The sequence below is a fragment of the Acidisarcina polymorpha genome (assembly GCF_003330725.1).
In the GTDB taxonomy this organism is placed as follows: Bacteria; Acidobacteriota; Terriglobia; order Terriglobales; family Acidobacteriaceae; genus Acidisarcina; species Acidisarcina polymorpha.
Genome location: NZ_CP030840.1, coordinates 1210408 through 1268078 on the forward strand (window position 1 = coordinate 1210408; position 57671 = coordinate 1268078).

The 57671-nt window shown below is 57.9% G+C and carries 42 protein-coding genes, 1 tRNA gene and 1 other RNA gene (2 of these 44 only partly in view); 20 read left to right on the forward strand and 24 right to left on the reverse strand.

The window, feature by feature from the left end; translation table 11 throughout:
• Positions 1–1171: the 5' portion of a TonB-dependent receptor gene (locus ACPOL_RS05375; RefSeq protein WP_114206147.1), read on the reverse strand. It extends 2588 nt beyond the left edge of the window; the window shows 1171 of its 3759 coding nt (coding positions 1–1171); the start codon lies at positions 1169–1171; its stop codon lies beyond the left edge, outside the window.
• A gap of 804 nt (positions 1172–1975) precedes the next feature.
• Here ACPOL_RS05375 and ACPOL_RS05380 point away from each other — a divergent pair.
• The gene (locus ACPOL_RS05380; protein ID WP_161557220.1) at positions 1976–3169 is read left to right on the forward strand and encodes a multiheme c-type cytochrome; all 1194 of its coding nucleotides are present in this window, start codon (positions 1976–1978) and stop codon (positions 3167–3169) included.
• Positions 3170–3295: 126 nt separating this feature from the next.
• Here ACPOL_RS05380 and ACPOL_RS05385 read toward each other — a convergent pair whose 3' ends face one another.
• The 4 genes from ACPOL_RS05385 to ACPOL_RS35420 all read right to left on the reverse strand — a co-directional run bounded on the left by ACPOL_RS05385 (position 3296) and on the right by ACPOL_RS35420 (position 7328).
• On the reverse strand, positions 3296–4036 hold the full coding sequence (locus ACPOL_RS05385; protein WP_236657251.1) for a YkgJ family cysteine cluster protein: 741 nt from the start codon (positions 4034–4036) through the stop codon (positions 3296–3298).
• A gap of 16 nt (positions 4037–4052) precedes the next feature.
• Complete coding sequence (locus ACPOL_RS05390; protein ID WP_114206149.1) at positions 4053–4295, reverse strand: hypothetical protein; 243 nt, start codon at positions 4293–4295, stop codon at positions 4053–4055.
• 354 nt (positions 4296–4649) lie between these two features.
• Positions 4650–6950 (reverse strand): APC family permease, encoded by a 2301-nt coding sequence (locus ACPOL_RS05395; RefSeq protein ID WP_414633359.1) that lies wholly within the window; start codon positions 6948–6950, stop codon positions 4650–4652.
• Positions 6951–7199: 249 nt separating this feature from the next.
• Entirely contained in the window at positions 7200–7328 is a 129-nt protein-coding gene (locus ACPOL_RS35420; protein ID WP_275066507.1) for a hypothetical protein, read from the reverse strand.
• Positions 7329–7420: 92 nt separating this feature from the next.
• Between ACPOL_RS35420 and lnt the strand changes: the two genes are divergently transcribed.
• The 3 genes from lnt (at position 7421) to ACPOL_RS05410 (ending at position 10749) form a co-directional block, all read left to right on the forward strand.
• Positions 7421–9082: an apolipoprotein N-acyltransferase gene (gene lnt / locus ACPOL_RS05400; RefSeq protein ID WP_114206151.1), complete on the forward strand. Its 1662-nt coding sequence runs from the start codon at positions 7421–7423 to the stop codon at positions 9080–9082.
• Positions 9083–9191: 109 nt separating this feature from the next.
• Positions 9192–10323 (forward strand): peptide chain release factor 2 gene (gene prfB / locus ACPOL_RS05405; protein ID WP_201759102.1). Its coding sequence is split into 2 segments (ribosomal slippage): positions 9192–9260 and positions 9262–10323, totalling 1131 coding nucleotides; the frame shifts between segments, so codons are not numbered across the junction.
• A gap of 6 nt (positions 10324–10329) precedes the next feature.
• Positions 10330–10749 (forward strand): CoA-binding protein, encoded by a 420-nt coding sequence (locus ACPOL_RS05410; RefSeq protein ID WP_114210608.1) that lies wholly within the window; start codon positions 10330–10332, stop codon positions 10747–10749.
• Positions 10750–10826: 77 nt separating this feature from the next.
• Here the strand turns inward: ACPOL_RS05410 and ACPOL_RS05415 are convergent, their stop codons facing one another.
• Positions 10827–11252 (reverse strand): hypothetical protein, encoded by a 426-nt coding sequence (locus ACPOL_RS05415; protein ID WP_114206153.1) that lies wholly within the window; start codon positions 11250–11252, stop codon positions 10827–10829.
• A 288-nt stretch (positions 11253–11540) separates the two neighbouring features.
• Between ACPOL_RS05415 and ACPOL_RS05420 the strand changes: the two genes are divergently transcribed.
• Both ACPOL_RS05420 and ACPOL_RS05425 read left to right on the forward strand, forming a co-directional pair.
• Positions 11541–14018 carry an endonuclease MutS2 gene (locus tag ACPOL_RS05420; RefSeq protein ID WP_114210609.1) on the forward strand — a complete coding sequence of 826 codons (2478 nt, stop codon included), beginning with the start codon at positions 11541–11543 and terminating at the stop codon, positions 14016–14018.
• 98 nt (positions 14019–14116) lie between these two features.
• Positions 14117–14764: a cytidylate kinase-like family protein gene (locus ACPOL_RS05425; protein ID WP_114206154.1), complete on the forward strand. Its 648-nt coding sequence runs from the start codon at positions 14117–14119 to the stop codon at positions 14762–14764.
• Between the two features lie 8 nt (positions 14765–14772).
• Here ACPOL_RS05425 and hpnI read toward each other — a convergent pair whose 3' ends face one another.
• The 3 genes from hpnI to ACPOL_RS05440 all read right to left on the reverse strand — a co-directional run bounded on the left by hpnI (position 14773) and on the right by ACPOL_RS05440 (position 18554).
• Positions 14773–16005, reverse strand: coding sequence for a bacteriohopanetetrol glucosamine biosynthesis glycosyltransferase HpnI (gene hpnI / locus ACPOL_RS05430; RefSeq protein ID WP_114206155.1), 1233 nt, complete (start codon positions 16003–16005; stop codon positions 14773–14775).
• Positions 16006–16070: 65 nt separating this feature from the next.
• Positions 16071–17327: an ABC transporter permease gene (locus ACPOL_RS05435; RefSeq protein ID WP_114206156.1), complete on the reverse strand. Its 1257-nt coding sequence runs from the start codon at positions 17325–17327 to the stop codon at positions 16071–16073.
• Positions 17328–18554 carry an ABC transporter permease gene (locus ACPOL_RS05440; RefSeq protein ID WP_114206157.1) on the reverse strand — a complete coding sequence of 409 codons (1227 nt, stop codon included), beginning with the start codon at positions 18552–18554 and terminating at the stop codon, positions 17328–17330.
• 137 nt (positions 18555–18691) lie between these two features.
• Between ACPOL_RS05440 and fdhA the strand changes: the two genes are divergently transcribed.
• Positions 18692–19882 (forward strand): formaldehyde dehydrogenase, glutathione-independent, encoded by a 1191-nt coding sequence (fdhA, locus tag ACPOL_RS05445; RefSeq protein ID WP_114206158.1) that lies wholly within the window; start codon positions 18692–18694, stop codon positions 19880–19882.
• 64 nt (positions 19883–19946) lie between these two features.
• Here fdhA and rnpB read toward each other — a convergent pair.
• Positions 19947–20391: RNase P RNA component class A (rnpB, locus tag ACPOL_RS05450), an RNA gene on the reverse strand.
• Positions 20392–20715: 324 nt separating this feature from the next.
• On the opposite strand from rnpB, the gene ACPOL_RS05455 reads away from it, so the two are divergent.
• Genes ACPOL_RS05455 through dinB form a run of 3 tightly spaced genes read left to right on the forward strand, consistent with a single transcriptional unit; the run spans position 20716 to position 26277 of the window.
• Positions 20716–21861 (forward strand): LamG domain-containing protein, encoded by a 1146-nt coding sequence (locus ACPOL_RS05455; RefSeq protein WP_114206159.1) that lies wholly within the window; start codon positions 20716–20718, stop codon positions 21859–21861.
• Between the two features lie 8 nt (positions 21862–21869).
• Positions 21870–25067: a sensor histidine kinase gene (locus tag ACPOL_RS05460; protein ID WP_114206160.1), complete on the forward strand. Its 3198-nt coding sequence runs from the start codon at positions 21870–21872 to the stop codon at positions 25065–25067.
• Between the two features lie 55 nt (positions 25068–25122).
• Entirely contained in the window at positions 25123–26277 is a 1155-nt protein-coding gene (gene dinB, locus ACPOL_RS05465) for a DNA polymerase IV (protein WP_114206161.1), read from the forward strand.
• Here dinB and ACPOL_RS05470 read toward each other — a convergent pair.
• From ACPOL_RS05470 to ACPOL_RS05485, 4 genes are all read right to left on the reverse strand, one after another.
• Positions 26270–26740 (reverse strand): NUDIX hydrolase, encoded by a 471-nt coding sequence (locus ACPOL_RS05470; RefSeq protein ID WP_114206162.1) that lies wholly within the window; start codon positions 26738–26740, stop codon positions 26270–26272. The two genes, dinB and ACPOL_RS05470, sit on opposite strands and share 8 nt — an antisense overlap.
• Positions 26741–26756: 16 nt before the next feature.
• A complete protein-coding gene (locus ACPOL_RS05475; protein ID WP_150132915.1) occupies positions 26757–27116 on the reverse strand; it encodes a hypothetical protein in 360 nt (119 codons plus the stop codon).
• A gap of 330 nt (positions 27117–27446) precedes the next feature.
• Positions 27447–28136 (reverse strand): CoA transferase subunit B, encoded by a 690-nt coding sequence (locus tag ACPOL_RS05480; RefSeq protein WP_114206164.1) that lies wholly within the window; start codon positions 28134–28136, stop codon positions 27447–27449.
• A gap of 2 nt (positions 28137–28138) precedes the next feature.
• Entirely contained in the window at positions 28139–28846 is a 708-nt protein-coding gene (locus ACPOL_RS05485) for a CoA transferase subunit A (protein ID WP_201759270.1), read from the reverse strand.
• A gap of 387 nt (positions 28847–29233) precedes the next feature.
• Here ACPOL_RS05485 and ACPOL_RS05490 point away from each other — a divergent pair, with 387 nt between their 5' ends.
• The 3 genes from ACPOL_RS05490 (at position 29234) to ACPOL_RS05500 (ending at position 36150) form a co-directional block, all read left to right on the forward strand.
• Positions 29234–32725 (forward strand): TonB-dependent receptor, encoded by a 3492-nt coding sequence (locus ACPOL_RS05490; RefSeq protein WP_114206166.1) that lies wholly within the window; start codon positions 29234–29236, stop codon positions 32723–32725.
• 135 nt (positions 32726–32860) lie between these two features.
• A complete protein-coding gene (locus ACPOL_RS05495) occupies positions 32861–34054 on the forward strand; it encodes a tetratricopeptide repeat protein (protein ID WP_114206167.1) in 1194 nt (397 codons plus the stop codon).
• A gap of 260 nt (positions 34055–34314) precedes the next feature.
• Positions 34315–36150 carry a glycoside hydrolase family 15 protein gene (locus ACPOL_RS05500; RefSeq protein ID WP_114206168.1) on the forward strand — a complete coding sequence of 612 codons (1836 nt, stop codon included), beginning with the start codon at positions 34315–34317 and terminating at the stop codon, positions 36148–36150.
• A 37-nt stretch (positions 36151–36187) separates the two neighbouring features.
• On the opposite strand, the gene ACPOL_RS34535 is transcribed toward ACPOL_RS05500, so the two are convergent.
• Positions 36188–36928: a hypothetical protein gene (locus tag ACPOL_RS34535; protein WP_114206169.1), complete on the reverse strand. Its 741-nt coding sequence runs from the start codon at positions 36926–36928 to the stop codon at positions 36188–36190.
• A gap of 453 nt (positions 36929–37381) precedes the next feature.
• Positions 37382–37780, reverse strand: a complete 399-nt coding sequence (locus ACPOL_RS05510; RefSeq protein ID WP_114206170.1) for a hypothetical protein — start codon at positions 37778–37780, stop codon at positions 37382–37384.
• A 373-nt stretch (positions 37781–38153) separates the two neighbouring features.
• On the opposite strand from ACPOL_RS05510, the gene ACPOL_RS05515 reads away from it, so the two are divergent.
• Complete coding sequence (locus ACPOL_RS05515) at positions 38154–38990, forward strand: response regulator transcription factor (protein ID WP_114206171.1); 837 nt, start codon at positions 38154–38156, stop codon at positions 38988–38990.
• A 660-nt stretch (positions 38991–39650) separates the two neighbouring features.
• Here the strand turns inward: ACPOL_RS05515 and ACPOL_RS05520 are convergent.
• Positions 39651–39727, reverse strand: a tRNA-Val gene (locus ACPOL_RS05520).
• Between the two features lie 134 nt (positions 39728–39861).
• Here ACPOL_RS05520 and ACPOL_RS05525 point away from each other — a divergent pair.
• Together ACPOL_RS05525 and bshA are read left to right on the forward strand one after the other, a co-directional pair.
• The gene (locus ACPOL_RS05525; protein WP_114206172.1) at positions 39862–40749 is read left to right on the forward strand and encodes a ChbG/HpnK family deacetylase; all 888 of its coding nucleotides are present in this window, start codon (positions 39862–39864) and stop codon (positions 40747–40749) included.
• A gap of 70 nt (positions 40750–40819) precedes the next feature.
• On the forward strand, positions 40820–41965 hold the full coding sequence (gene bshA, locus ACPOL_RS05530; RefSeq protein ID WP_114206173.1) for an N-acetyl-alpha-D-glucosaminyl L-malate synthase BshA: 1146 nt from the start codon (positions 40820–40822) through the stop codon (positions 41963–41965).
• A 50-nt stretch (positions 41966–42015) separates the two neighbouring features.
• Here bshA and ACPOL_RS05535 read toward each other — a convergent pair whose 3' ends face one another.
• Positions 42016–43374: a sensor histidine kinase gene (locus ACPOL_RS05535; RefSeq protein WP_114206174.1), complete on the reverse strand. Its 1359-nt coding sequence runs from the start codon at positions 43372–43374 to the stop codon at positions 42016–42018.
• 231 nt (positions 43375–43605) lie between these two features.
• Between ACPOL_RS05535 and ribA the strand changes: the two genes are divergently transcribed.
• Together ribA and ACPOL_RS05545 are read left to right on the forward strand one after the other, a co-directional pair.
• On the forward strand, positions 43606–44268 hold the full coding sequence (ribA, locus tag ACPOL_RS05540) for a GTP cyclohydrolase II (RefSeq protein ID WP_114206175.1): 663 nt from the start codon (positions 43606–43608) through the stop codon (positions 44266–44268).
• A 294-nt stretch (positions 44269–44562) separates the two neighbouring features.
• Entirely contained in the window at positions 44563–45819 is a 1257-nt protein-coding gene (locus tag ACPOL_RS05545; protein ID WP_114206176.1) for a YXWGXW repeat-containing protein, read from the forward strand.
• Between the two features lie 104 nt (positions 45820–45923).
• Here ACPOL_RS05545 and ACPOL_RS05550 read toward each other — a convergent pair whose 3' ends face one another.
• Together ACPOL_RS05550 and ACPOL_RS05555 are read right to left on the reverse strand one after the other, a co-directional pair.
• Positions 45924–46406, reverse strand: coding sequence for a (deoxy)nucleoside triphosphate pyrophosphohydrolase (locus ACPOL_RS05550; protein ID WP_338026753.1), 483 nt, complete (start codon positions 46404–46406; stop codon positions 45924–45926).
• A 277-nt stretch (positions 46407–46683) separates the two neighbouring features.
• Positions 46684–47412, reverse strand: coding sequence for an HAD family hydrolase (locus ACPOL_RS05555; RefSeq protein WP_236657253.1), 729 nt, complete (start codon positions 47410–47412; stop codon positions 46684–46686).
• A gap of 427 nt (positions 47413–47839) precedes the next feature.
• Here ACPOL_RS05555 and ACPOL_RS05560 point away from each other — a divergent pair, with 427 nt between their 5' ends.
• On the forward strand, positions 47840–48775 hold the full coding sequence (locus ACPOL_RS05560) for a tyrosine recombinase (protein WP_114206178.1): 936 nt from the start codon (positions 47840–47842) through the stop codon (positions 48773–48775).
• Positions 48772–49749: a tyrosine-type recombinase/integrase gene (locus tag ACPOL_RS05565; RefSeq protein ID WP_114206179.1), complete on the forward strand. Its 978-nt coding sequence runs from the start codon at positions 48772–48774 to the stop codon at positions 49747–49749. The genes ACPOL_RS05560 and ACPOL_RS05565 overlap by 4 nt, the downstream gene beginning before the upstream one ends.
• A 10-nt stretch (positions 49750–49759) precedes the next feature.
• Here the strand turns inward: ACPOL_RS05565 and ACPOL_RS05570 are convergent, their stop codons facing one another.
• The 4 genes from ACPOL_RS05570 to ACPOL_RS05585 all read right to left on the reverse strand — a co-directional run.
• Positions 49760–52249: an ABC transporter permease gene (locus tag ACPOL_RS05570; protein ID WP_114206180.1), complete on the reverse strand. Its 2490-nt coding sequence runs from the start codon at positions 52247–52249 to the stop codon at positions 49760–49762.
• Positions 52250–52478: 229 nt separating this feature from the next.
• Positions 52479–54725, reverse strand: a complete 2247-nt coding sequence (locus ACPOL_RS05575) for a penicillin-binding protein 1A (protein WP_114206181.1) — start codon at positions 54723–54725, stop codon at positions 52479–52481.
• A gap of 136 nt (positions 54726–54861) precedes the next feature.
• The gene (locus ACPOL_RS05580; protein ID WP_161557221.1) at positions 54862–57618 is read right to left on the reverse strand and encodes an ABC transporter permease; all 2757 of its coding nucleotides are present in this window, start codon (positions 57616–57618) and stop codon (positions 54862–54864) included.
• An 8-nt stretch (positions 57619–57626) separates the two neighbouring features.
• A protein-coding gene (locus ACPOL_RS05585; RefSeq protein ID WP_114206183.1) for a PadR family transcriptional regulator crosses the window boundary here: on the reverse strand, positions 57627–57671 show its 3' portion. Its footprint extends 285 nt past the window's final position; the window shows 45 of its 330 coding nt (coding positions 286–330); its start codon lies beyond the right edge, outside the window; the stop codon is at positions 57627–57629.

Consider the following 57671-nt stretch of genomic DNA (forward strand, 5'->3'; position numbering starts at 1 on the left):
CGTTGCCCGGATAAGGCGTTGGCGCGGTCAGCCCATTGGTCGCATTCGGCTGCTGGTAGACAATGCCTGCGCCAGTTGGAGTTACATTGGCTGCGTATTCGCTGAAATCGCACCCAGGAATGCCGCTCGCGCCGATGGTCTGGCCAAGACAAGTGCTGACCAAGAGCGCCGAGGGCACAGTCACTGTGTTCGATGTGCCTACCTTCTGGCGAAGGCCCTGATAATCGCCGAAGAAGAAGAGCCTGTCCTTGATAACCGGACCGCCGATTGAGCCTCCAAACTGATTTTTCAAGCCGGCAGGAATCAATCCATCTGTACCCGGATGGGCTGCAGTCGGGAATTGGCTGTAGGGGTCGCGCGCCAGATTGGCATTGCTCTCGCGGTAATCGAAGGCGCTGCCATGAAAGCTGTTGGTACCGGATTTGGTCTGGGCAGTAACGATCGAAGAGACTGCCTTGCCGAATTCGGCGTCGAAATTTTGAGTGGTGATCTTAGTATCGGAGATAGCTTCGATGGGCGGGTTGATGACGATAATTCCCAGGATCGGATCCTGGTTGTCGGTACCGTCCAACTCGTAAGCGACGCCGCCGAATGCCTGCCCATCGACTTGGATCTGCCGGCTCGCCTGGGGATTTTCATCCGCAGCGTGGCTCCAGCCGAGTGGCTGAGCGCCGGGCAACAAAAGTTGGATATTGGTGAAGTTTCTATCTCCGACGGGAAGATCGCTAATCGTCTTTGAAGTGAAGATGGTCGAAACGTCGGCCTTGTCAGTCTTAAGTACCGGCACCGAATCCGCATTGACTTCCACGGTCGTGCTTTCGCCGCCGACGGTCAGCTTCACATCAACTTTAGGAGAAGTGTCGGCAAAAACCTGGATGCCCTTTGTCTCCGAGGTTTGGAAGCCCTGGAAAGTAACCTTGACATCGTATGTATCGGGAATCAGGTGCTCAACAGAATATTCGCCTGAGGAGCCGGACTGGGTGGTCACCGCAGTGCCTTTGGCCTCATCGGTAACGGTCACGGTTGCGCCGGGAATGGCTGCCCCCGTGTTGTCAGTCACTGATCCAAAGATCGACCCGAAAACCGCTTGTGCATGGGAAGCGGTGGGAAGGCAAAACATACACAGCATGCCCAGGCATACCGCCAGAGCAGCAGAAAGTTTCTTTCGCATTTCACTAGTCTCCCGAAGGTTGTGCAACGTTACTTAATCTCTCGGCGCCGTGTATCCGGCATGTCGCGTACGACTTTTCGAGAGTGTCAAGCGTGGTCCTAAAACGTATTTCAGAAAATCATATTCGCCAGACCATCCTGCAAGACAACGTTCGGTCCACGAACAGCCTTATAGCAGTACTTCTGAACTTATGACGATTCCGCTGCGAACTATATTGAACCAATCATCTAGCTGTCAAGGTTTACTAATACTGCATCTTGTTAAAGCCACCAAAACGGAGCCTCGAAGCATCGCTCACTATCCTCTAATTGCACACCGCTATGTTTAGGACTACCGTGCGCGGCTGTCAAGCTGAATTGTGTACTTTACCTGCAGCTGTCGCCATAAAGGCACAAGAGGAGACTGCACGCTTTCAGCCGCTTCGTAACTACTTGTTTACTAAATCCATTTATGCACTCTCCAGGCGAGGCAATCTGTATAAATCCAATTCAATACTGCTTTTCAGTTCGCCACCATTTTCGCCATAAGTATTTCATCGCTGCCAGACTGCTTATTCTCCTGAGCATCAGCACTTCGGCGTATTCTGACGCTCCGGACCAGAGTTCGGCGATGCACTTCGATCTAGCACCCCCCTCGAGCAAGCACAATCTTCGATTTAGGGCCATTACGGTATGGCATCAACTGACGATGCACTCGGCGGTGAATATAGGATCCTGACTTTACTCCGTTTACGATGGCTCGGCGGCGAGAGGGTGTGCCGGCATAACGAAATACCAAAAGCACGTTATGCTGAGAGGCGCAACGATGAAGTCAGTCGCCAACCAATCTCTGGTGCTCGTGCTGCTGGCCGCAGCAGGGGTGCTTGCAGCTGCGCCGGTCCTGACAGCGGGCGCGCGCCCGCCGAACACGATCTCAGGCGGGGAGTCAACGCCTTCCCATCTAAAAGAGCCGGGTTGGTGGCCAACTAAGACGGACTCCAACCCTAAGGATTACGCGGGCAGCGAAGCTTGCGCGGGATGCCATGAGCGGGAGGCTGGCACTCAACGAAACACCTCGATGGCATTGGCGGCGTCCAGGGTCATGGACACACAGGTGCTTCGCGCCACCGCAAACATCGTCCTTGATACACCGCCCTTTGTAACGACTATCTCGAGGGACAAGAAGGGCAGCACCTATACAACCACTCGGGGAGGCGAAGCGGTTGCTGGACAGATCCTTTGGGCCCTGGGCAACGGCACAATGGGACGGACCTTCATTCTGGAGTCGGGCGGCAGCCTATTTGAGAGCCAGCTGAGTTATTACACAATGATTCACGGTCTCGACATCACTCCCGGCCATGTCCGTGCCCTACCTGGCGATTTGAATGGAGCTTTCGGTTTGCGGGTGAGTGTCGAAACAGCCCAGAAGTGTTTTGGCTGCCATACGACGATGTCCTCGGTGCGAAGACAGTTCGAACCGGGACACGCCATCCCTGGCGTCACATGCGAAGCCTGTCATGGGCCCGGTGCAAAACACGTAGCCGCCATGCGGCTAGGCAGGGTCGAGGAGGGACGGGCGGCGATCCTTAACCCCAGCAGCTTCGACCCGCAGAAACTGGTCGACTATTGCGGAGCTTGCCATCGTACGACTTTAGATGTCGCGGCGGCTAAGGATTATGTTCCGATCAATGTTCGCTTTCAGCCATATCGTCTGGAGAAGAGCCGCTGCTGGCGCGCACCTGACCCGCGGATCGCTTGCACGGGATGTCACGACCCTCATGAAGAGGTGGTGCATTCGGCCAATGCTTACGATTCCAAGTGTCTCGGCTGTCATGCATTGAAAGCTCCCGCAGCCGCACCATCCTTCGATCACGCTGCGGGCAAGGCTGCAGCATGCACGGTGGGCTCCTCGCAATGCCCATCCTGCCATATGCCCAAATACAGCGTTCCGGCGATGCATGGCTCCTTCACCGACCATGACATCCGCATCGTTCGTCCTGGCGACCCGTACCCTCTGTAACTGCTACTGCCCGGCTGCTTCGCTGCCATGACGGGCACTCTGAGCACAAGGCGTTCAGAACCACCAGGCCTTCAGAGCCACTGGGCCTTCAGAAGTTCGTTTGGAACAGCATTCATTCCGCCGGACTCAAGAGCACGACGGGCGCAACAAGGCGAAAGCCACTACCGTTTCGCCGCGCACTCCATTGTTGCGTTCAGCCTGATCGAGTAATTGCGATTCGAGGTCATCAGGATCGGGCACCATTTCACAAGCGGCGATTTCCTCAGGGGTCGCTCCGTGATAACAGAGTTCGCAAACACCGAGTCCGTCTTCGGAGCGGACGGGGGGCCCGAAGACCCGGCAAGTCATAGGCCGGGATGCATAGAGATCACAGCTTCCAGTCACGGGATCGAGGACGGGACATATCTCATCGTTCGCAAACGATTCGAACTGCGCCTCGGCATCCGGAGTCTGGTTGAGCAGACCAGTAACTGGATCTCCGGGAAAGCCGGGACTGATTTTCTCTACAGACGCGACTGCTCGCTCGCGCACCCTTCGCGCGCGATCAGGATCGGTAGATTCAAGATCAAGCAAGCCTTTTCTCAATCGTTCAGCGTCAAGCTGGTTGATGGCAAAGACTCCAATGCAGCACTGCCAGCATCCGGGTTTGCACACCAACCATGGACCGCTCTTTCGGGCAGCCGCTAACAGAGACGCATCGACGATTTGAAGTAACTGGGAATCGGAGGAAGTTGAATTCGGATTAAGCGACATAGGGCCGAAGAACTCGCGGTTGGGGGCAGCATGATTCAAGAGAACAGCGTCGCAGTTATGCATTGCACGATTGCATTTCTTGGGATCGGGCAAGCCGCCGACCTGCCCGTCCATCCCCTGCCGGGTACTTTTATTTTGCAGCCTTCGTTGCAGTTTGCTTCTTGCGCTCTGCCCAACGGCGCTTCATGGCATCAGCAATGCGTTTCCGTCCTTCGGGCGTCAGCTTTCGCTTCTTTGGTTCGACTTTCGCAACGACGGGCTTTCTTCGGGTTGACGCGGTTTTTTTGACGACATCACCCGCGAGCAGGGTACGGACATGTTGAAGGCGAGCAATTTCTTGATCAAGTTCTGCCAGAATTTCTTTAGTTTCCACAGTCTATCCCTCGTAGTCTTTTAAGTTGGTTCCAGGTATCAACGACCATTAAGTATTTGTTTTTAACTATTTTGTATAAGGATACGTATCGCCGAACAACTTGACAAATACCGCTAGTACCGTTGACCTGCAGAATCGACCAAAGTAAAGTCAACGAGACTCCCCTTCATTACTCATCCATTCAGGAACTTAACAGTTTTGGCGTGGTGAGATAGGTTCAACAAGACGAGGCCGCGAATAGTTGCGGAGGGACGGCGCCACATGGGCGTCCCACTTCAATTGAATTAGCGTTGCAGAGGCGAGTGGACCGGACGCGAAGCTTCAAGAGATGATGCAAGGCTTCAAGAGGTACGTCTATAGCGGATCTTCGGGACCGTTGGGTGGTTTAGGCGCACGGATTGCATAACCGGTCCGGGCCTCGGACGACGGTGCGGCCGTCAAGCTTGCAGGTTTACTGCCGTCAGTTGCGTAGCGGCGAAGATTCTTCAGCGTCTCCTGCTTATCGCGCGCATACTCTGTGGCCAGGCGGGTCAAGGCATAGGTCACGATGTCGCTGTGATGCAAGCCTTGCATATCTTGTTCGCGACGGAAGTTCAGCCACAACCTATGCACGAGCTGGACATCGTCTGTCTGTAAGGCCGGCGCGTGTGGCCCGATGTTAAAGGCTTCGGCGTCGCCGTTGGGCATCACGATGTAGAAGGTAAACTGCCGCTTGGGCTCGGGCAGCGCCTCCCATGCGTGGCCCATATGGAAGGCCTGCTCCTGTGCCGTCAATTTGCTCGACAGACCAGAAACGACGGCGGAAGCTTCGAGCGAGTTAGCCGTCTGCACCAGGGCCGCAAAGACGTCGCCTGCGGGAACGACCAGCAGAGAAATGTGTTTGCCGAAGCTCTCTGCGACAGAGACTGCTTTAGTAAACAACATTTGTTCGTGTTCACTGAAAGACTGGTCTGAGGCTTCTAGAAACTCAGGACCACCGGCGCCCATCATGCGCGCGGTAAGCACGACGATGTCCTGCTCATCGGTATTGGTTCGGGAGAGCGCCCACTTTAAAGCAAAAGGATTCACGGCATCGCGCATCGTGACCATGACGCTTCCGGGATTAATCTGGAGCGCTTCGCGGCTGATAGTGTCTTCGTGCTCGAGCTGAAAGTGCTCCTTCATCTGGCGCTCGGTCGAGGCGTGCTTCGCCTTGTTGCGGTGTTCCGATATCGAGAAGATCACGAAGAATGCTGCTGCGAATGCTATTCCGCTTTCCGTGGCGACACTCTTCGTAAACAAATTCACGATGGCGATGGAGAGCAGCACCATGAACACCGAGATCAGTCCGATGGGGACTTCATGCTTCCCTATGTGAATGTTGGGTGGCACCTTCCAACCGCGCTCTCCCTTGTACTTCCAGCGGAGCACTAACATGGCAAGGCTGTTAAAGGTGAAGCTCCAGATCACGCCAAAGGCATACGCCTCGCCCAGCGTAATGACGTTGCCGCGAGTCACGATGATGGTGAAGAGCTGAAAGCCCGCCACCAGATTGACGATCCGGTAGCTGGTTCCGAACTTCGGGTGAGGGCGGCGAAACCAGTCAGTCAGCACACCGTCCTCGGCGACTCGCATCAAGACACCGGTAGATCCGATGATCGAGGTGTTAATGGCTCCGGACAGGATCAGGAAACCTACGATCACGACAAAGACCCGGAAGATAATGCGGAGCACCTCAGGGCCGACCATGTACATGGCAAGTCCGGCGATCAGATTATCTTGATAGACGTGGGTCCGCGGATAGTCCGGAATCAACATCACGGCGAGCAGCGATGCCATACCAGTGAAGATGAAGCTGTAGATTGCAATGACAATCGCAGCTCGCTTGAGATTGCGAAGCTTCGGGTGTTCAATCTCGCGATTGACCTGAGCGAGCGATTCCTCGCCGCTCATGGCCAGCACGGAGTGGCCGAAGGCCATCAGGATACCGAAGAGTCCGAAGCCGGCAGTGAACTTGATGTTCTTGAGGAAGCCAAGCGAGTCGGTCGAGAAATGTAGATTGGACGGAATCGGAGGCGGCGGCAGTGTGGCGCCATTATGAAGCGCGGAGAAACAGCCCCAGCCGAGGAGGATCACCACCATGACGGTGGTAATCTTCATGACGTCTAGCGCCTTGTCGCTGGACTCCTCGATTCCCTTGATGTTCAGCCACCAGTAGTAGAGGGTGACGACGATCGCGAAGACTGCCGAGGTCGCATTCATGGGCAGCTGCGGCGCCGCATGCCCGGCGGCCAACATGGCGTCAGGCAGCCAACGATGATTTGCGGCAACCGTCATTAACTCGTTGAGCAGCCCGGTGATGTACTGGCCGGCGGAGACGCCCGAGATAGGACCGGTGAGGATGTAGTCGAACATCAACGCCGAAACGCTCAACTTCGCGAAGGTGCCGCCGAGCGCTTCTTTGACCACGCGGTAAACGCCGCCCCGGGTGAACATCGAGCAACTCTCGACATACACGGCCCGCACCGCAAAGGAAAAAAGCATGACGCCCAGGATGAACCAGGGGGCGGCTTTGCCGACTGCCTGCTCGGCGATACCGCCGGCATAAAAAGCCGAAGAGCCAAGATCGTTGAGCACGATCGCGGCAGCCCGCCAGAAGGAGATAAAGGTAAGCATCACCGAGGAGGCCACGACCAGGCGGACTCGGTTGGATGGATTGGCTAAGGGTCGGTCTACCGGCATGGTTTGAGGTATGAAAACGTAATTCGAGGAGCTTCCTGGATTACGATCCACTGCCAGGACGCTCAGCGCTGAGTCTATGTCCGATTGGCCGCAGCGTCAATCGTTAAAGCGTCAAACTACAAGCTGAAAAGCCTCAAACAAGAAGCTGAACAGCCTCAAACAACAAGCTGAAGCGATAGCCGTTCACTCGCCAAAGAGCTCGTATAAATCTTCCACAAAGCTGATTGCCACGACGACGGCGGATCCGATCATTCCGATCAGAAACGTCGCGCTCAGCAGGTGCATGGCAAAGTCAATAATTGGATGATTCATCGAATTCCATTCTACAGCCCGGCGGGATTTGAAACCACATCCCGTTTTGCTTCGCGGTGAGAGCAAGGTTGAGATGGTAGACTCACGGCGGAATGCCCAAGTTTTTTGCCCATCGTTTGTTGACGAATCCGTGGATCTGGGGACTTCTCTCCGCGATCCTCCTAGACCTTCCCTTTCCGGTTGCCGGTCCGATGCCTCCATGGAGAGGGGCGATTTCCTGGTTTGCGTTAACGCCAGTGTTATGGGCGCTGCTGACTCCTGACAATGTAGCGCGGAAGGATTACCTTCGGCGGAGCGCCCTGGGCGGCTATATCTGCGGGGTGGCCTGGTATTTGCTTAATTGCTACTGGATCTATGCCACCATGCATACCTATGGGGGAATAGGCCCGCTCGCCTCCGCTGGGATTCTGCTGCTTTACAGCCTGGTACTCGGACTCTACTTCGGAGTCTTTGGATTTCTGGTGGCTCTCGCGCGTCAAGCGTCCGGCAAGACGATATCAGTGTTGCTGCTCGCGCCGATTTTCTGGGTGGCTCTGGAGTTCGCTGCTTCCCGCATCACCCAGGTTCCGTGGGACCAGCTGGGCTACTCCCAGGTAGATAACTTTGTGCTGATCCGGCTCGCTCCGTTCACCGGAGTTTATGGCATTTCATTCATCCTGATGCTGGGCAACGCGATGATCACCATGGCATTGCTGGCCTGCCCGGCGGGCCGCCGGCTTCGACTCGGCCTGGCCGCGCTGCTCTTCGCCGGCGGTCTGCAGCTTGGCATCTTTTTGACGCCACCCCCTTCGCCGGTCGTCGCCACGGCGGTTCTGCTGCAGCAGAATCTTGACGTTACCTATAGCAATGATTGGTCGGGGCCGGAGTGGGACAGGCACACCGCTGAATTCGAAGCGATGAGCCTCAAGGCGTGCGGGCCCTACTTTGCCGGAATGCCGGAACCTCATCCGGTGCTCATCACTCCTGCTTGTCCGACGCCGTCTCCGCTCCCGGATCTGATTGCGTGGCCGGAGTCACCATCGCCCTTTCGCGAGGCCGATCCACGCTTCCAGAGATTGATGGCCGATCTCTCCAATAAAGCAAAATCGCCGGCGGTGATCGGAAATATTGGCGTCTGGCAAAACGGCGCCAAAACTGAAATTTTCAACTCCGCGGAGTTTGTCGCGCCGGATGGCCGGTTTCTCGGCCGCTACGACAAGATTCATCTAGTACCGTTCGGTGAATATGTTCCTTACAAGGGCCTTATCTCATTTGCCGGCACTCTGACGCAGGGAGTGAGCGATTTCTCGCGCGGCGGAGTGCGAAAAGTTTTTCGCTCAGACGGGCATACCTTTGGAGTGTTCATTTGCTATGAGGCTGTCTTTGCGGATGAAATCCGCCACTTCGCGAGGAACGGCGCGGAGGTCTTCGTCAACATCTCCGACGACGGATGGTACGGCGACACCAGCGCGCCGTGGCAGCATTTCAACATGGCGCGGATGCGGGCGATCGAGAATCATCGATGGATTTTGCGCGCCACCAACTCCGGCGTCACCGCCGCCGTCGATCCGTTGGGGCGAGTGACGCAAAGTGCGCCGCGTCATGTTCTTACCTCCCTGGCAGCCGGTTATGGCTATCGCAGCGATGTCACCTTCTACTCCCAGCATGGCGACGTCTTTGCGATCCTCTGTGCCATAATCGCAATAGCTGCTGCGGCGTGGTCGCTTCGTCATATCAACGTCGAGCGGCGGCAGGTTGTCCTTCATCCGAAGTAACGATCTGGCATGCGAAGTAACGATCTGGCAAGCGAAGTAACGATCTGGCAAGCGAAGTAACGATTGGCAAGAGAAGTAACGATCTGGATTTAAGACAGGCTATTTTCATATGTTGAACGAACTCGAATTCGCTTACGCTCCCATTCGCGAAAAAGTCGTTGGCCTGCGGGAGTATCTTTGACCCGGCCAAGCTACACCGCGATCTAGCGGCCCTCGAAGTCAAACTTTCTGACCCAAATCTCTGGTCGAATCCCGCACAATCGCAGCCGCTTATGCGCGAACGCAAGCGCCTCGAGGCAATGCTCGCCGACGATGCCGAACTGGCGCGCCGCAGCGGCGATGTGGATGCCTATTTCGAGCTGGCACGGGAAGGCGAGAACGTCGAAGCCGATCTCGAGCGGGACATTACATCACTGAGCGGGTTTGTCGAGGCGATGGAGACTCGCACCATGCTCTCCAGCGAGACCGACCCGCTCAATGCGATCCTTACCGTCCATCCGGGCGCGGGAGGAACTGAATCGCAGGACTGGGCGGACATGCTGTTGCGGATGTATCTTCGCTGGGCCGAGCGCCAGGGTTTTAAAACCGAGATCAACGACTATCAGGATGGCGAAGAAGCCGGCATCAAATCGGCGACGATCACCATCACGGGTGAATTTGCCTTCGGACAGCTTTCCGGAGAGACGGGGATTCACCGGCTCGTTCGCATCTCCCCATTCGATCAGGCAAAACGGCGCCATACCTCATTTGCGTCGGTCTTTGTCTCGCCGGAGATCGATGACTCGATCGAAATCGACATTAAGCCTGACGACATCCGGATCGATACTTACCGTTCCGGGGGCAAGGGCGGCCAGCATGTGAATACGACCGACTCTGCGGTTCGTATCACCCATATTCCAACCAACATCGTGACGCAATGCCAGAATGAGCGCTCGCAACACAAGAATAAAGAGAAGGCGATGAAGATGTTGCGTTCGCGACTCTATGAATTTGAGCTGGAGAAGAAGCGCGAGATCAGCCGCAAGCTGGAAGACTCCAAGCTGGACATTAAATTCGGGTCGCAAATCCGCTCTTACGTTCTCCAGCCGTACCGGATCGCCAAGGACCATCGCACGAAAGTTGAATTTGGTGATGTCGACAGAGTTCTGGATGGATATCTGGAGCCCTTCATCCGCGGTTATCTGCTCATGCGGCGGGATGGCGGCCCCTCGGGCGTGGATGCATCTGACGATCTGGAGTAGATGCTCATGAATGAACCGGAAACCATACGCGAGATTCTCGAAAATACCAAAACCATTGCCGTCATCGGACTCTCCGATAAGCCTGAGCGCGCCAGCTATGGAGTATCGAAATTTATGCAACAACAGGGTTATCGGATTGTACCCGTCAATCCTCAGGCGACCTCGGTGCTTGGCGAACCAGCCTACTCGACGCTGGAAGAGGCATTTACCGCAAATGACGGCCAGATCGACCTGGTGAATGTCTTTCGCGCATCGATGTTTGTGCCGGAGATTGTGAAAGACGTCATGCGCTTGAAGATACCGCGGCTGTGGCTGCAGGAAGGCGTCTGCCACGAAGAAGCGGCCGGCTGGGCTGAACATGCGGGAATCAAGGTGGTGATGGACCGCTGCATTCTGAAAGATCGCATGGCTGCCGGCTGGCGCTGACTGCGACGCAAGGTAGGAGTTGAGACATCCCCACAAGCCCCGTGGCTTGATGGGGACTCTGCATTCTCCTTCGGATCTTAGGGAGCGGTGACGGTCTCGTACTCGAGCGCCGACTGGGACGGGAGTAAGACCCATAACGTGTAGATGCCGAGGGCTGTCCCGAATGGGGGCTTGATCAGGGTCAGGATGCTGACGACCAGCGCCAGAGTGCGCGCCCAGCGCTCACGGCGCAACAAGCCGATCCCTACGAGAATCCCGAACCCTGACCGCAGATACACGAGGATTGTGGCAAAAGGCAGAATCCAGCTCATCGACAGGGGTAAGGGAAAGTCGCGATGATTGAAGTTGTGCAAGCTATGCCCAAAGAAATGGCTGAGGAACGGCATCGCCACCAACCAGGCAAGCAGGCCGAAGAGGGAGTAGAGCAGCCATAGAATACCGAGCGTCTGAATGTGCCGGTGGACCCGGGTGTAAAGGCCGAAGACCTGGGGGGCTGTCTGCATGGCAGGCCTGCCGCATTGGGCACAAACCGGCTCATTTGGGGCGATCGGTTGACCACATCCGCTGCAATACATCAAGCACCTCCGACTGCCGTCCGCCGCTGCTTGCTTCGACGCGAGTAACTAGGGACGCGAGTAACTGGGACGAGTAACTGGGACGCGAGTGATTTGGCCAGCGAGTGTCTGTGATGCGAGTGACTGTGACGCGAGTGACTGGCCCATCAATAGAATCTACGCTTGGATGAGTCGGCCGGTTCCCTTCCGGCATGCTCGCCACAGTACCATAGACGAGTGCCCTTCTTGAATCCCATCCCGTCGCCGGTTGGCGATTGCAGCGCTGCCACTCTGGAGTGGCCACGCTTTCTTGAACTGCTGGCTGGTTATTCCCACTCCCTGGTAGGGCGCCAATGGGCAGTCGCTCTGCAGCCCTCCACCGATGTCGAGTGGCTGCGCCGCGAGCATGCGCTGGTGGGCGAGATGCGCCGGCTGCTGGCGCAGCACCTGTCGATCGCGCTTGGTTCCCTCTTCGATCCGACCACCCTCCTGGACAAATCGCGCATCGAGGGCGCAGCCCTGGAGCCGGAGGAGATTCGCGACGTACTGAACCTGGTGGACGATGTCACTGCCTGGCAGGCAGTCATGGAAACTCCACCGGTTGCGCTCGATGGAGAACTTCCGGAGTTGACCTCGCTGAGTGCTCCGTTGATGGACTCGGATTTGCGGCCACTGGTCCAGTCATTGCGTTCACGCATGCTGCCGGATGGCTCGCTGGCTGACAACGCTTCTCCTAACCTGAACCGCATTCGGCGAGAGATCGAGCGGCAACAGCGGCAGATTGAGCAGAGCCTCCGGCAGACGATGCGGCGGTTATCGGAGGGCGGCGGTGTTCAAGACGAGCTGATCACGATTCGCGGCGAACGCTTTGTCATCCCCATTAAGACCGAGTCGAAGCGGCGCATTCCCGGGGTCGTTCATGGGGCGAGCTCGAGCGGACAGACGGTATACATCGAGCCATTGGAAACGATTGAGCAGAATAATGAACTCGTTCGCCTGTACGAGGAGGAACAAGCCGAGATCCATCGTATCTTTCTGGCGATGACCCGGCAGATCGGCTTGCAATCTCGAGTGATCGGGGAAGGCGCTGCGATCCTGACGGTAGTGGAGTCGCTGGTGATTCGGGGGCGATTTGCGGACGATTTTCAGTGCATCCGCCCGCGCTTTGGCGACCCTGCCGAGCTGCTGGAGTTGCGACTGGTGCAGGCACGGCACCCCTTGCTTGAAACTCGATTGCGCAAAGCGGGTGGCAGCATCGTTCCCATCTCCATTCAGCTCACCAGCGACGAACGGCAGTTAATTATCAGTGGACCAAATACCGGCGGCAAGACGGTCGGGCTGAAGACGACGGGACTCCTAGGAATCATGGCGCAGGCCGGCATTCCAGTTCCTGCTGAAGAGGCGGTCTTCCCGCTCTTTCACGAGTTTCTTGCAGACATTGGCGATTCGCAGTCGATTGAGCAAAACCTCTCGACCTTCTCCGCCCATATTGTCAACTTGAACCGCATCGCCGGACTGGCGGGGCCTGATTCGCTGGTTCTGCTGGACGAACTCGGTTCGGCAACCGATCCTGAGGAGGGTGCGGCGCTGGCGGTCGCGATCGCCGAGCACTTTCTTCATACTCGTGCCTGGTGCCTGATTTCAACCCACCATACTTCGCTAAAGGTCTATGCCGCGAACACCCCGGGGGTGATCAATGCGGCGGTAGGGTTCAACGAACAGACATTGGCTCCGACCTATGAACTGCGCCAGGGGGTTCCGGGTGCTTCCGCCGGCATCAATATCGCTGGGCGGCTGGGATTGAATTCGGAGATCATCGACTCTGCCCGTTCGCGGCTGAACACCCAGACCCAGGACATCGGGCGCTTTCTGGATCAACTGCATGCCCAACTCGAGTCGATCACCAGCGAACGGGCAGCCCTGCGCATCCGCGAGCAGGAAGTTGCACGGGAAAAAAACCGGCTCGAGGTCGAAGGCCTGAAGGAATGGCGAACCAAGGTCCGCGACATGGAAGTCAAGCTACAGTCGCTGCTGAAAGACTTCGAGTACCAGATGCGGGAGACGGTGCGCGCGGTCGATGACCGGGCAGCGCAACAGAAACTTTCGAAGGATGCGGAGCGACGCATCGCCAAGCTGCGGCGCGAGTTCAGCGAACAGTTTAATTCTTCAGTGGTCGCCGCCCACACCGGTGCCGACCGCGGCGATTCCCATGCCCAGCCGCACATTGTGAAACACGTAGCCGCGGGTGATTCGGTCAAATTGAAGTCCCTGGGAAAGACCGCGGTCGTCCAGCGGCAGGTGGATGACAACATCTTCGAAGTAGCCATAGGACTGATGAAGATGCGGGTGAATCGCGAAGACATCGCCGAGGTGGTGCGCAATCCGCAGACCAGTCAGCCGACGATGTCGCCGCTGCAGGCTGCCCGCAAGCGCGGCGTTTCGATCTCGGTCGCCGAGCCGGACGAGAACATGAACTGGGAGTTGAACGTCATCGGCCGGAATGTGGACGAGGCCACCGACGAGGTTCAGAAGTTCCTCGACCGGGCATTCCTGGCGGGCTTGCCGCGGGTCCGCATCGTGCATGGGACGGGCATGGGGATCTTGCGTAAGGCGCTTCGCGCTTACCTGCAGAGACATCCCCAGGTGGCTACCGTCTCTGAGCCTCCGCACAACGAAGGCGGAGCAGGGGCCACCGTTGCAGAACTAAAGTTGTAGACCGGAGCGCAATATTCTGTCTGGATTTCAGCGCGACCTGATGCTAGCATCAGCGGCATCGGAGTAACTTCCGTAGATATCCCATCGGCGGGGCTTTTATGATTAAGGTCATCACCGTTGAACGCGAATATGGAAGTCAGGGCGCCGCGTTCGCGCACCGTTTGTCGGACGCGCTGGGCTGGAAGCTCATCGACAGCTGCTTGATCGACGAGATTGCCCAACAAGCTGGAGTTGCCAAGGCTTCAGTCAGGAAATGCGACGAACAATTGGATCCCTGGTATTACCGGCTGGGCAAAGCATTCTGGCACGGCAGCATCGATCGAATGCCGGCGCCGTCGGAGAACGGCATCTTCGACAGCGAGCGAATGAACCAGCTGGTTCGCGAATATCTTCATAAGGCCGCCGATCAGGGTCACTGCGTGATCGTTGGACGAGGGGCGGCGTGTGTGCTGACGAACTATCCGGGCGCCTTCCATATGTATGTTTACGCCTCCAAGAAGCGCAAGCTACAGTGGTTTCAGAGCCAGTTTCCCGACCGGATGCACGACGCCGAGCGCGAAATGGAGGAGACCGATAATCGACGGGCTGAGTACGTACAGCGTTTCTACGACCAGGACTGGCAGAACCATCGGCTGTACCATTTAATGATGAATTCCTGCATGGGCTTCGACGCGATGTTGAAGGCGACGATGGAAGCCACCGGGCTAGCGGCCTCGTATGCCTCTGAAGCTATGACGGCGAGGTAGAAAGCCTTCTACTCGGCCTTGACCCTGGCTGAAGGACGGGAGCTTTCTCCGGGAAAGGAATCGACGTCGGTCATCACCCGGGTCATTTTTCCGCCTCGGATCACGAACTCCTGTCCACGCCACTCGACCGTATTTCCAGCATAGCTCCAAGCCCAGACTGCAAGCGCCACCAAATCCCTGGCTGGGAGCAGCCAAAGATCCCGGACCACCTGGCGATCTTGAAGAAGCTCGCCACCGATCAACAGGGCAACGGACACGCGTGCGGCCAGTGCGATGCTCAGAAGAGCGAAGCTCTCCACGCTGGCTCCGGACGTGGCCACATTCAATATCGCCCAGGCCAGGCCGAAGGTAAAAACTGTCCCAAAATAGCCTCCCGGGCGAGCATCGCGCACGGTGCGCGACCACCGCATCTGGTGTGCCCAGAATTCTCGAAAGCGATACGCGGGCACCGAGGTTTCGACAGTCTCGCGGCTGAGCTTGATCTCGAATCCCTGAGTGGCGATTCGTGCGCCAAGCTGATAATCGTCAGCCACACAGTCTGCTAAAGGCAGGAGCCCGCCCACGGCATTGAGCGCCTCACGGGAGACAGCGAGTGTGGACCCCAGTCCAAATCGAATCCCTTTCTCGAGATAGCGGGCAGTCAGGACGTTCGGCGCGAAATCGGTAGCGATCCCGAGGGCCTCCATGCGGGAGCCCAGGGTTCGGTGGGCCTTGCCGCGATAGAGCGCTGTCACCATTCCCACCGGTCTGCCATTTTGGCTCGGGTCCTTGAAGTTTGCCATGATATTTCGCAAGTAGTTTGGGGAGACGAGAATGTCGCTGTCGCTGATCAAGATGTGACCGAAACGGGCTTCCGGTAGGGTCTGCACCAGGCTGCTGACTTTGCCGTTGGTTCCCAGGGTCTCAGGGCAGAAGACCAGGCGGATGGAGCGGTCCGGGAAGTCTCGCTGCAACTGTTCGACCGCGGCAATGGCTGGATCATCCGAACTCCCGATGGCAAAGAGGAGCTCGTATTGGCCGGGATAATTCTGATGACAATGACTGGCGAAGCTGGCGTACATCTCCGGATCGAGGCCCTTGACCGGTTTGAGAATGCTCACTGGCGGATAGAAGTCCGGCAGCGGCTTCCGGGCGGCCCTGACGAAGGCGCGCGCGCTCCAGATTGCAAGCACGGAGAATCCGCAGCCTGCAAAGGCAAGCAGGGTGGTCAAGAAGGAAACAAGCGTGGAGAGCGCAGGCATGAGCTAGATCGATTCTAGGTCATCCTCACTGGAAGCTTCGGCGATGAGAAAGTCCGGGTGGGACGCTACTCGTAACGCAGGGCTTCGATGGGATTCAAGTTGGCAGCCTTCCATGCCGGATAAATCCCGAAGATAAGTCCGATGGCGCACGAGACGATGAAAGAGACGACCACCCAGGTCGAGGAGAGGGCGGCGTGCAAAAAGCCGACTGCAAAATGCAAGGCCACGGTGAACAGGGCCCCCGCCAGAATCCCAATCAAGCCTCCCACTGCGCAGAGAGTCATCGCCTCGATGGTGAACTGAAGCAGGATGTTGGCCTTGGTGGCTCCGATCGCTTTGCGTACCCCGATTTCGCGCGTGCGCTCAGTCACCGAAACCAGCATGATATTCATCACGCCGACGCCGCCGACCATGAGACCAACCGAGGAGACCGCGACCATAAACAGGAAGAGCCCCCCGGTCAACGAGTTCCAGAGACGCCCAAGCGAGTCAGGCCCGAAGATGGCGAAGTTATCGGCGTCCTCGACATGCACCTTGCGCCGGCGCCGCAGCAATTCGCGTATCTCGTCCTGAACGAGGGCTTTATTCTTGGGGTCGTCATATTTGACCGTGATCCAGAAGTCTTTGATCTCCGGATGAATCTTGCGGAAGGTTTCCAAGGGGAAATAGGCGGAATTGTCCTGGGTATTGCGGCCGCCTCCAAAGGGTTGGGGCTGGGTGTCAAAGACCCCAATGACGGTGAAGACGTCGCCCTCGCACTGGATTTCCTTGCCGATCGGCGACTCGTTCTGGAATAGATCTTCAGCGGCATCGTGGCCGAGAACTACGACGTTCGCCCGCCGGTTCTCTTCGTCTTCTGTCCAGAGCCGACCTTCCTTGAGGGTGAATCCTCCTGTCTTTTCAAGATCAGTGGTATCGCCACCCAGGATCGTGTTCTGGATCTTGCGATTGCCATATTTGAGCGAGACGGAGCCGATCCCGAGTTGGAAATTCTGGTATTGCAGGCTAGGATCGACGGCCGCCACGTGCGGCATGGTCCGCATCGCCAAACCATCTTCGTAGGTCAGCTGCTTGCGATTGAGTTCCTCGGTTGTGGGGCGTTTCCCGAAGGGCTCGAAGCGAAAGACCCAGATGCTGTTGGTGCCGAGCGAGCGAATAAAACCGTCGATGTTGCTGTTAAGACCGTTGATCGCCGAGGAGATCAGGATGACGGTGGAGATGCCGATGGAGATGCCGAGGACGGTAAGTCCGGAACGCAGCTTATTGGTCCGCAGCGTCTCGAACGCCATTCGTACTGCTTCCTGAGAGTCACGAATCCGCATCTACAACTCCGATCTGAGGGCCACGATGGGGTCCAATTGAGCGGCTTTGCGCGCCGGATAGACGCCAAAGAATACTCCGACGCCAGTCGCCACAAAGAGTCCGACGAGAACCGACCAAAGCTGAACCTCGGAGGGGAAACTTACCAGGAGGGTGATCACTTTGGCGACGGTGATGCCGCCGATGACCCCGATCATTCCTCCGAAGAGAGACATGGTGGCCGACTCCACGATGAACTGGACCATGATGTCGTGGCGTCGCGCTCCTAATGCTTTTCGGATGCCGATCTCGCGAGTGCGCTCGGTCACCGAGACCAGCATGATGTTCATGATGACGATGCCCCCTACGACCAGAGAAATGGCGGCAATCGCCACCACCACGGCACCGAAGCTGTTCAAGATCTGTCCAAGAAGATTCTGGAAGGTGGCACTCGTATCGATCGAAAAAGTATCAGGCGCCCCGGGCGCGAGATGGCGCCGTCCGCGCATGATGGTGCGAAGGTCATCGGAGACGCGGTCAATTACCGGGCCGCCGCCCCCCGCATTGACATAGATGACCAGGCTTTTATTGGAACCATAGGACTGGAGGAATGCGGTCAACGGTACGGCCACCCAGTTGTCCTGGCTGGCGCCGAGGGTTTTGCCTTGACGCTCCCCGACGCCTATGACCGTGTAGGGCTCGCCGTCGACCCGGATTTCCTTGCCGAGCGGATCTCCCTGCCCGAGGAGATTATCTGCGACATCGTAGCCGACGATGGCGACATGGGAGCTATGCACATCTTCCGCTTCGGTGAACGAACGGCCCTGGGCGATATTGAGATTCGACATGGGCGGCATCGTCCAGGTCCAGCCGCGAATATCCGTATCGGTGCTGGATTTCGTTCCGTAGACGACCTTGCCGGTTGTGTTCCGAAGAGCGCCTACGGAGAGGCAGGACTTGCACTCGTCGCGGATCGCTTCGTAGTCCTCCATCTTGACGTCCTTCCGCTTTTGGAAGGCGAGATATTCCTCAATCGTAATGAAGGTCTGAGGCATCTTGCTGACGGTGACGACTTCTGCTCCGTAGCTGTTCAGCTTGGTCGTAACGAATTGCTTGGCGCCATTCACGAGGGTCACAACGGTGATCACCGACGCGACCCCGATCACCACCCCGAGCAAGGTGAGGATCGAGCGAAGTTTGTTCGCCCAGAGCGACTGGAGCGCTATCTTGAAGCCCTCAATCAGTTCCATGGAAGAATCCCCGCCGCCGGACTGGCAAGTGAAGCTCGGGCTGCTTGGCCAGTCTACGAGGCTTGCCTTGCATCATTTTACGCATCCTATGAACAGATAGTTCCCTGCTCGCGTTAGTAGGAACAAAGGAGTTTCAGATGGCATCGAATCGTGGAGTCGTTTACCTCGGACCGCATAAGGTCGAGGTGCAGAATATTGATTACCCCAAGTTTGAAACCCCCCAAGGCAAGAAGATTGAGCATGGAGTCATCCTCAAGATTGTCTCCACCAATATATGCGGTTCGGACCAGCACATGGTTCGCGGCCGCACTACCGCCCCGAAAGGGATTGTTCTCGGCCATGAGATCACCGGCGAAATCGTTGAAAAAGGCAAGGACGTCGAGTTTCTCGACATTGGCGACTGGGTCACGGTTCCATTCAACATCGCCTGCGGGCGTTGCCGCTCCTGCCGGGAACGGAATACCGGCGTGTGTTTGAACGTCAACGACAAGCAGCCTGGCGGAGCCTACGGCTATGTGGACATGGGCGGCTGGGTGGGCGGTCAGGCGGAATATGTCCTGGTGCCCTATGCAGATTTTAACTTGATCAAGTTCCCGGACAAGGACCGCGCCAAGGAGAAGATCCTTGACCTTACTATGCTCTCGGACATCTTCCCGACCGGTTTTCACGGTGCTGTCACTGCGGGCGTGGGCGTGGGATCGGTCGTCTACATTGCCGGGGCCGGCCCGGTGGGACTGGCGGCTGCCGCCTCCGCACAACTGCTGGGCGCAGCGGTCATTATGGTGGGCGACTATAACCAGGACCGTCTGGCGCATGTGAAGAAGGTCGGTTTCGAGCCGGTCGATCTCAACAAGAGCGACAAGCTTGGCGATCTCATCGCTCAGATCGTTGGGATTCCCGAAGTCGACGCCGCGGTGGACGCGGTCGGCTTCGAGGCGAGCGGTCACGGAAACGAGCCCAAACCTGCTGGGGTGCTGAATTCTCTGATGGAAGTCACCCACGTCGCTGGAAGCATTGGAATACCCGGCCTCTATGTCGTGGCGGATCCGGGCGCTCAGGACGAAGACTCAAAGAAAGGCATGTTGAAGATGAGCTTCGGTCAGGGTTGGGCCCGTTCGCTAGGCTTCCACACGGGCCAGGCGCCGGTGCTTCGCTATAACCGCCAACTGATGCAGGCGATCCTCTATGACAAGATTGCCATCGGCAAGATCGTCAACGCGACCATCATCAAGCTTGACGATGCTCCGCAAGGCTACAAGGATTTTGACAGCGGTGTTGCCAAGAAGTTCGTTCTCGATCCGAATGGCTATCTGGGCAAAGCCGCTTAAGCCAGGCTTGCAGCTTAACTAAAAATGATGGCCTCGCCGCTCTTGTTCAGAGCGGCGAGGCCACGTTTGCAAGCTGCCGATAAGCCGAATTTTGTTCGAGTCCGGAGACTCGCGACGATCATTCCTCTAGGCGCGGCATTACTGACGCGCTCGAGCGACCTACCCGGAGGTTACGGCTCCACTTATTGGATAAATGGCGACCCGCCTTAGCGCACCGGACCGGCACGCAACCGCAGCCTGGGCCTGGCGGCGGATTTCCTCCCTATTTGGTCTTGCTCCGTGTGGGGTTTACCCTGCCCCCGACTTTACAGCCGGAGCGGTGCGCTCTTACCGCACCTTTTCACCCTTACCCCTGCGAACAAGGGCGGTATCTTCTCTGTGGCACTGGCCGTCTTCAGGCCTTGACGCCTGAATCCCGGACGTTATCCGGCACACTGTCCTGCGGAGTTCGGACTTTCCTCCCCCGGAATGCTAAGCGCATTCCAGCAGCGATCGTCTGGCACACCTGCTGATTCATTCTAACTGACGTTTGTCGCCCGGCGGCTACCGCCATGTCCTCGTCTGAGTGCTGCACAGGGCTGTGTAGTCAATCGGAGGCAAAGCCGAATGGAGAGCGGGAGGCGCTTCGTTTTCCGGTTTCGGAGTCGTCGAGCGCTGGCAACGGCCGGAAATTACCATTCTCTAACTGGTCTTGAATAGGGTATTCTCTAGCCAATCGAGTCCGGAATGCGGCTTAGCCGATCAAGTCAAGTCATTTCGCCAGTCGTTATCACTGTTGAACTGACGGTGAATCAGAGTAGTCCGTGAGCTTCGCGCGCCAAAGGTAAAGCACGATGGTTCGGTTTTCCTCGAACGGTTCCACATCCGCTTTCGTCCGCCGAATTCACCCCACCTGGCGAGGTGTTCGCCTTGTCGGTTCCCAACGACCGACCGTCTTCTTAGGCCTTCTGCTTCTTCTGGGCGGGGGCTGCCAATCGCACCGCGATAGCGCGCCGCCTTCGATCGAGTTCAGTAAAGTCCCTCCAGCAGCGCAGGGCGGCCGGGAAAGAGTGGACACGATCTCTGGCCGGGTGGCTAACGCACGGCCAGGACAGAAGATTCTGGTGTATGCGAGAAGCGGACCCTGGTGGATCCAGCCATGGCCCGAGCAGCCGTTCGTCACCATTCAACCCGACTCAACGTGGAGTACTTCGACCCATCTTGGCTTCGAGTACGCGGCATTACTGGTGAACCCGGACTATCATCCGGCGCCGACCCTGGATACCGCCCCCACCGCAGGCGGACCAGTGGCTGCCGTATCAACGGTTAAGGGCACTGGCGAGATTCAAGTTGCGCCTACGGTGCCAATCAAGTTCAGCGGCTACGATTGGACGGTCAGAACCATATCGAGCGATCGCGGCGGCCTGAACAACCTGTACGATGGCGACAATGCATGGACAGACGCCAACGGAGCGATCCATCTTCGCATCAAGAGGCGTGAGGGCCGCTGGTCCTGCGCCGAAGTGGTGCTCAAGCGAAGCCTTGGTTATGGCACCTACATTGTGACCGTGCATGATGTATCCCACCTGGAATCGGCGGCTGTCCTCAGCCTGAATACCTTCGACGACTGGGGCGGAGACCAGCACTACCGCGAGTTCGATGTTGAAGCGAGCCGTTGGGGCGACGCGTCCAGCAAGAACAACGCGCAGTACGGGATTCAGCCCTTTTATATTCCCGGCAACGTTGCGCCCTTTGTAGCGCCTGCAGGCACACTTACGCATTCTGTCCATTGGGAGCCAGGCCGCGCCAGCTTCAAGACGGTCCGCGGACCATCGACCCGTGCCGAAGGGCCTGTGGTTGCAGAGCACGTCTTCACCTCCGGGGTGCCGACCCCGGGCACCGAGCGCTTCCAGTTCCTGTTCTATGTGGTTGCAAGTGAGAAGAGCCCGATGCAACACGACAGCGAAGTGATCATCGACAAGTTCGAATACCTCCCATAGACGAGCCTATGAAGACATCTTGCCTCGGAGCGGTTGTGCTCGTCGCGATTTCGGGCTTGTTCACCGTGGTCGAGGGACGGGCGCTTGACCAGAACCGATCGATCGCGCAGTACTCACGCGAATCCTGGGGCAGCGATCGAGGGTTCAACCCCGGGGCGGTGACTGGCATCAGCCAGAGTGCGGATGGCTATCTCTGGGTGGGGACGGAGAAGGGTCTCTACCGGTTCGATGGATTGTCCTTCCGCGCGCCATCTGCAGCAAGCTCTTCGGCCGGCGCGGTCACTGCGTTAACGGCGGATTCCCAGGGAAACCTGTGGATACTTCTGGGCAACACCAAGATCCTTCGCTATCACGACGGCAAGATCGACGCTGGCCGGGAAGAAGCGGAGGTGGGCATTACCGCCTTGGGCAATCGTCGCGACGGGACGATCCTTCTGTCTTCTCTGGCGCTTGGCACCCTCAGTTATCGAGCAGACAAATTCGAGGCCGTCGGAGCTAAGTCCGACGCTCAGCCACTGAGCAGCAGGAAGGAAGCCATCGATGACCTTTCCAGTCGGATGAGCTGGGCGACGGGAGTCGCACCTCATCGCTTCGCAGAACCGGAATCCGCGGTCATTTCGATGGTTGAATCGGGAGACGGCACCATTTGGCTTGGAACCCGCGACCGAGGACTTTTCTTCTCGAAAGCGGGTAAGGTTTCAGCGGTTGCAGACAGCGCAAGGTACGGGAAGATCAACTGCATCCTGCTCCAGGAAAATGGCGATCTATGGGTGGGGACCGACGAAGGCGTTCTTCGTTGGGACGGTTCGAAGCTTACCCGCGATGGCGCGCCTTCTGCTTTGAACCGGCTCGGGGTCTTATCGGCGGTGAGAGATCATGACGGGAACATCTGGTTTGGGACCTCCGAAGGCCTCTTTCGATGCAGCGCCGGAGGAAGCTGCATCGCCGATTCCTCCAACGACGCAGAGCCAGGCGTCGCGGTCACGGCTCTGTTCGAAGATCGTGAAGGGGACTTGTGGGTTGGGACCGCTTCAGGCATCAGCTGTCTGCGAGACAGTCCGTTTGTCACCTACCCGCTGATCGGTCTGCGGGGCTCGGAGAGTAGTGGGCCTATTTACGTCGACCAGCAGGACAGAGCCTGGTTCGGGCCTGGAGATGGAGGGCTCTACTGGATGCAATCCGGTCGCACTCACAAGGTGACCCAGGCCGGCCTCGACCGGGATGTGGTTTACTCGATCGCCGGCGCCGGCGGCGAGATGTGGGTGGGCAGACAACAGGGAGGTTTGACTGAACTGAGCTTGCCTGGCGGAACAGTAGCAAGCAAGACCTACACCCAGTCAAATGGACTCGCCCAGGACGGAGTTTACGCAGTGCACGTAAATCGAGATGGGAGCGTCTGGGCGGGCACACTCAATGGCGGCGTCAGTCAATGGAAAGACCAGAAGTTCACTTCCTTCACAACCGCAAATGGCCTGGCGTCGAATACCGTGACGTCGATCGTTGAAGGCTCCGACGGAACGATGTGGTTCGCTACGCCCAACGGACTGAGCGCACTCTCACGAGATCAATGGCGCTCCTACGGGACGCGCGAGGGGTTGCCGTCCGCCGATCTGAATTGCCTCTTCGAGGATTCGGCCCATGTGCTCTGGGTCGGGGGCGCGGCTGGTATTTCCTGGATGGATGCTGGTCGCATCCGAAACCCGGCGAATATGCCTGAAGTGCTCAACGAACCGGTTCTCGGCATCGCCGAGGATAGAAGCGGATCGCTTTGGATGTCGACAGCAGGCCATGTGTTGAGGGTGAAACGAACGGCCCTACTTGGCGGCAAATTCGAGCAGGGCGATGTCCGCGAGTATGGACCGGGCGACGGGCTCCGGGGGACAGAAGGGATAAAGCGGGAACGGTCAGTAGTTGCCGATGATCGGGGACGCATATGGTTCTCGACCAGTCGCGGTCTTTCGACGATCGATCCGAACCGGTCGAAGGGTGAGCTGGCGCCAGCGATCGTCCACGTCGAGACGATTTTGGCCAATTCAAACCCCGTCCAGCAAGAATTGCCGATTCGTATCTCGATCCCTCACGAACGGATCGTATTCGCCTATTCGGGGCTGAGCTTCGGTCTACCGGACCGCGTCCGCTTTCGCTATCGCCTGGATGGTTTCGATCGGAACTGGAGCGAACCGGTAGCAAATCGAGAGGCAGTTTACACGAATCTTGGTCCTGGCGCCTACCGGTTCAGAGTGATGGCTTCGAATAGCGAAGGTCTGTGGAACGGGCCGGAGGCAACGGTCCAATTCAACATTGAGCCAGCCTACTGGCAGACATGGTGGTTTCGGCTATCCTGTCTGCTCGCAGCCGTACTTACGGCAGTGCTGATCTATCTGCTTCGCATGCGCCAGATCAAGCATCAATTGAGCCTTCGCTTTGAAGAGCGGCTTGGGGAACGGATGCGAATCGCGCATGAGTTGCACGACACGCTGTTGCAGGGCTTCCTCAGCGCCTCGATGCAATTAAATATCGCGACCGACTATGTGCCCGAGAACTCGCCGGCAAAGCCTATCCTCAGCCGAGTGCTCGAACTGGTTGGACAAGTGACCGAAGAGAGTAGAAATACACTGCGAGGACTACGTGCCTCGGTGCGGGATTCTCCTAACCTCGCCCAGGCTCTGTCCGCTGTCCCACAAGAGCTGTCTCTCAAGGATGACGTAGCCTTTCGGGTGGTCGTAGACGGCACGGTGCGGCTGCTTCATCCAGCCGTGCGCGACGAACTCTATCGAATCGGCCGTGAAGCGATTGTGAATGCCTTCCGCCACTCCCGGGCAACCAGCATCGAGGTCCATTTGCTGTATTCGGCGAGCCATCTGCAGATCATCGTCCGCGACAATGGCTGCGGCATCGAAGCGCAGGTGCTTGACTTCGGCCGAGAAGGACATTGGGGTCTTCCGGGGATGCGCGAGCGGACCGAAAAGATCGGCGGCAAGCTGGAGGTATGGAGCCGAGCTGCAGCTGGAACAGAGGTTCGAGTGAGGTTGCCGGGGCAGCTGGCATATCGACCTGCGATCGGAAGCGGCTGGCTGCAGCGGCTTTTGAGCTATCGCCGGCACCCCGGCGGAAGTCGCGGCAATGATGTTGCCCCCGTCGAGGCCTCAGAAGCTGACCGCAAGGAAGCGGTCGTTGACACAGAGTCGTCCCCCCTTCAAAAATGATTCGCTCCAGGCAAGCCGCACGGTTCGCCGTTTATTCGCTTAGAATTGGGAGTGCATGGTCACCGTAGAGACATTGGCGGAAGCGGCTTTCGGAACCCGTAAGATTGTCCACGTCGATATGGATGCGTTCTACGCCTCCGTCGAACAGCGGGATGACCCTACGCTTCGCGGCAAGCCCGTGGTCGTGGCATGGAGAGGCAAACGATCGGTGGTTTGCGCAGCCTCTTATGAGGCCAGGCGATTCGGCGTTCGTTCCGCGATGGCTGCTGTTCATGCGGAGCGCCTGTGCCCCGATGCAATTTTTGTTCCTCCTGACTTCGTCCGCTATAAGGCCGCGTCGCACGCAGCGCGGAGGATCTTTGAACGCCACACGGATTCGATTGAACCTCTGTCTTTAGACGAAGCCTATCTCGATGTCACGACGAATAAGACTGGCCTCCCTACTGCAACCAAGGTTGCTAAGGCGATTCGAGAGCAGATTCGAGAAGAACTCTCGCTCACCGCCTCCGCGGGGGTCGCTCCGAACAAATTTCTCGCGAAGATTGCCTCCGACTGGCGAAAACCGGATGGACTTTTCGTGATTCGCCCGGAAGACCTAGCGGCCTTCTTGCCGCCCCTGCCGGTGGGGCGCATCCCCGGAGTAGGCAAGGTGACCGAGGCCAAACTCAGACAGATCGGGATTCAGACTGTCGGGGATCTGCAGGCATTTACTCTTGCTGACCTCGAGTCTCGATTCGGCCGCTATGGTTGCCGTCTCTATGAACTCGCTCGTGGAATCGATCGTAGCGCGGTCCTGTCCGACCGGCAGGTAAAATCGATCTCGGCCGAAGATACCTTCGAGCGGGATATCCCGCTCTCGCAGACCGCGGAATTGATCGAGCGTCTGGCGGAGAAAGTCTGGTCTGCTTCTCGCCGAGAATCGCGGATTGCGCGAACGGTTGTCCTCAAGTTAAAGACGAGCGAGTTCAACCTCCTCACTCGCAGCTATACGCCGATCGTTCCGCCTGCCTCTTGCGATGAGGTGAAGACGATCGCCCTCTCGTTGCGGGACCGGATCGATCTTGGGCCTACCCGGCTCTTTCGTCTAGTGGGAGTTGGATTGAGCAACTTCCGGGAACTGGAAGACCATTCTCCTTCGCTCTTCAACGACAGCGCCGATGGTGAAGGCGCGGATTCCTTGGTTCGCCATGGCATTGGCGCCTCTACTTAGGAGAGACAGTTAAGATCGCGCAGAGCCTATCAAGAAATGGCTCCTGGCTGCTCTTGATGCGTTTCCTAGCCTCGGAGATCAAAAACCAGCTGCCTCTGTCGACTTCCGGTATTTCGAGGAGGCGATGAGAACGGGGAGGCCATTCTATCTGGCAGGTATTGCTGACCAGCTTCGATGGGTCACAGTCGCCCTCGAAGGCCCACGCAGTAACGATCTTGCCGCTAGCCTGTGTCACTTTGCCCAAGTCCTGGAAAGGGCCTTCGGCGGTGAAGCCGGTCTCCTCAAGAAACTCGCGCCTGGCAGCTTCCAACGGCTGTTCGTCTTCGCCATATTCACCCTTCGGAACCGACCATGCTCCGAGGTCCTTGTTCGCCCAGAATGGGCCGCCGGGATGAACGAGGAAGACTTCTGTATGGTCTCCACGCCGACGGTACATCAGCAGACCGGCGCTCAGTCTCGGCATTGATCCACTCGTAGATTCACGAATTCTTTACGGGCATGAATTCCCGCCGCTCACGAATTTCCATCCGCAACTCCGCTCGCAGCGCTTTACTCTTTTTGAATCGCTTGAAGAACGTTTCCAGTACGCTGACGACAATGGCATTCACGCTGACGCCCTCCTCTTCGGCCCAGGCCTTCAGCTCCAGTCGCGCCTCTGAACCCACGTGCAGAAGTTGAGGATTGGTGAGCGGCAGGCCAGCTTTACGGGTCTGCTTGATCTTTACCTCCTGCTTCTCGACGCGGTCCAGAGCAAAAAGGACGATCTTCGCCAGATCGCCCTTGACGCGAGACTCTTCTGTGACGGCTTCACGAAGATCAAGCGGGAGGCGGAGGGTCATTCCGGGGCGATCTTCGGTCCACCGCTGCCCCTCGCGATTGACTCTCCGGGTTTTCTTCTTGACTGGCAATCGCTCCCCTTACGTCCATATGGGATCAGGTTGTTGATGGAATGTCCATCTCACATCGGGAAGAACCTGCCGCATTGCTTTATCAATTTTATCGATGCCTGCGCAACATTTGTAAATAGCGGCCAGGATGGATCTATCCTGCTTCGGCGACGGCGTTCGGGTCTGAATAGCATCGCGAGAAACTACTTTACAGCTGCTTCGAAAGGCCATATTCCAACGTAAATGCCTGAAGCGCTCCGAACCTGGTAAGTTGGACTTTCCTTAAGCGAGCATGCTTTTGATAGGCCCTTGAACTTCGAGAGGGGCGGCGGTTAGGCGCTGCACCTCTTCTACGCTGGTGGCCGACGAAATTTCTTCGAGCACGAGCCCGGAAGGGGTAACGCGGATGACTGCCAGTTCGGTGATGATGGTGTCGACGACCTTCATGCCTGTCAAAGGCAGGGTGCAGGCTTCGAGTATCTTGGGCTCGCCGCGCCGGGTGGTATGTTCCATGGCGACGATTACCCGGCGAGCGTTGGCGACAAGATCCATTGCGCCGCCCATGCCCTTGACCATTTTCCCGGGAACCATCCAATTGGCCAGGTTGCCGTGCCTGTCTACCTCGAGCGCTCCCAGGATGCTCAGATCGATGTGTCCGCCGCGGATCATCGCGAATGAATCGGCGCTCGAGAAGTAGGAGCTGCCGGGCAGCTCCGAGATGGTTTCCTTGCCAGCGTTGATCAGGTCGGCGTCTTCCTCGCCGGCAATAGGATAAGGCCCGACACCCAACATGCCATTTTCCGACTGCAGGATGACTTCAATTCCGGATGCGACATAGTTGGCGACCATCGTCGGAATGCCGATGCCGAGGTTCACATAGAAGCCATCGCGCAACTCCCTGGCTGCGCGGCGAGCAATGATCTCACGAGGATCGGCCTTCGCCGGTGCTGGGATTTCGGTGGCGGCGCTCATCTTTACACCCTTACCGCGTTAAGGCGCGTGGTTCGACGCTCGATTCGCTTTTTGTAATTTTCACCCTGCAGGATTCGGTGGACATACACTCCCGGAGTGACAATCACGTCCGGATCCAGGACGCCGGGCTCGACAAGTTCCTCAACCTCGGCGATGGTGCAGCGGGCGGCGGCCGCCATTACGGGATTGAAGTTTCGCGCGGTTTTGCGATAGACGAGATTGCCCAAACGATCTCCCCGCCAGGCTTTGATAAGCGCAAAATCGGCAGTCAGCGCATGCTCCATGAGGTAATGCCGCCCGTTGAACTCGCGTACTTCCTTGCCTTCGGCGACCGGGGTGCCGACACCAGCCGGAGTATAGAACGCGGGAATTCCCGCCCCGCCCGCCCGAATGCGTTCCGCCAGCGTCCCCTGAGGTATCAGCTTCAGGTCGAGTTTGCCGGCGATGACCATCTCTTCGAGCAGCTTGTTCTCGCCGACATAGCTGCCGATGTGCGTGGCGATCATGCCCGCTTCCAGCATAAGCCCCATTCCGAAGCCATCCACTCCCATGTTGTTGCTGATGGTATGCAGGTTGCGCACATTCTTCCTGACCAGTGCTGCAATCAGGTTTTCGGGGATGCCGCATAGTCCAAACCCGCCGAGCATGATTGTCGCTCCATCCGCAATATCTTCTACTGCTGCGTCGAAGCTTGTGAGTACCTTGTTCATCATCGCTTCCTGCGTTGGTTCGATGATGTCACGAACTTTCGTTCACGCCCTGCCTTTTCTTTCCATTTGTCCTTGGTGCTTCCCCACTCTTTCCATTGCCCGAACTTTTGAAAGCAGAGAGTTCGAAGCCATATCGCCAACGGTTTGTACGGGCATATAGAATACGATCGGTCTGACCGGAGTGCCCTCCGCCGCCCTTGACAACTCAATCATCGGTGGAGTTAACTTGCTGTTGGATTTTGGTAAAGCGATTAGCTAGCGATAAAAACGGTTTAGAGCGTCACAGCTTTGATAAGACTCGCTCGCCTTCCTGTTCCGTACGAACAAGCAAGGGTTGTTTGGCGGAGCCTGATCTTAACGTTGAAACACTTTATGGAGAGCCACAAAATGTTACGAAAGCAGCGGTTGTTTTTTGTTGTGTTCGCTGTTCTGTTTTCGACAGGAATTGTGTTAGCTCAGGAAAACGCTGAGATAACTGGAACAGTGACTGATAGTTCAGGCGCAGTGGTACCCGGCGCGACGGTCACCCTCACCTCCCCGCAAACCGGAGCGAATCATACCGGCACTTCGAACACCAGCGGCCTGTTCGATTTTCCCGGACTCGCGATCGGTACCTACACCCTCAATGTGACCGCATCTGGGTTTGAAGCCTACTCCAGACAAGGAATTGTGCTGAACGTCGGACAGACGCTGCGAGAGAATGTCAACCTTTCCGTCGGCGGCAGCAGCCAGACGGTGACCGTCCAGGCGAATGCGCTTCAAGTGCAGTCGGAAACGAACGAAGTGAGCACCGTAATCACCGGCAGGCAGATCGAGCAGCTCTCGACCAATGGCCGTAACGTGATCGCGCTGACTACCCTCGGAACCGGCGTGTCAAACACCAACCCGTCCTTCAATGGAGTCTCGGCTCAGGGCAGCACCTTTAACCTGAGCTTCAACGGATTGCGGCCAGACCATAACAATTGGTTGATCGATGGCGGCGAAGTCTATGATCGCGGCAGCGGCGGCAAGCTGGATGTCATGCCCTCTCCCGACATCATCGCTGAATTCAACGTACTCTCCAGCAACTATGCTCCGGACTACGGAATCTCCTCGGGTGGCACCATCAGCATGGCGATCAAGTCAGGCACCCATGACTTCCACGGCGGTCTGTGGGAGTTCAACCGCAACGACGCCTACGACGCCGGTTACTACTTTTTTAAGCAGAACAACCAGCCCAGCCCTGAGCTGCGCCTAAACATCTATGGCGGCGACATCAATGGACCGGTCTGGATTCCGGGCCTCTACAACCGGGACCGCAAGAAGACCTTCTTCTTCTGGAGCGAGGAGTGGCGCAAGTTTATTCAGGGCGCAAATCCGGCGCTGACCAACACTGTGCCGACCAACGACTTTCCCACAGCTGGACAGAATCTTGTATATACGCCAATCGGCGGAGGCGCCGCGCCGGTCGTCCCGACGACCACCGATCCAGCGAAGCTGGCCCAATATGCGCTGTATGGGCTAACTCCAGGCCAGCCGTTTCCAAACAACACGATTCCGGCAGGCTTGCTTGACGCCAATGCGGTCTTGTTTATGGGAACCGGAGCGATTCCTCAGCCAAACGCTCCGAACAGCCAGTTCATTTCTTCACCGAAGCAGCCGACCGATGTTCGCGAGGACGTGGTTCGCATCGACCACAACATCAACGACAAGTACCACCTGATGGGCCACTGGATCCACGATCAGATGTCACAGACGATCTTCCCGACCCAGTGGAGCGGAGACAGCTACACGACCGTTGGAAACGTTTTTGCCAATCCCTCCTGGGCAGCGGTGGTCAATCTCAGCCAGACGCTTTCGCCGAGCCTGTTGAACGAGACAGCGTTCAATGTAAACGGCAATACCATCGACATCACACCGGCCGGCATCTATCAGCAGCCAGCAGGCTGGAACGCGACCGGCTTCTTCTCCGGAAACAATGCGCTGAACCGTCTTCCCCAGATTGCATTCTCGGGCGGCGCGCTCGGCACGACGTACACCACCAACTACTGGCCGTGGCACAACTCCTTCGTGGATTATCAGATTCGTGACGACCTATCCTTGAACAAGGGCCGCCATGGCATGAAGTTCGGATTCTCGTACATGCTCATGCAGAAGAATCAGCAGCAACAGGCTGATACGCAAGGCGACTATACCTTCAGCAATTCGGCCTTCTCTGGCGACGCCTACGTTAACTTCCTCTTGGGTTTTGCGAGCAGCTTCCAACAGCTTCAGTCGTTGCAGACAGCGCACTGGATCAACAACACCTATTCTGGCTACGCTCTAGACAACTGGCATATCATGCCAAGGCTTACCCTCAACCTGGGCATCCGCTACGATGCGCTGCCGCATACCTTTGAGAAGAACAACCGGACGGCAAACTTCGTCCCCGGCGACTTCAACCCAGCCAACGCTCAAATTCCTGATGTGAATACTGGATCCTTAAATCCAGCAGGACCAGGCTTCGCCCAACCGGCAGGCGCACCCGTGCCCTTCTATCTGAATGGCGTGGAACTGCCTGGCGTTAACGGATTCCCAAGAGGCATCGTGCAGAGCTTCTGGGGCACAGTACAACCCCGTGTAGGCTTTGCCTATGATCTCTTCGGAACCGGAAAGACGGTTCTTCGGAGTGGCTTCGGGATGTTCTTCGAGCGCGTCCAAGGCAACGATATCTACGGCACCGACGTCAATCCGCCCTGGGCATACCAGCCACAAGCGAGCAACGTCTATTTCTCCAACCCCAACCTCAGCCTGACCGGGGCACCATCAACTGCTCCGACCTTCCCCGCGAACTTTGGCTCTCTCTCCTTCAACTACCCGGATCCAGGGACGGCGCAGTTTAGTCTTGGCATCCAGCAGGAAGTCGCCCCATCGGTGGTAGCTGCGCTGCAGTACGTGGGCACCGTAGGCTGGCATCAGAACGACGAACGGGCGGTCAACACGCTGCCGCTGACAGATCCGAACTATGGCATCCTGCCCAGGGAAGCGGTTGCTACCGGCAATGACATTGCTGGAGTGACGCCCTCCGCGGTAGCGCCAGATGGAACACTCCGAAGCAACGCCAATCTTTACCGGCAATATACTGGGTTCGCTAACATTACCCAGGTCGAAAACACAACCAACTTCAGCTATCACTCGCTTCAAGCCGCTCTTCGCGCGGAGAATCGGCATGGACTGAGCGTGCAGTTGGCCTACACCTACTCGCATGAAATTGACATTCAGAGCACGGACCTCACCTCCGTTACTCTGGCGGGTTCGGGAGGCCAGCTGTCCGATCCCTTCAATCCCAACTATGACCGCGGCTCCGGTGGGTTCGACCGTCGGCATATCTTCAATGCCAACTACATCTACAACCTGCCTTTCTTCCTCAACTCCAACAATGCCGTGGAGCGGACGTTACTAGGCGGGTGGCAGATCTCGGGGGTTACGACGGCCCAGACCGGCGTTCCCATCAACCCTAATTACGGCAACGACGTTCTCGGTTTGGGCGGCGGCACCACGAATCGTCCCAACTTCAACCCAGCCCTCAAGGGTTACCCGAAGAAGCAGCTGCAATGGTTCAACACCGCCGCCTTCTCAGCGCCGGTAGCGCCATGGCAGGGCGGCTCTGGTTTCGGCAGCTCTGGCAAGGACGCTGTTGTCGGACCGGGCCTGTTCAACTGGAATCTAAGTCTCTTCAAGGAATTCCGCATTACTTCCGGGGAGGGTCCACGGTTCCAGTTCCGCGCCGAGTCCTACAACACGTTCAACCACACGGAATTCAACAACGTGCAGACCGGCTTCACCAGCAGCCAGTTCGGCCAGGTCACCTCAACCTACGATCCTCGTGTCTTGCAGTTCGGCGCGAAGTTCTTGTTCTAGTCAACTGTTTCACCAGCCCGGATGCCGCAGAGTCCTCTCTGCGGCATCTCTCTTTTGGGACGACTACTTTGCGTAGATCGCGGCGTACGACGGCTGATTTACGATTAGGCCTATTGGCTCACAGTGGAGGAATTCGTGCGACTCCAGGCATTGCGACTCCAGGCATATCGATCTCCGGTCCTGCTTCTGTTCAAAGTAATGCGGAGCCTGGGCCTGGCGTTCGTCATCACGCTCCCCTGCTTTGCTCAGCAAGCCGACATCACTTCTGCGCAATCAGCGATAGCTCTGGAGCAGCAGGGAAAAGTTGCCGAAGCAGAAGCAGCATGGCGGACTATCATCGCGACCAAGCCGCGAGATCCCTCTGCGCATGCTGGGCTTGCCGTGCTCCTTGCCAAGCAACAGAGATATCCGGAAGCCGTCGTGGAATATCACCGCGCGCTCTCTCTTGATCCCAAGCTTCCCGGAGTACAGCTGAACCTTGGACTAAGCGAGTTCAAGCAGGGCCACTTCGCCGAAGCGATTCCTGCGCTTCAGGCCGAACTGGCGTCGAACCCGGGCGACTCTCGTACGACCATCCTGCTGGGCATGAGTTACTATGGCGCCAAGAAATATAGCGACGCCGCCGCTACTCTCGCGCCGGTCGCGGCAAGCAACCCCGGCAATGCGCAATTGACCACCGTCGTCGCACAGAGCTGTTTGTGGAGTAGGCAGTACGAATGCGCCCTCAACGAATTCCACAAGATTCTTCTTGCCGATCCCAACTCCGTGCAGGTGCACATGATGCTTGGCGAAGCGCTCGATGGGCAGAATCGCACCGATGAAGCGATTCAGGAGTTTCAACTCGGAGCAGCCGCCTCTCCGAAGGAGCCGAATGTGCACTTCGGCCTCGGCTACCTTTACTGGAAATCGCACCGCTATGATGAGGCTGCCGCCGAGTTCCGCCTCGAGCTCGCCAACAATCCCCGGTACGCTGAAGCGTATGCCTATATCGGCGATATAGCCTTGCGCAAAAACGATTTTGCAGCCGCTACTGAAAGCCTGAACGAGGCCATTCAGATTCAGAGTTCGATTCGCCTAGCCCAGTACGATTTAGGGAGCGCCTATGCCAGCTTGAATCGCAACGAAGAAGCCGCGGCTGCGCTCAAGCGCGCCATCGCCCTTGACCCCAGTCAACCCGATGCCCACTGGAAGCTCGCACGGGTTTATCAGGCGCTGGGCCGGCATGACGAAGCGAAAGCCGAACTCGCGGAAACCGCTAAGATTCATGGAAAACAAGATGACACGACTTTAGTGCGCAATATACCCGGCGTGCCCGCGCCAACGCAGTGACGAGTGCTCTTTTTTTCAAGAATCTTGATATTCGTCTCGTCGAAGATACTGCCGAAATTTTCAACCAGTTTTCTGTTTCCGAGACTTCGATCCGCATCTTTGTTCCCTTCCCCGATTGGTTTTGATCCAGTGAGACATTTGCGTTCTACCTGCGGCGAATGAGGTCGCGAGAATTAAGATCGGCAGACAATACAACCCCCGGCCGACCGGCACAGTAAAGGACATCCTGGCCCAAATGAAAACCATCTCATCACCGAATCATGGCGTATAAGCATATTGAAACCTACGGCGTCATCGGTAACCTGTGCACCATGGCGCTCGTGAATCTCGACTCATCCATTGATTTTTTCTGCTTTCCCAACTTTGACTCTCCCACTCTTTTTGCTGCTTTATTGGACGAAGAGAAAGGCGGAAGCTTTTCTATTCGGCCCGAGGAACAGTCGTTCGAGTGTAAGCAGATGTACATCGCTGAGACCAACACTCTGCTGACCCGCTTTCTCTCGAAGGACGCTGTCGCTGAATTAGTCGATCTCATGCCAGTGACCGTCACGACGCAAAAGAATGAGATTATTCGAACTCTGCAGGTGATCCACGGAACCGTAACCTTTCGCTTGTGCTGTAAGCCGGCCTTCGATTATGCACGGGTATCTCATCAGGCGGAGATGTCCGATCAGGCGGTCCGGTTTGTACCGGATCGAAGCGACACGGCAGACGTTCTTCTACGAGCGACCGTTCCGCTCGAAATTGACAATGGGGCGGCCGTCGCGACGTTTACCTTGAAGGAAGGCGAACGAGCCATCTTTGTATTGAGCGGCATCCAGAGTGAAGAGCTCCCTACGCCGCAGCCGACAGCCATTGATCGCGATGAGGTGATGCGGGACTGCCAGGAAACCACTACCTATTGGCGTTCCTGGCTGGGTAAATCGACTTATGCCGGCAGGTGGCGCGAGGTTGTACACCGGTCTGCCCTGGTGTTGAAGCTGATGACCAACAGGCAGTATGGATCGATTGTTGCCGCGCCGACCTTCGGGCTACCGGAGCATCTTGGCGGGCAGCGAAACTGGGATTATCGATACACCTGGGTTCGCGATGCCGCCTTCACACTCTATGCCTTCATGCGGATCGGTCTGCGCGAGGAGGCCGACGCATTCTTTGCCTGGCTGACCGGCAGGGTGAAGGGGAATGCCTCCATGGACAGGCCGCTGCAAATCATGTACGGATTGGATGGCCGTACGGATCTCGCCGAGATCGAGCTGGATCACTTGAGCGGATACAAGGATTCCAGACCCGTGCGCATCGGCAATGAAGCCTTCCATCAGCTGCAACTGGATATCTATGGAGAGATCTTCGACTCCATCTACCTTTATTCGAAGTACGGACATGCCCTCGCCTTCGATGGCTGGGAAGATGTAAAGCGAGTGCTCAAATGGCTGGGCGAAAACTGGGACCGCCCTGACGGAGGAATATGGGAATCCCGCGGCGGCGACAGGCACCTTCTCCATTCCAGGCTCATGTGCTGGGTCGCCTTCGACCGCGCCATCCGCCTGGCACAACGACGCTCGTTATCGGCTCCATGGGACGAGTGGTACAGGCAGCGGGATGCAATAGCGAATGACATTCATGCCAACTTCTGGAATGAGAAGATCAACGCATTTACGCGCCACAAAGACACCGAGGCACTGGACGCTTCAACGCTGCTGATGCCGCTGATGCGGTTCATCAGCCCGCTCGATCCACGCTGGCTCTCGACTCTCGATGCAATCGACAAGTCGCTAGGCGAAGATGCGCTGGTTTATCGCTACCGGAACGACCTGAGCTCCGATGGATTATCCGGCGAAGAAGGTAGTTTCACGTGCTGCTCCTTCTGGATGGTCGAATGCCTGGCTCGTTCTGGGCGCATCGAGGAGGCAAGAAGGCGATTCGAGAAATTGCTGGCCCATGCCAATCATCTCGGACTATTTTCCGAAGAGCTCGGGCGGGATGGCCATCAGCTGGGTAACTTCCCGCTGGCGCTCTCCCATCTTGCTTTAATCAGCGCAGCGACGTATCTCGATCGAGCGCTCTCAAAGAGGAGTCCGGAGCCGTGGAGTTCTTAATCCCGGCCCGGTCGCTCCTCTCTGTCTAAGTACCAGTTCAATCCTCCGGCAGCTTTTCCTCATTCTCTCGAGCCACTCGTTCTTCGAGTGCTGAAAGCGGCACGGCTACGGACCCGATTCGTTGAGCAGCTTTGAGCGCCTGAGCGGCAGTTCTTGGCCAGTCCGCAGGAAGCTCTGCCGTGCCCGTATGTTCATCCGCGACGGCGGATCGATTGGTGAGCACCGGCGCATTCAGGCCCCTGACTGCGATAGGGTGGACCCCGTAAGCGTAGAAGGTGCAATACGCTCCGGCTACGTTGGTGTAGTAGGCGTTCAATGCCGCTACCGGGTTAATCGGGATCTTAGGCGCGGGGACGGAGAAAAATCCCTGGATCTGAGATCCGCCCTCGGCCGCATCGTAGGCCAGAATTGCTAAAGCCAGGTCGGAGGTACTGATGCTGGCGGGCATGTACGTTCCAGGTTGGCAGCTCGGTGGCGGGACTCTCTGGCATGACGCTAGAAAATCCATTCGCTGGCTCTCCAGCTGAAGAACTTGTCCTAGCCAGTATTCGAATTCCGGATAGGTCTTCGATGAGGCAATGGCAGGCGAGTAAGTGAACCAGATTAATTCGTCGACAGCGCCCAGGTACGAGGCGATCCCTCCGTAGTTCTTCCCACCTCGCGCGCAGTCGGCGGAATTTGGAGGCGTCGGAGGGCCCGGGGCTAAGATCTGCGCAGGGGCACATGGAACGCATAGAAATGCAAGGAGCAAGGCAGAAAACAGAACAATGTTTTTCAAGGTGTTATTCCTCCATCAAAACTTTGCCCTTACATTAACACTTCTTAACCACGGGAAAGCAACGATCTTAGACGAGGAATCAATGAGACCTGCCGGTCCTGTTCACCTGCGAAGTCGGCGACCATCGGAGGTATGGCCGCCGCGAGGGTGAAGTCGTTCCAGGGATTAAACTTTTGAAATCGCTAGAGTACTGGTATGAATGTGGGTCGAGCCTGGTATTTCCGAGGGGAAACAACTTGGTTTGGGGCGGTGCTGCGCAGTGCTGGAGAAGATGTCAACAGTTAAAATTAATTGTGATTCAGCTCACGGTTGTTTAGACAAAAACCGTCAACCAGTGCATACTCGAACTTATCTAAGTGCCGCGACCGATCCCTAGTTACGGCACTCTCGCTCCGCAGTTGGGACACTTCGGTGTCCCGTTTTATTTAGGGGTTAGATCCAAAAGCGGTCCTATCATTGGATTACTAAAGTAATTTGTTCGTCCTCCAGTGGACCCTGGAATAAGAATCCCTTGCCCTCTTTCTCGTTCAATTGCCTGACCATCTTCCCAACGCTTTTGATTCGCAAATAGCCACCCGTTTCATCCGGCGACGGAACGAGGACTTCAATTTCGATATTTGATCCCATCGGCGGAGGACGTTCACTGAGTACCCATGCGGCATGCCTTGAGATGTATTTCGTAAAGCCGCCGTCTACGTGCTCTTCTCCGTCGGACCAGCGGTATATCACTGGAAATCTGAGCTTGTAGCGGCTACCTTTGCGCAGGATCATGTAGCGAGCGTATGGGGGAGGATGGGCGCTTTCAAGCCGCCGAAAGTTTGAAATCGCGGTGAGAATAGTGCACCCCATCATGACCGTCGTCGTCTCCGGACCGACTCCGTTTAAGAGACCCCGGTCCCGGCAGGGTGAGTAGTCTACAGGCGTCCAAACAGAGAATATGTACGCATTGGCACAAAAACCTTGCAATCAGTCCGGTGTCATCCCATAATGGGCCTATAGCGACCTAGCCCCTGAAGGGTAAATAGAGCAAGTTAAAAAATGGCAGCTGAAATAAGCTAGAAATCTGTCTTTGGCAAGTATTCTGCGAATCCAAGGCGACCCACCACATAGTTGGGCAATTAGCGAGCGATTAGTGTCCAATCCCAGGCCTTCTTAACTAACTTGCAGCATAATTTCACTACGATCACTTTGAGCTGGTCTGTTTGAAAGCTGACAGGGCGTGTCTATGTCGGTAAAGCTAAGTCAAGCGCAGGTGCTCCCTGAACCTGGCCCGAGAGATCCAACTCTTCGCGTGTTGATCGTTGACCGCGACTCGATGAGTAGTCAGTTGCTTGCCGATGCGCTCGTGCGCAGCCGGAAGTATGACGCCGCCGCCATCCCCTCCTCGAAGCTCCTGAAAATGATGAATGTTCAAGAGGTCGGCATGGTCGTTATTGGCGCCGATCTCCGGCCGGGAACGGACGGAGGAATGAATCTGGCCGAGCTTGTATCGCGCGCTCATCCTCAGACACGCATCGTTATCCTGCTCGACAAGGCTTCCCGCGGCTCGATCATCGGAGCATTCCGGTCCGGAGCCCGCGGAGTTTTCTCTCGCCAACAGACTATGACTGAGTTCTTGGAATGCATCGATTACGTGCGCAAAGGATGTATCTGGGCCGGGAGGAAAGAAAGCGACATTCTGCTCGACGCACTCCGGAACATTCCCGGACCGGTCGCCTCGGCTGCGGGCAATGTGCACACACTCACCTCTCGTGAATTGCAAGTTGTGCAAAAAGCCGCCCAGGGCAAAACCAATCGCGTGATTGCTCAAGAATTGGCACTCAGTGAACATACGGTGAAAAATTACCTCTTCCGGGCCTTCGATAAGATCGGCGTATCGAGCCGCGTCGAACTTCTCTTTTACTTGACGATCCGCGGGCATACCTTTAGCAGATCGCTTGATGAGGACACGCCTAAACCGCCGAGCGGCGAGCGCAGGGCTTCACACACAGTGAGGAACCGCGCAATTGCGCCGGCAGCACTAAATGCAGAGCCAGTTCAAAGCGACCACGAAACGACGTAACCTCCGTTCGCTGGTGGCGGCTCGTGAATGGCGCGCCGCGCACACCCGCACCTTATGCAATCACGTCCGCTTTCTTTGTCGACACTCCAGGCAATACGCCGGTACGCACTCGCTCCATACTCTTGAATCAGAGCAGGATTAAGGCGATACATTAGCGAAGATTTGGTGGGACTGGCATCCCGCACTGATGACTTCTGTTAATGGCCGCTGCAAGAGGGATCGCGTCGGCCCGGGTAGAGCGAAGGTTGGGAGAACCAAGGAAAGTAATCGCAGCTTCGAAACACATCCAATGCATACGTGGAGCTAAGATCACTCCACAGTTAAGTGCCGCGACCGAGAAGAAGTTACGGCACTCAGCTCCGCAGTTAGGACACGGCAAATGTCCCGTCTTAGTCAGCAATCCATTTGGAACATGAAGTCAGCTTACGCTGCCCGCCCGCTCTTTCAATCCGTCTAAAGTATGCTTTTCGATGAGTAATATTCCTATTTGGGAATAGAGACGAAAGTATGTAGTTGACTTGGGATCGGTGTATCAATGGCAGGTAAAAGAGCAATGAATGCCGAATTGCCAATCAGAAGTGGGAAGGATGGCAGCGGCCGCGCAAGACGCCCTGCATCGATTCTCCGCACATTCGCAGAAAGCGGATCTTGAGACTGGATTGGTGGGCAGTGAGGGATTCGAACCCCCGACATCCTGCTTGTAAGGCAGGCGCTCTAACCAGCTGAGCTAACCGCCCCCTTGGCGGGTACAACAGGAATTGGCGGCGCAAGCCCTGCGAAGCACTGGCGACCCGGAGGCTTTAGTCTACCAGTTTTCGATTCTGCCCGAAACTCAGGATGACCAGGCCTGGCTTGGTAAACTCGAGCTAAAGTGAAGCGATTGATCATCAACGCCGATGACTTTGGCCTGACCGCCGGGGTGAACCGGGCCGTGCTCGAATTGGCGCGGGCTGGAGTGCTGACTTCGGCGACCCTCATGGCAAAGGCTTCGGATACGGCTGAAGCCGCGGAAGCAGCGCTGCGCCGCCCCAATCTCGCAGTCGGCTGCCATGTTGTGCTCGTAGACGGCACGCCGGTCTCTGCTCCTGACGCCATTCCCACGTTGATCGATCCCGGCAGCTCCCGGGAAAACCCTAGATTCCGATCGACCCTCAATGCGTTTATCAGCGACTTGCTGCGCGGCCGCATCCGCGAGGCCGATATCGAGACCGAAGCGGTCGCGCAGATTCGGCGTTTGCAGCAGCTTGACATCGCTGTAAGCCACGTTGACACTCACAAACACACTCACGCCTTTCCCCGCGTCTTACGGCCGCTGCTTCGTGCCGCCGTGCTCCGTCACGTTGCCTGCATTCGCAATCCATTCGAACCGGAATGGAGCGTTGCCGCTACCGGCAGCGCCAGCCTGCTACGCCGTCTCCAGGTGCGCGCGTTACAGACCCAGCGCCGTTATTTCCTCGCCGCCGCCGAGCACATCGGCGTCTTTACCACTGGCGGATCTATCGGAGTTCTCGCCACCGGGACTCTTGATTCATCGACGCTTCGCCGCCTGCTGGCAGCCATGCCCGAGGGCACATGGGAGTTGGTCTGCCACCCGGGTTATGCTGACGACGCGTTGCGGGCGGCGGGAACCCGGCTCCTCGTATCTCGCGAGGTCGAACGCCAGGCGCTGCTCGATACTGTGCCGGAGGCTGCTCGAGACAACGTCGCACTCATCCACTACGGCAATTTGAAGGCGACCAGCTTTCTCGGGGTCATGTGAATTTCGCCGGCCAAAATGCTCAGCCTGCATCTATTCTTCCGGTCGAACGTCCAACTCACTGCGGGTAACCATGAAAATTGGAATTACGTGCTATCCCACCTACGGCGGTAGTGGGGTCGTCGCCACCGAGCTTGGCATCGAACTGGCCGCTAATGGTCATCAAGTGCACTTCATCACTTACTCGCAGCCATTTCGCCTCACCGGGCGCGAAAAAGGCGTCTTTTACCACGAGGTTCCGGTTTCGAATTATCCCCTCTTTGAATACCCGCCCTACGATCTCGCGCTCGCCACCCGCATGTCAGAGGTCGCCGAATACTACGAACTTGACCTGCTTCACGTGCACTACGCCATTCCTCACTCGGTCAGCGCCCTGCTCGCCCGCCAGATGCTGGCTGCCCGCGGACGTCATCTGCCTTTCGTCACGACCCTCCATGGCACCGATATAACGCTCGTCGGACTCGACCGATCCTATCTGCCCATCACCCGATTCGGGATCGAAGAGAGCGACGGCGTCACTTCCATTTCGCAATACCTTAAGGACAAGACTCTTGAAGAGTTCCACATCCAGAACCATATCGAGGTAATTCCGAACTTCGTCAATTGCGACGTCTACAAACCCCGGAAAGACCGGGAGGCGGCGCGGGCAATTTATGCTTCCCCGGGAGAAAAAATCCTCATTCACTTATCGAACTTCCGTCCCGTCAAGCGAGTTACGGACGTCGTCAAGATCTTTGCCGGCGTGGTCGAACGCGTCCCTAGTCGCCTGCTGCTGGTTGGGGATGGTCCGGATCGCTCATCGGCCGAATATCTCGCCCACAACCTCGGCATCCAGGACCACATCTCCTTTCTGGGTAAACAGGAAAGTGTGAATGAGTTGCTGCCTCTGGCCGATCTTATGCTGATGCCCAGCAAACTGGAATCCTTCGGCCTTGCAGCTCTTGAAGCCATGGCATGCAAGGTCCCAACCATCGCCACGAACGTCGGCGGCGTGCCTGAACTGATCGACGACGGCGTGACCGGGAGACTTTTTCCGGTTGGCGCGACCGATGCGATGGCCCAAGCCGCCATTGAACTGTTGACCGACGAAGAGAAGTTGCAAGCCATGGCCAACGCCGGACGCGCTTCCGCCCAGGCACGCTACTGCTCCTCGCAGATCATTCCGCTGTACGAGCGCTATTACGAAAGAGTACTGAACAAGGGATCGCGCACGGCCTAGTATCTCCCGAGAGGGATTGCCTCAATACCTCGACACGCTCTTGGCAGTCTTCACCGGCCGCCTGGCGCAATCATGCGGCCGGGGGCCACCGCCAGCACCGGGTCTCCGTTTTCGTTCAGCATCACCGGGATCTCGAGCGTCACCCGAGTTCCCCGCCCCGGACGGCTGGTCACATCGAATCGAGCCGCCTCGCCGTAAAGCACTTCGAGCCGTTCGCGAACATTCCTCATCCCGATTCCTGACCCTTTGCGACCGACGCTTCCAGCAGGCTGGCGTTTCTCGGTCATGCCCACACCATCATCTTCGACTTCAATCATCATGCTGCTTTCGTGCAGTCGGCTGCGCATGGTGATCGTCCCTCCGCTGATGCGCGGCTCGATGCCGTGTTTGATACTGTTCTCGATCAACGGCTGCAGCAACATACTCGGCACCATCATCTCGAGGGTTGCCGGATCGATTTCCTTCACCACTCGAAGTTTGTCGGCGCCAAAGCGCACCACCTCGATACCGAGGTAATCCTCGGTGAAGTTCAACTCTTCCCGGAGCGCCACGAAAGTGTCATGGTCCTTCAGCAAGGCCCGCAGAATATTCGCCAGCCGTACAATCATCTCCCGCGCCATCTCCGGCCGGAAGCGCACCAGCGATGCAATTGAGTTCAACGTGTTGAAGAGAAAATGGGGATTGATCTGCCGCTGCAGCGCATCGAAGCGCGCCTCCAGCAGCAGGCGCTTCTGCTCTTCAAGTTTCCGTTCGATGCGGATCGCATTCCAGATCTTCAACGGAATGCCTACAACCATGGCAGAGCATGCATAGACCGCCAGGCGGACCGGCCAGGTTGCCGGGACCAGAGCAAACAGCCTCCGAGGGTACGCCGCGGCCAGCCACTCACGCCCAATCTCCATGCCCACAATCAACGTCAACAGCAGAATCTGCCGGTCAAAGCGGGGCTTTCGGAGGTTGCGGCGCACCCACCGGTAGATACTTAGATCGACGAACGGCGAAAACGACCAGACCTCTTCGGCTGTGACCAGACGCCCGTAAATGCCGGCGATCAGCGCCACTGCCAGGTTGAACGGCAAGGTGAGGTATTCATGGTGAAGCATCGCCGGCAGTGACAGCAGCATGCCCCCAGTCACTGCCGCCAGCGGCCCCAGCAACACGCCGAGAATGATCACGGTCTCAAAGGCGATGTCCGCCGCCAGAAAGTTCTGCACGGTGATCCGCACCAACACTCCCAATGTCAGCGGGATGCAGATCCATGCCAGCAGACCAAGAGTCTGCGTGCTAGTCCGATTTTCCTTGAAGAGCAAGTTCTGAAAGCTTCGCGATCGCGCCAGGGCGCTCGAAATCGCCGCGGCGACGCCGAGTTTCACCAGCAGCGTTATCAGGATCAGCTTGGAATCGACCACAGTGCTACTCTACCGCTTTCCGACCTCCGCGTACCCGCCGGGAACGGTGTTGTTCAAGGACTGCTCGGTCCGGCGGCCCGATTAGCGAACACCCGGCTGCTCTATAAGGCGGTTCTTCAAAGCAAAGCGCTCTACAAAGGAAAGCCATTCCAGAAAGCGGAGAAGCCAAGATGGGAAGGAGGTTCTGAAGGCTGAAACTAAATGCCACCGGGCGCATCCGTATACTTAGATATGCCCTTTGAAAGTATCAAGAAAGTGGCGGACGCTGACTTTCCCACCCGTTGGGGCCATTTCCGGATCCTCGGGTATGAAGGCCTTCTTCTCGGCGCCAAGCCTTGCTGTGACCACTCCAACGTGCCTGTCAATGAAAAGGAAGAGATGGTCGCCCTGATCATGGGCGATATTTACAGCGCTCCTCCAGTCGTCCGCATCCATTCGCAATGCCTGACCGGCGACGTCTTCGGTTCGCTGCGGTGCGATTGCCGTCTGCAGCTTGAACTCGCGCTCAAGGCGATCGGCGACGCCGGGGCCGGCATCCTGCTCTACGAAGAGAAAGAGGGCCGCGGAATCGGTCTGATGGCCAAACTGCGCGCCTATGAACTCCAGGATCAGGGCCTCGATACCGTCCAAGCTAATCTGGCTCTTGGCTTTCGAGCCGATTGCCGTGAGTTCGAACTTCCTGCCGAAGTCCTCAAAGACCTCGGCGTCCATGCCGTTCGTCTTATCACCAACAATCCTGAAAAGGTCGAGGCACTGGAGTTGGCGGGCATTCGCGTGGTGGAACGCATTTCTGCGGAAGTGGAACCGCTCGAGTCCTTTGAACGCTACATTCAGACCAAGCACGAAAAAATGGGTCACATTCTTGATAGCCTAACGGAACGCACTGTGAGTTAAGCCCATTCACTCAGAGCCAGGAGCCCGATTCTGCTGGATGGGATACGACCCAATGAGCACTTCTGTGCCGTAACCTGCTACCGTCCTGCGTATAATTCCGCTTCACGCCTTCTGGATAGTTTTGCGCCGCCCCAGGCAACCGCCTGCTTAGCAACAAAATCCGACATTTGGCGTTTCTACAAACAAGCAGTTTAGGCCAGCCGCATTCACGGGCAGGCCAGAAAGAAGCCGCTCTCTCCGCGTAGTCCGCAGCCGTTTCCGGATAAACGAAGGACGGATTGGCAAAGGTATTTGATGAAAATTGCTCGTTACTTTCGCAACCTACTGCTCGCAGCCGTCGTCCTGGCTGTCCCGGCGGCGTCCTTTGCCGGCATCTTCATCTCGGTCGGTATTGCTCCCCCTCCATTACCGGTTTACGAGCAGCCTCCCATTCCCGGCGACGGCTATCTTTGGACCCCCGGCTATTGGGCCTGGAGCGATGACGGCGGCTACTACTGGGTTCCCGGGACCTGGGTTCAGCCCCCGCAAGTCGGCTTCCTCTGGACGCCAGGGTACTGGGGATGGAATAACGGCTTCTATGCCTTCAACGCGGGATATTGGGGTCCGCACATCGGCTTCTACGGCGGCGTGAACTATGGCTTCGGCTACGGCGGCGTCGGCTATGAAGGCGGCTATTGGGATCGCGGCCACTTTGCCTATAACCGGTCTGTGACCAACGTGACCAACGTGCACGTCACCAATGTCTACAACAAGACTGTTATCAATAACGTGAACGTCGACCGCACCAGCTTCAATGGCGGTACCGGTGGCATCCAGGCCCGTCCGACGGCCCAGGAACAAGCCGCGGTTCGCGAGAACCACGTCCCGCCGACGACGATCCAGCAGCAGCACGTGACCCAGGCCCAAACCAATCCTCAACTCCGCGCCTCGGTGAACGGTGGCAAACCCGCCATCGCCGCAACTGCCCGGCCGGCAGACTTCAAGAGCGCCGTTCCTGCGCGCCAAGCCGGAGGACAGGTCAACACTGCGGTTTACAAGGCGGCAGCGGAAAATAAGGGCAAACTACCTCCCAACATGAAAGACCCGGGCAGCGTCCCGGCCAACCATGCCGCTAATACTCCGGCGGCTCGCCCGGTGACCCCGACCGCCACGACCGGCCGTCCAGCGACCCCCGAGATCCGGCCGGCACCCGGCACCCCGGCGGCCAATACCAGTCGTCCGGCAGTGAACAACCGGCCTACCCCGGCTCCAGCGGCGCCCGCTTCGACCCGGCCTGAGCCGGCAACCCGGCCCCAACCGGTCGCGCGGCCTGAACAGACTCAGCAGCCAAGGCCGCCCACCCAGCCGAACTACTCTCAGCCACGGCCGGAGCAGACTCAGCAGCCAAGGCCGCCCACCCAGCCGAACTACTCCCAGCCACGGCCGGAACCTCAGCCCAGGCCCCAAGCGGAACCCCGCCCTCAGCCTCAGGCCAGACCGGAGTCTCAGCCCCGGCCAGAATCACGGCCCCCGGCCGAGCACAGCGCACCTCACGAATCGCCGCGGCACTAACCAAGGAGTCTCTACTGAAACCGAGACGGCCCGCCAAACCAGGCGGGCCGTGCTGTATGTGTAGGGGGTAGATTATTGAGGCAACGGGCCGGCCGCGTGTTCCGTTAAAGCAATTTCCCCGCCGCTAGCTCACGAACCAGGTTGCGGTCAGCAGCCAAGAAATCGTAGGTCGGCAAATCCGCCAGGTCACACCAGCGGAGGTCGTTGAAGATCCGATTAGTGATCTCACCGGCGAATTCGTGCACCGCAAAGAACTGCAAGTCTACTGAGCTCCCGCTGCGATAAGTATGTCGCGTGCGGGTGATACGACTGCCGATTTTGGCATGAATGCCAAGCTCTTCATCGAGTTCTCGCGCCAGCGCTTGCTCTGCGCTCTCGCCCGGCTCCATCTTGCCGCCCGGGAACTCCCATTTCAGAGCCATCGGCTGGTCTGGACGCCGCTGACAGATCAGCACCTCGTGTCCCCTGAGAATCAGCGCTACCGCGACTAATCGAACATTTTTCTCGGCAGCCTGCGCCTCTCGGTTGACTTCGGGCTCATGGCTGGCAACGGGGGGATTCGCGTCTTGTGATTTCGCTGCATTCACGTCCATTCCAGTTTAGACGTTTGCTGAAGCAGAAGTATTTCTATCACCAAGGCAACTGGGTGAAACCAGGTCAAAAGTTCCGGATGAGATACCTCTGCTAGCGCCCCACTGCGAGGCGAGCCCCACTTAATACTGCGAAATCAAGGGGGCACCTAGCTGGTCAAAGGACCACCCCTTCGGTGTGGAGGATTGTGCAAGGAGACCGCAGCGACGAAGAGAGAAATCGGGATTGGAAGGCAGCAGATCTACAGCGAAGCGATCTACAGGCTAGACAGCCTCAATTTCCCAAAGTTGATTGAGGATAAAACACCGGCCAACCTTTTTCCGCGGCAATTTGTAACAACGCTGGTGTCGCATTGACTGGATACGCGCGCTTGGCGATCGACAACATGGCCGCATCGTGGATCGAGTTGCCAAAGACCACATCCGGTGCAGTCACGCCCACGCGGGCCAGTGACAATGCCTTTCCTTTATCAGTCGGCACATCCAGCAATTCACTGGTGATCGAACCTGCCTTGACCCGGACGCGTGCGGCAAGCACCCGTTCCGGCGAAATGCCAAAATCCCTTACACCTTCTTCGATCAGCCAGTTATTCGTCGAACTGACCGCCCAGATCTCCGTGCCTGCAGCCCGCAACTGGGCTACCAACTCCCGCATCTCGGGAAAAATTTGAGGTTCGATCTGAGTATGAAAATATTCGGCCGTGGCTTTGCGTAGCTCGTCCTCACGCAAACCCGCATACACCTGGACCATCTCGCCGCACATCGCCTCCTCGCTGACATCGCCGCTCAGATAGAGGCGATAGCGAGAGTCGATCCAATCGCTGGCGTTGCGTGACACCAAGCCGGACTCGAGCGACCATACCATGAATCCATAGCCGGCATCGCCTCCCCAAAGCGTGCCGTCGCAATCGAAGACGGCGATTGCCGGCCACGGCGACAGTACCGACCCAAAGAATTCAGGAGTCGTCAACCGTACTACCGGTAATGTTTGAACACTTGTCAAACCGAATCACTCCTCTGAGAACAAGGCTACAGAAGCGCTAGAACAGAAATACAGCTACTGTGAGGCGAACCACTTAAGTCGGCAGGAGCTACTTCCACCAGGTAAACGCCTACAGAACCAACTTCCCGCACCTAACACCATCTGCCTTTCAGGCCTACTCTATTGTCTCCGATTGCAGATCTATTTGCACGAACTCACGCATAGCGGTGCATCACCGCCGTCATTCAGATGCCGAATTGACATGCCGTTCATTTCAGAATGAGATTCGCGTGAAAGTAGGGTAAAAGAAATGAAATGCAAGCAGGTGCGGGTTGCATTCGGGCCTCGAAAATGCCTTCAAATTTCTCCAGAGCCTAAGCGATGTCGATCTTGATTCGCCGCCGGCGCGCCTTGGTCTTCAACCCGCAATCAAAGCGATAATCGAGACATGCCCGCGCCCGGCAATTCAGAACTTCTGCGTGAATACCTGCTTTACCTGCGCATCGAAAAGGGGCTGCGGCCGCTCACTTGTGAGGCCTACGAACGCGACCTGACTCAGTTCGCCGAATTCCTCGAGTCCGAGAATGCGTTGCTTCTAACCGCCCGGCAGCAGCATATCACCGGCTTCCTCGATCATCTCCGCAGACACGGAGTTGAATCGCGGTCGGCGGCCCGCAAGCTTTCCTGTCTCCGCGGACTCTATCGCTGGCTGCTGCTCGATAAGCGTATTCAGCACGACCCAACCGTCAATCTGGAGTCTCTCTCGACATGGAAGGTGTTACCGAAGTCGCTCGCGGAATCTGAGGTCGCATCCATGATGGAGCACGCGTCCGTTGCCGCCCATCATCCCCAGGCTGAAGGAATTGCCATTCGCAATCACGCCATTCTCGAACTTCTCTACGCTGGAGCGCTGCGGGTCTCTGAACTCACCAACCTCCGCATCGAAGACCTGTCACTCAATGAAGGCCGCGTTCGGCTCCGCGGAAAAGGCGATAAGGAGCGGGTGGTGCCGCTTGGCGCACCCGCAGTTCAGGCCCTTGAGGCTTATCTGCACCGAGGCCGCCCGCAGCCGAGCGGCAATGCCAAAGACTCTAGGCTCTTCCTCTCCGAACGCGGCCGGCCGCTCTCGCGCCAATGGATCTGGCGGCTCGTCAAGGCCAGTGACGGCGCCGCCAGCCCGCACAAGCTGCGCCATAGCTGCGCCACCCATATGGTGGAACACGGGGCCGACCTGCGCAGCGTGCAGATCCTTCTCGGCCACGCCGACATCGCCACCACCCAGGTCTATACCCATCTCGCCCTCGGCCGTCTCAAAGCTGTGCACCGCGCTCACCATCCCCGCTCCCGCCGCATCGCCGATAGCACCCCGGATGTTCCCGCGTGAGCACTCAACCGGCGCTTGCCCAGCTCGCCGAAGACTTCCTCGTCGCCCTCGCCGGGGAACGCTCCGCCTCGCCCCATACCCTCCGCGCCTACCATCGCGAACTTCACAACTTCGTGGATTACTCGATCGAAGAACACGGTGTCTCCACTGCCCCGACCGACATCGATCACAAACATATTCGCGCCTATCTTGGGGAACTCTATGGTCGCGAACTCTCCAAAGCATCCGTAGCTCGCGCCCTCGCTGCCCTGCGCTCCTGGTTCAAGTGGATGGCGCGTCACGGGCATGTCGCACAAAACACCGCCGCGCTGGTCTCGACCCCCAAGCTGCCAAAGCATCTGCCCCGCGTCCCATCCATCGAGCAGATGAACCGCACCGTCGATTCGCTGGCGAACAAGCCGGCCGCCAGGCCCGCGAAAGGCCGCCAGGCCGAGACCTCAGCGTGGCCCGAGCGCGACCGCGTGATCTTCGAACTTCTCTATGGCTGCGGCATCCGCAACGCCGAACTCACCGGCCTCAACCTTGCCGACATTCACTGGGCCAACGAAGTCATCCTCGTCCGCGGCAAAGGCCGCAAGCAGCGCTACGTTCCCCTGGGCGATGCTGCCGCCGAGGCCATCCGCATTTATCAGCCACAGCGCGAATCCAGACTCGCACTGGCAAAGAAATCCACTCCGGCGCTGCTGGTCAACCACCGCCTCCGTGCCCACCAGGCCGGCGAAGTCCGTCTGACGACCCGAAGCGTCGGCCGCATCGTCAAACGTCTGGCGCAGGCCAACGGGCTCTCCGCCGACACTCACCCGCACACTCTCCGTCACGCCTTTGGAACCCACATGCTCGAAGAAGGCGCCGACCTTCGCGCCATCCAGGAACTATTGGGCCACGAGCGCCTCTCGACCACTCAGCGCTACACTCAGCTCACCACCGCGCAGATCACCCAGGTCTATGACCGGACGCATCCCCGTGCGAAATAGCGATTGTGTCTTACTCGGCGCGCAACGCCCGCAGTGGATCGGTAGAAGCTGCCCGGCGCGCCGGCAACAAGCACGCCATCAACGTCATCGATATCACCGTCAGCGCGGCCAAACCCAACACCGCCGGATCGAAAGCACTCACCTCGAACAATAAGGATTGCAGCAGCTGTGAAGCCGCTAACGCCGCAACCAGGCCAATGGCGCAACCTGCCAGCCCCAGCTTGGCGCCTGAAATCAACACCAGGCGCACGATTGCTCCACGCTGCGAACCTAAAGCCATGCGAATCGCGAGTTCATGCGCGCGCAGCGCGACCGAGAAGGCGATCACGCTATAAACACCAAGTACCGCCAGCACCACGGCGGCTGCGGCAAACGCCGAGATCAGCGCCGTATTGAACTTGCGCGAAGTCTCACTGCCGGAGACGGCGTGCTCCATCGTTTGCACCTGGGTCAGCGGCAGCTGAGAATCGATCGACTGCACGGTCGCGCGTATTGCATTCTCCATCTGCTCCGGCGCAAGCTCGGTGCGCACGGTGATATACCCCACGTCGCCGGCCAACTCGGCAGCCGTGACAAGCGTCCCGGCTGCCGTAATTTCCTGCGTCGCTGGTTCATACATCTGGTCGGTGGTCTCTTCGTCGGGAGATCCCAGCTTGACGTCTCCCACTACGCCAACGACGACCAGCCAGGGCGTCGGCGTCTCCGGCAGTCCCAACCTCATTCGTTTGCCGACCGGGTCTTGGCCTGGCCAGTAGTGCTCAGCGAGCTTCTGGTTCACGATTACCACGAGCTGTGAATCTGATTTATCCTCCGGTGTAAACAGCCGCCCCCGCAAAAGCGAGATGCCCATGGCCCGGAAGTAGTCCCCCTCTACAAATAGGGCCGATGCCAGGCTCAGGCCGGCATTCTTCGGCGGCGTATAGCCTTCCACCACGAAGGCGTTGCTGCTATGGAATCCCGAAGCGGGAAACGCATTCGTCAATCCCACGGCTTTCACTCCAGGAAGTCGAGCCAGGCGGCGCAGCATCTCATCATCGAATTCGTTCACGGCCGCCTGCGTCGCATACTGCTTCCTCGGCAGCGAATACGCCCCTACATCAAGGTGGTCGGGGCGAAAGCCTAATTCGACGCTCCGCATCTTTTCGAAGCTGCGCAGCAAAAGTCCCGAAGCCGTCAAGAGGGCCATCGCAACGGCAATCTCGGCGATCACCAAGGCCGAACGCAGCCGCGAAAAGCCGCCCCCCAAGGTACCCATCCGGCCACCTTCCTTGAGCGCCGCGCTTACACTCGTCCGGATCGCAGCAAACGCGGGCGCCAGTCCGCACAATCCTCCGGTCACCAACGCCAGAAGCATCGCAAACCCAACCACCACCCAGTCCAGCCCGATCTCGTTCAACCGTGGCAGCGTCTCCGGCAACAGACTTCGGCCCACCCGAAGCGCAACCGCAGCCATGACCAGCCCCACTACCCCGCCGCTCACCGTCAGCACCATGCTTTCGAGCACCGTCTGCCGCAACAACGTCGTTGCTCCCGCGCCCAGAGCGATCCGTACGGCCAATTCCCTCTGCCTGCGAATGGCTCTGACCAGCAACAATCCCGCCAGGTTTGCGCAGGCAATCAGCAGCACCACCAGGACTGCTAGAAAGAGCGTCCGAATCTGCACTCGCACCTCGTGTACCGCATCGTCCTGGAGAGGAGTTACTTTGGCGCGAATATGCAGGCTGCGCATGAAGCCTGGATAACTCCGCATGGTCTCTTCAGCGACTCGCTCGGCGTCCTCGGTCGCTCGGGCCGACGTCACCCCTCGTCTGAGCCTGCCTACCATTCGGTAGCCCCAGTTGGAAGCTCCGTTCAAGAACTGGTCGGGGGCGAAGCTCATCGGCACCCACAGTTCGCTGCGGTCCAGGTGGCCGGGAATGATGGGGAACTCGAACCCCGCCGGCATAACCCCGATGACGACATAGGGCTTTCGATCCAGCAGAATCTTCTTCCCAATGATGTGAGGGTCTCCGTGGAAGCGGTCCTGCCACATGGGATAACCGAGGACCACCAGCTGTTGATGCCCCTCGTCCTCCTCTTGGGTGAACACGCGTCCAAGCAAGGGTGCGACGCCTAGGGCTGGAAATACTCCAGCGCTCAGACGAGCCGCATAAACAATGGCGGGATCCCCGCTGCCGGAAAGCTCAAAATTTGTATTGTTGTACCCGCCCAGGCTGGTGAAACTGTTGGTGTCTCGGGTGTAATTCCGAACATCCGGGGCGGTGACGGTGCCCCCCGAATCCGGACTGATGCCTGCACCCTGCAGAATATCTCCGAGCACCACCAGCCGATCCGGCTCAGGAAATGGCAGCGGCCGCAGCAACACCCCCTCAACGATGGAAAATATAGCCGTCGTCGCACCGATCCCGAACGCCAGCATCAACACCGCGATCAAAGTAAAGCCCGGGGACTTCAGCAGTTGCCGCACCGCGATCCTCAGATCACGGGAAAGAGACTCCATAGGTTCCTCACAAGAGGGATGCGATCCCGATCCTGGTTCCCAGAATAAATTCGCGGAATCGACCAGTCTTCTGGAATTCAGGTGCCTAAGACAGCCGTCGATGGTCAGCCCGGCGACGCCTGGGGCGACAGCACAAATGCTGCCATGTGGCAGAAGTCGGTTCTTTAGGCCATTCCTGATGCAAAAAGGTGTGCCGGGTTCGTTCTTTCGAGTAGAGTGACTACTCCCATTAACGCGGGGAGCCGCTCCTGCGAGTCGCCGCAGACCTTTCGTCGACCGCGAAGGTCTCGGCATCCTTGCCGGCGATCGCGGCTTTCATGAAGTCCATCCAGATTGGCAAAGCCGCCTTTGCGCCAGTCTCTTTGTCGCCCAACGACTCCCGGCCGTCGTAGCCCACCCAGGTTCCGCAAGTCACCGTCGGCGAAAATCCAAGAAACCATGCATCGGTGAAGTCGCTCGTCGTTCCCGTTTTGCCACCTAATGGATGGTTGAGCGCTTTCGCCACCGAGCCCGTGCCGCTGTTCGTCACTTCACGAAGGAAGGTCATCATCGTCCGTGCCGTCTTCACCCCTGTTGCCTCCGCTACCTCCGAGCGGTCCTCCGCGAGGATCGCCCCGTCGGCGTCGGTCACCTTCTTGACCAGGCGCGGCGCTATCCGGAGGCCATCGTTTGGGTAAACCGCATAGGCAGCGACCTGTTCCTTCAGCGTCACCTCAACCGCTCCCAGAGCAGCCGGCAGGAAGGCTGGTATGTTGGAGGTAATTCCAAACCGGTGCGCCACCTCGATGACCTTGTGCATGCCTACGCGCTCCGCCAGCTTCACTGCGGGAATGTTGCGCGAATCCGCGAACGCCTTCAGCAGCGTTATGCTTCCGAGGTAATTTCCTTCAAAGTTGTGTGGAGTGTAGGACCCAAAGGATGCAGGAGCATCAAGAATACGCTCCTCTGGAGTCGCCCCCTCCTCGACCGCCGCGGTATAGACATAGGGCTTGAATGAGGAACCTGTCTGCCGCTCCGCTTGGGTTGCCCGGTTGAACTGCGACAAATTGAAATCCCGGCCGCCGATCATCGCCAAGACCCCGCCGGAACTATTGTCGATCGCCATCAACGCGCCCTGGACTCCGGAGTCCTGCTCGAGGGTCCCACGCAACTCAGTCTCATCTTGTCCGGCGGCCGGAGCAGCTAAATGGACGTAGACGATATCGCCGGGCTTGAGAAAGTCGTCGGCAGCTTTCTGCCCCGTCCACGCCCAATCTTCCTCGAGCAACACCACCTGACGTTCCCCGACTTTCGCTGTCACCTGATAGGGCAATACACCGGTGACCATCGCGTGCACGTAGTCTCCTGGCTGCGGCGGCAAGATCCAATCCGGATGCCGGAACTCCGCCAATCCCACTCCGCCAGCAACCGCATTCAGCAGATGTCCTTTCCAGCCATGCCGCCGTTCATAGGCTGCTAACCCATCGAGCACCGCGCTCTTCGCGGCGCGCTGCAGGTCGAGATCGAGTGTCGTATAAACGCGAAGTCCCGCCGTATGCACTTGCTCCGCACCAAGCTTCTTTTCAAGTTCTCTCCGCACCTCTTCGACGAAGTACGGCGCCACCGCGTTCGGATCGGTGGCCACCATCAGCCCCAACGGCTCTGCCCGGGCCGCTGCGGCTTGCTCAGCCGTGATCCTGCCATCCTCGAGCATGGCGTTGATCACCAGGTTGCGCCGCCGCAGCGCCTTATCGGGATTTAAGATCGGCGAGTACGCTGACGGTCCCTTCGGCAATCCGGCCAGCATTGCCGCCTGCGGCAAGGTCAAGTCCTTCGCATGTTTGCTGAAGTAGTATTCCGCTCCGGCCTCAAACCCATAGGTTCCATGCCCGAGATAAATCTGGTTGGCATACAGAGTGAAGATCTGCTGCTTGGTAAACGTGCGCTCAATCTGGATCGAGAGAAAGGCCTCCTGCAGCTTCCGCCCAAACGTCCGTTCGTTCGAAAGGAACAGGTTACGCGCTAACTGCATGGTCAGCGTAGAAGCGCCTTGGGCGCGCGCTCCGGAGGTGAGATCGTGATATACCGCTCCCGCCACGCGAAAAGTGTTGACGCCCCAGTGGCTCTCGAAATTCTTGTCTTCGATCGAAATGACGGCCTGGCGCAGCAGCGGAGAGAGGTCGTCATACCCGACCACCACCCGCCGTTCGAGCGCAAAGGAGCCGAAGACCCGGCCCTTCACGTCGTAGAGCTCCGTCGTCGTGCTCGGACGATAATGCTCGAGATCGTCGATCTGGGGCAGATGCACCGAGTACACCAGCAGCAATCCACTTAGCGAACCGACCGCCATCGCCAGCAAGACCAGCACCAGCAAGGCCAGCCGCCCCGCGACTTTGCGCTGCCCCCGCCGCGGACGCGAGCCTCCCGGAGGCTGAAATGGCGTCCCGCTGCCGGTTTTGTTCCCCGATGGAAGCGATGGTCTAGAACCCAATGCCATGCTCGATGCCTTGATTCATGCCTTCGAGCTTAGTCGATTTCACTATCTGGCATGCAGATCGCTCCGAATCCGCAACCGCTTCGGCGTTTACTTGCCTCTCGCGGTGCCTGCCGGTCGGCATGGCCGGCCGGAATCGTCACTCGTAGCGAAGCGCGACCGCCGGATCGACTCTCGTCGCTCGCCGCGCAGGAAAATAGGCGGCCGTCACCGAGACGATGGCAATCATGAGGATCGAGCCAATCAGCGTCAACGGATCGGAAGGCTTCAGTCCGTATAATCCCGCCTGAATAGCTTGGCTTGCCACCAGAGTCGCGGGAACACCCAGAGCAATGCCCATTCCTAAGAGGCCAAGCGATTGCCTCAGCACCAACCACAGCACACCTCCGCTCGATGCGCCCAGCGCCAGCCGGACGCCGAATTCATTTGTCCGGCGAACCACACTATACGTCATCACTCCATAAAGACCGATCGCGCACAGAGACAATGCCAGCAGCGAGAAGAAGCCGGAAAGCTGAGAGACTAGCCTCTGTTCATCGATCAAATGGTCGAGTTGTTCGCTAATCGTTTCGACGTCGAGAATCGGAAGGTTGGGGTCGATCTCCGCCAGCCCCGCGCGTACCTCGCCCGCGATTGCAGCCGGGTCGCCAGAGGTCCGCACCTGCAGCCAATAGGCATATTGGTCGTCTTCGGTCAGTTGCATGACCGCGAGATAAGCCATGGCCTCGGGCACTTCACCCGCATGGTTGTAGGTTGCATTCCCGACCACGCCAACGATCTGCCACACCCCCTTCACGCTCGGATCAGCGATCGTGAAGCTATGACCGATCGCATCGCTGTGTGGGAAGTAGCGATCGGCGAAGGTCTGGTTGACCACCACTGCCTGTGGAGAAGCGGCCGTATCCGCAGCCCTGATTGTTCTTCCGCGAAGCAATGGAATGCCCAGCGTCTCGAAGTAGTCCGGCGAAATCCGGTTGAGCAGCGTGCTGACGTCCTCATTGGGAGCGGCGGGCCGGCCTAGAATGGTGATCGGAGAACCCCAGTTGCCGTGCCACATAGGTGCGGCCCCCGACAGCGCCGCCGAACTCACCCCCGGCAGCGCATCGACGCGGGAGAGAATTCGCGCATAGAGCGTATTGAGCTGGTCCGGCTTGTATCCCGCGAACTTGGCATTGATTTTCACCAGCAGAATATTCCTGCGGTCGAAGCCGAGGTCCTCGCTGTGAAGGTTGTGCAGCGTTCGCAGAAAAAGCCCAGCCACCGCAAGCAGCACCAGCGAGAGCACAATCTGCCCGGTGACGAGCAGATTCGGGAGCAATCGGCCACCGTCCGTGCTGCCCTTGTATCGCGATTTCAATGCCCCGGCGACCTGGATGCGCGAGATCCGCAAAGCTGGGGCTATCCCGAAGAACAGCCCGGTGAGCAGACAGATGCCCGCAGTGAAGCCAAGCACCCTCAGATCAGGAAGGGGAGACAGTGCGGAATGGGCCACCTCGCCGGCAATGAACTTGATCAAGACGAACGTCCCTCCATAGGCGAGCACCAATCCCAGCCCCCCGCCTACAAACGCCAGCAGCAGCGTCTCCGTCAACACCTGACGCGCCAGCCGGCTGCGGCTCGAGCCAAGCGCCAGCCGGGTAGAATACTCGCGTTCCCGCGCGGCCGCTTTCGCCAGCATAAAGTTCGCCAAGTTGGCGCAGGCAATCAGCAAGACGATCGCGACGATGCCCATCAGCACCGCCAATGGAGCCCCATATGCAGCCCGGAGGTGCGAAATACCGCCTCGGCCGGGAAGAAGCTCGACAAAGCTCTCGCGGATTTCCTTGCGCCGGCTCTCCGCAATCTGCGTCCCTTCGCGCTCCGCCTCAAACTGCCTGTACTGCGCCGTCGCCCATGCCTGTGACTGCGACAGACTGACCTTAGGATTTCGCCGGCCCATCAGATGAAGCCAGTACAGTCCCGAGGAATCGAGCATCGGCGGTTGCAGCATCGCCTCCGCTTGCATGCTGAGCGGCAGCCACATTTCGGGCGATTGCTCATTCAGATCGACGCCATAAAAACTCGCCGGCATGACGCCAATGACACGGAACAGCGTGCCGTTGATGTTCAGGCTTCGGCCAATCACACCGGGATCCGCCGCCAAGGCCTGCTGCCAATAGCGGTAACTGATCACCGCGACCGCGCTGCGCCCGGGAGCATCGCTATCTGTTGCCGTAATCGCTCTACCCAGAAGTGGGTTGGCGCCCAGAACGGAGAAGAAGGTTCCCGAAACCAGGTGAGTCATGGCCTGTGTCGCAGGGCTGCTAGCGGCTGCGCTCGAACGGACACTGACCATCACCGGGAAACTCGAAAAGGCGCAGATCCCCTGGAAGAACTCCGGCCTCCGTCGCCCTTCTTCTTCAAGATGCTTGTAGAAATCGTAGGAGAAGATGTCCACCGCACCCGGGTGCACGGCGCCCAACGTTCCCCCTCCATTGGCGTGGCCGAAAGAGACCAGCTGCCACGCATCGCGCACCGGAAGCGACTTCAGCAGCAGATCGTTGATCAAGGTAAAAATCGCCGTGTTTGCCCCGGTCCCGAGCGCCAGTGAAAGAATGGCGACAATTGAAAAACCAGGCGATTTGAGCAGCTGTCGCGCTCCATAGCGAAGATCTTGCCAAAGCGCCTCGGCGTTCGACTCCCAGGTTGCCGACCAGACCTTGTGCCTTACTGCTTCCACGCTGCCGATCTCCGCGCGCGTCGCTCGCCAGGCAGTCTCTCGATCCATGCCACGCCGTATTTTCTCTTCGGCCGAGGCCTCAAGATAGCTTTGCAGTTCTTCCTGGATCTCTTCGTTTCGGGCTTCGCGGTGAAGCAACGCTTGGATGCCGTTGACGAAGCTTCGCAAGATCGCCATGACTTTCCTCACGCCTCCATGATTCGGTTGATCGCAGCGATCTGCCGTCCCCA

Coding starts and splice junctions, on each gene's coding strand:
- lnt (WP_114206151.1), top strand. CDS start 7,421: ATGCCCAAGTTTTTTGCCCATCGTTTGTTGACGAATCCGTGGATCTGG.
- ACPOL_RS05510 (WP_114206170.1), bottom strand. CDS start 37,780: ATGATGGGGTGCACTATTCTCACCGCGATTTCAAACTTTCGGCGGCTT.
- ACPOL_RS05385 (WP_236657251.1), bottom strand. CDS start 4,036: ATGGACGGGCAGGTCGGCGGCTTGCCCGATCCCAAGAAATGCAATCGT.
- fdhA (WP_114206158.1), top strand. CDS start 18,692: ATGGCATCGAATCGTGGAGTCGTTTACCTCGGACCGCATAAGGTCGAG.
- ACPOL_RS05485 (WP_201759270.1), bottom strand. CDS start 28,846: ATGAACAAGGTACTCACAAGCTTCGACGCAGCAGTAGAAGATATTGCG.
- ACPOL_RS05515 (WP_114206171.1), top strand. CDS start 38,154: ATGTCGGTAAAGCTAAGTCAAGCGCAGGTGCTCCCTGAACCTGGCCCG.
- ACPOL_RS05380 (WP_161557220.1), top strand. CDS start 1,976: ATGAAGTCAGTCGCCAACCAATCTCTGGTGCTCGTGCTGCTGGCCGCA.
- ACPOL_RS05480 (WP_114206164.1), bottom strand. CDS start 28,136: ATGAGCGCCGCCACCGAAATCCCAGCACCGGCGAAGGCCGATCCTCGT.
- ACPOL_RS05545 (WP_114206176.1), top strand. CDS start 44,563: ATGAAAATTGCTCGTTACTTTCGCAACCTACTGCTCGCAGCCGTCGTC.
- ACPOL_RS35420 (WP_275066507.1), bottom strand. CDS start 7,328: ATGAATCATCCAATTATTGACTTTGCCATGCACCTGCTGAGCGCGACG.
- ACPOL_RS05575 (WP_114206181.1), bottom strand. CDS start 54,725: ATGGCATTGGGTTCTAGACCATCGCTTCCATCGGGGAACAAAACCGGC.
- ACPOL_RS05455 (WP_114206159.1), top strand. CDS start 20,716: ATGGTTCGGTTTTCCTCGAACGGTTCCACATCCGCTTTCGTCCGCCGA.
- ACPOL_RS05395 (WP_414633359.1), bottom strand. CDS start 6,950: ATGCTTACCTTTATCTCCTTCTGGCGGGCTGCCGCGATCGTGCTCAAC.
- bshA (WP_114206173.1), top strand. CDS start 40,820: ATGAAAATTGGAATTACGTGCTATCCCACCTACGGCGGTAGTGGGGTC.
- ACPOL_RS05475 (WP_150132915.1), bottom strand. CDS start 27,116: ATGACCCTCCGCCTCCCGCTTGATCTTCGTGAAGCCGTCACAGAAGAG.
- ACPOL_RS05470 (WP_114206162.1), bottom strand. CDS start 26,740: ATGCCGAGACTGAGCGCCGGTCTGCTGATGTACCGTCGGCGTGGAGAC.
- ACPOL_RS05490 (WP_114206166.1), top strand. CDS start 29,234: ATGTTACGAAAGCAGCGGTTGTTTTTTGTTGTGTTCGCTGTTCTGTTT.
- ACPOL_RS05580 (WP_161557221.1), bottom strand. CDS start 57,618: ATGGCGATCTTGCGAAGCTTCGTCAACGGCATCCAAGCGTTGCTTCAC.
- dinB (WP_114206161.1), top strand. CDS start 25,123: ATGGTCACCGTAGAGACATTGGCGGAAGCGGCTTTCGGAACCCGTAAG.
- hpnI (WP_114206155.1), bottom strand. CDS start 16,005: ATGCCTGCGCTCTCCACGCTTGTTTCCTTCTTGACCACCCTGCTTGCC.
- ACPOL_RS05415 (WP_114206153.1), bottom strand. CDS start 11,252: ATGCAGACAGCCCCCCAGGTCTTCGGCCTTTACACCCGGGTCCACCGG.
- ACPOL_RS05560 (WP_114206178.1), top strand. CDS start 47,840: ATGCCCGCGCCCGGCAATTCAGAACTTCTGCGTGAATACCTGCTTTAC.
- ACPOL_RS05570 (WP_114206180.1), bottom strand. CDS start 52,249: ATGGAGTCTCTTTCCCGTGATCTGAGGATCGCGGTGCGGCAACTGCTG.
- ACPOL_RS05460 (WP_114206160.1), top strand. CDS start 21,870: ATGAAGACATCTTGCCTCGGAGCGGTTGTGCTCGTCGCGATTTCGGGC.
- ACPOL_RS05435 (WP_114206156.1), bottom strand. CDS start 17,327: ATGCGGATTCGTGACTCTCAGGAAGCAGTACGAATGGCGTTCGAGACG.
- ACPOL_RS05440 (WP_114206157.1), bottom strand. CDS start 18,554: ATGGAACTGATTGAGGGCTTCAAGATAGCGCTCCAGTCGCTCTGGGCG.
- ACPOL_RS05500 (WP_114206168.1), top strand. CDS start 34,315: ATGGCGTATAAGCATATTGAAACCTACGGCGTCATCGGTAACCTGTGC.
- ACPOL_RS05410 (WP_114210608.1), top strand. CDS start 10,330: ATGAATGAACCGGAAACCATACGCGAGATTCTCGAAAATACCAAAACC.
- ACPOL_RS05425 (WP_114206154.1), top strand. CDS start 14,117: ATGATTAAGGTCATCACCGTTGAACGCGAATATGGAAGTCAGGGCGCC.
- ribA (WP_114206175.1), top strand. CDS start 43,606: ATGCCCTTTGAAAGTATCAAGAAAGTGGCGGACGCTGACTTTCCCACC.